Below are 55,804 nucleotides of genomic sequence, written 5' to 3' on the forward strand. Positions count from 1 at the left end.
GCCGGCGGATTCCGCCTGCAAATCCTGAATTCGCAGGATTTTTATGCCGTCAATGACCGAGGCGGCAATGCGTCCAGCCTCCCCCGCATCGCCCAGCCGCACACCGGTGAGCAACTGCCGCGAGGCGGCGGCAATATTGGCCAGCACGCCCTCGCCATGCGCCAGCATCGTCGCGGTCTGCGAAAAATCTATTTTTGCCGCCTCAGCCTGTCCTGCCGCGAGATCCTCCGGCGAAAGATTCGCAACCTCCACCAGCCGCTCCGGGCGCGGCTGCGGCGCCAGACTGTCATCGGCCACTGCCGATAGCCCGGCCGGCGCCTGCACAGCAACCGCCTGGGCGGTAACCGGCGGCGGCTCCAAATTATCGAACACCGAAAGATCAAGAGGAGCGGGAGGCAAAGTCTCGGTCATTCAAAAACTCCAACTTCGTGCCTGGAATCTAGCGAAACCCCCGGCACGGGGCAACTGGGGGAGCAAGGTCACGGGGCGTCAGGTTATAGGCGCTAAATAGAAAGATATACATCTCCACGTGATTGCTGAGAAATTCCTGCGGATCTAGAGCAAAATCCGATCATACGGTATCATATGATCGGATAAAATTACTCGCAAAAACAATAAACTAGAGCATTTTCTGCGAACCAATCCGAACATAAAATGCTGACCCTCGAATGGCAGCTACCCGGCCAACACCGGTCATAGCCAGAGTGCCAGCGGCGCTTCCCTAAACGGACAGGGCGGGCGGGAAGCGGACCGGTCGTTTTCAGGCTACCACCAAGAAAAGCGGTCGCCCACGTGCCGGATCGTATCCGCCACCAGCAGGCCAAGCTTAATATGTTTTAATTCAGAAACAATCAGCTCAACCGAAAACCCGTCCCCTTCAGAGCAAACGCTCCTCCTCAAAATCAGGAAAACTTGCCAAAAACAAATCTTGAAATTGGTCCGCTTTAACGCAGGCACTGCACATGTCACTGTGGGTGATAAGACTATTGCTATACCGCAGGGCCGACAGATCCCGTGAACCGAAGCGTCAACCGGTTGCCATCCGCTCCCGTGGCGTAATCGATTTCAGTGGCATACGAGCGAATCAAATGGACCCCCCAGCCACCTGGCTGCATCGTTTCCAGATCCTTCGCCGGCGAGAACGCCGGTACGGTGCGCGGGTCGAACGGCGGCCCATAATCCCTGACCACCGCGACAAGGGTGTCGCCCTGCCGGCCCAACTCGATGTCGATCCGGGGCCCCTCGGCGGTTGTCGAAGTGTAGTTGATCAAATTGTCGACCGCCTCCTCCAGGCACAGTCGTACCGCGTGGGCAAGCTTAGCGGGGATTGCCAACGCCCGCTCCTCCAGGTCAAACCATTCGCCGAAACGTCCTATCTCCCGCCACGCCTGGTACAGCGTCAAATGACCCATAGCGCCGCGTCAGCTTCGGATCGCCGTTATCGCCTCCGCTTCGTCGCGTACGATCGGCAGGAGATCGGTTACGCCGATCGTTTCAAGGACCTGCTCAACATCGGGCTGAGGGCTGAGCAGCAGCAACTTACCGCCGCGGCGCTGCACGGTCTTAGCGCCGATCACCAGGGTACGGATGCCGATCGAGGCGATGAACGTGACGGCCGACATATCGACGATGACATGGCGGTTGGTGCCCGCCGCCACGTTAAAGGGAATGTCGATCTTCGCCGAACCTGCGATGTCGAGGCGGCCATCGAGCACAACCCTGACGGCATCCCAGGAGATCGCGGAGACTTGCATATCCATCGCCTGAACATCCTTCTCTGCAAAGCGGTTTAGCCGAGAACACCAACTTCAGTTGACAGTGGCTTGTCGCATCGCCTCTTCGCGTGTCGCGGCAATCGTCAGCATCTCAAGAAATCCGCCGACCTCGAACAGCTCCAACGTCAATCCCTGCAGGCCGCACAGGACAAGTTTCCCTGCCACCCCCTGAACTTGCCTGTCCACACGGAGCAGACAGCGGAACCCGGCACTCGTCATATGGTCCAGGCGCGCCAGATCGATCACGATCCCTCGGCAGCCCGCCCCGACCAGTTGTTTCAAGCGCTCATCGAGTTCCGGGGCATTACCGCTGTTGACTTGACCGACGACATGCACGACCGCCATGTCCCCGGTCCGCGCTTCCAGTATCTCCATCGCTCAACCTCCATCTCAACGCATAGGGGCCAGTTTCTTGCAGAGCGTCAGGCAATTCCGATCCCCTTGGCGGATAAACCGAACCTCATCCATCAACGAGCGCACGAACAGCAAGCCGGCGCCCCCCAGTTGCCGGTCCGCCCTCGTCCCGGGGGCGAAAGTGGGATCGAAAACTGGCCCGTCATCGACAATTTCCAATTCCACCGCTTCCGGCCGCAGCCTGATACGCAAGCGGATCTCCCGGCTGCCCTCCACCGCGCCCGCCAGGGCATGGTTCACGACGTTGCTCAGCACCTCGTCGAGCACGACCAGCAGTCTTGAGGCCAAATCATTCGGGAGGCCCATGCCAGCGCTGAAATCGTGCAGCCAAGTCGCCGCACGCGCAAACTCTGCCCGGGCATTTACGACCGTCAGCGTTGACTCTTGCCTGATCACGGAAACGTCCATGCCGTTTCTGTTCTTTACTAGTTTATGTTTCCGTTATTTGCTAGCTTATGTTTCGGTTGGTTAATCGTTAATAGCCATCCCAATATCCGCGACATAGCGGCGAGACGGTCAAAAGACGGTGGGGGACGCGTGCGCAAACCCGACACAATCACCTACGGTACGGAGGACAGGCCACCGACGCCGGTGCTGTTGATGCTCTCAACCCAGCAGGTGATGGTGCTGTCGATCTTCCTCCTCGCCCCGGTGCTGCTGACCCGGGCTGCGCACCTACCGCTTGAACAGGCCACCAATTTCATTTCCGTTACCACATTCGCACTCGGCGTTGCCACATTGTTGCAAATCCGGCGTTGGGGCCCGGTCGGCTCCGGCCTGCTGATCACGCCCATTTCCGCCAGCAATTGGCTCCCAGGCTGCCTGATCGCGGTACGGGCAGGCGGCCTGCCGATGGTGTCGGGCTTTCTTTTGGTCGCGGCTCTGGTGGAAATCGTGCTGTCACGCTTATTCCGTGTCCTGCGTGGCTTGCTCCCGGCGGAGCTGTCGGGGCTGGTGGTGTTGGTGACCGGTCTCAGCGTCGCTCAGACAGGTATGAACAATGTGGTCGCCGGCGTCACCATGGGCCATGGCGTCTTTTGGCTACGCTCGCTTCTGGTCTCGGCTGGCACCCTGACGGTGATGGTCGGTTTCACCGTTTGGGCGCGCGGCCCAATCGGTAAGTTCGGCGCTTGCATTGGTCTGGTCGGCGGCTACATGGCAAGCATCGCGCTCGGCCTGGTCGACGCGGCCCCGCTTCACGCGCTGACACAGGCCCCGCTGGTGCGCCTGCCGACCGTCGCCGCGACGTTTCCGTCTTTCGAACGACCGCTATTGTTGCCCGCGCTGATCACCGGGATCGCGATCACGCTCAACTCGATGGGTGCGATGACGGCCGCGCAAAAGCTGAACGATGCCGATTGGCACCGGCAGGATCTGGGCGGTTTGTCGCGCGGCCTGCTCGCGGACGGTCTGGGGGTCGTCGTTTCCGCACTCATTGGCGGCGGCGGTGTCTCCGTGAGCGGCTCCAGCGTCAGCCTCACCGCAGCCGCTCGGGCCACCAGCCGGACCATCGGCTACGCGGCGGCAGCGGGGTTCTTGATTATGTCGCTTGTGCCGCGATTCTCGCTTCTGATGCTCACGATACCGCAACCTGTCGTGGGCGCCGTTCTGGTGTTTCTTTCGTGTTCGTTGATGGTCAGTGGCGTTACGATCATGAGTTCGCGGCTACTCGACATGCGCAAGACGTTTACATTGGGAATCGCGTTCGCTTTCGCCGTGGCGACGCCCGCCTTGGTCCAGGCCGGCGCCATATTGCCGGACTGGATGACGCCTGTGGTTGCCTCACCCCTCCTGGCCTCGGCCCTCGTGGCGATACTGCTCAACCCGGTCCTGCGCCTGGGCATACGCCAGCAAGTCGAGCTGCAAATACCCAAGGGCGGTTTGCCTGACGAAGATGTCGCCAAATTCATCACCCGAGCGGGTGCCGCCTGGGGGGCCCGGCGCGATGTGATCGAACGGGCAAAGGGGCCGATTGCGGAATGCCTCGACACGCTGGTTGACGCTGAACTCGCCAACGGCCCCGGCTGCCTGACGCTGGGATTCAATGAACTACAACTCGACGCTCGGATCTCCTGGCACGGCGCCCCCCTGATCCTGTCAGCCAAACCACCCACGAAAGAAGAGCTTGTGACGGACGATACAGCCGCTGCGCGCATGGCCGGATACCTGATCGGGCACCTGGCCAGCCGCGTGACAAGCCGGATTGTGAATGGGATGCCAGAGGTTCATCTGCGATTCGACCACTGAAAGTAGCCGCTTTTTGAAAAAAGCGGCGCAAAAACTTTTGCTATGCTGGGCCATGGGCGTTGCACCGACAACGCCCATGGCCCAGCATAAATAAAGTTTTTTTGCTACTTTTTGTTCACAAAAAGTAGCCTTCCTTTCGCTTGCCCTATCGCTCCGGCGGCGCGGCCACCGTCAACAAAATAGCTGCGATGTCATCGGATTGCGCGCCGCCGGCCTCGAATGCCCGCACCTTGCCCAGCAACCGCTCCAGCAATCCGATCTCGCTGCGATGAGCGATCGCATCGGCGATCCGCGCCTCGCCGAACAGGCGGAGCGATGGGTCCATGGCCTCCGTGATTCCATCCGTGACAATCAGCAGTTCGTCGCCCGACCCAAGATTCACTGTGGCCGAGCGGTACACCGCGCCCTCCACGAGCCCCAGGGGCGGGCCGCCCGCTTCGTTCAGCCGCTCAACCACCCCGTCGGCGCGGCGTAGAAACGGTGGCACGTGACCAGCTCGGGTATAGACCAGCCGGTTCAGGTATCCGTCGAACGTAGCCACCAGGAGCGTGACGAACATGCATCCGGAATTGCCCGCCGCCAGCGTCGCATTGACGATGCGCGTGGCCTCCTCCGGCGCCCTGAACAGCCGAGGCGCCTCCGGATGGACCATCAGGCCCCTGAATAAAGCGTGGGTGCGCGCCATCATCAGTGCCGCGCCGGCGCCTTTGTTGGCAACATCTCCAAGCAGCAACACGAGAAGCCCATCGCCGATACAGAAGTAGTCGACCAGATCGCCGCCAACTTCCTTCGCGGGCTCAAGCACAACATCGACCGACACACCGCACCGCCCGACCACGCCCTGGAACGCGGGGGGCGCCAAAGCAAGCTGCAGCGTCCGCGCCTCGGAAAGCTCGGCGTGCTTGCGCTCCAGCTCCAGCCTGATGAGCTCCCGCGATGCCACTAATTCGCGATGCGCTTCCGTCAACGCCGCATGGGCCGCTTCGAGCCGGCGGTTCAGCAGCGCCTCCTTCTCCTCAAGCAACGTCATGTCATAGGCTTTTTGCTGCATGCGTCTCGCCGCATCGCGATCCGCGGTCACGTCAACCAGCAGCACCCAGACAGTGCCGCCGTCGAGATGCAGATGAAGATCGGCCGCGCGTCCGCCCAGCAATTCGATCGACGGCACGAGCAGCGGCGTTTCGGCCAGCGGCACCAGCCCTTCAAGAAAGTATAATTGCTCCAACGCCGGTTCGTTCAGGCACAGGCCCGTTAGCCCGTAATGCGCCAGATGCCCGCCGGTGTCGGAAAGCTTCAGATCGGCGTCGATCCGCAGATACGCAACCGAGCGTTCATCATACATCAAAGCCTGCAGACGATCGGCCAGGACCCTCGGCAGATTTTTCATCACTCAGGATGCAAGGCTGACGGCGAGATGCCGGAACGCCTCCTCGACGCCTTCACCCGTGCGCGCACTGGTCGGGCGCGCCCACCAGCCGCTGTCGCGAAGACCGGCCAGGGCCGCGTCGCTGATCTCCCACTGGTCCGTCAGGTCGTACTTGTTCAGCAGCAGCACAAACGGCAATGGTCCATACTCTGTTGTGACCCGCTCGCGCAGTGAAAGCGCGACATCCACGGTGGACGGCCGGGTGCCGTCAGCGACCAGTACATATCCCGCCGCGCCGCGCAGGTAACTCATCCGCAGTGAGGAAATGTCATCCTCTCCCGCGACGTCCCAAAGAATGAGGTTCACTGTCCGGCCTGACACGTCCAAGGCCTTTTTGTCGATCTTGACCCCAACCGTGGTGAGATAGGTCTCGGAAAAAACGCTCTGGACATAGCGCTTCACAAGGCTGGTCTTGCCCACCGAGAAGGCGCCGATCATGCATATCTTTTTCTGCAGCGTCCCGCTCACGATTGCGCTTGCATTTCGATCGTGAAAGAAACCCGCCGGTCGCCCGAACGCGCGGTTTCGGGCGCTCCTTTGTTCTCCAGCGGCTCGAGGGCACCGGCGCCGCGCAGCCCAAGCATTTCCGGGTCGACGCCGTGTTTATTCAGCAACGCGATCACCGCTTCTGCCCGCGCCAGACTTAGCGACAGATTGAACGCCCCCGTACCCGACGCATCCGCGTGCCCCGTCACCATGACTTGTATCGTGAAGTGCCAAGTGGCCGCCAGCGAGGCGAGCCTGTTCAACTCGCTTGCCAGCTGATCCAGCGTTTCATCCTGCCCCGCCGCAGGCAGCGGCTGATTGTAATCGAAGCGGATGACGGTTGCCTGGATCGTATCACTCAGCTTGACGAGCTCTGGGTCTGTGACATTTCGTACCTGAGATAGATCCAGCCTGGGCGCTCCGCTCGGCAGCAGCCGGGCCACCATGCGGGCACGTTCCAGCCACAGGGACGGTGCCGAACCGATCGCCGCGATTGTGTCGCCCTCAACCATCAAAGCGACGCTGGCCGGCGGATCAAGCGATTTCTGCAATCGCTTCAGAACGATCGTCGGATCAAGGGACTCGTACGGCGCCCAATGCGACGTGACCAGCAAGGGATTGAGTCCTGCTTCACTCAGCATATTCAGGGGATTGGCCGCCAGCGGATCGCGCAGGCCGCTGATCACGAACCTGCCGTCACGCTGCCCAGCCTCGGTGATGACGATACCCGGCTGGTCGCGAAGCAAGCCGACGTAGTCCGCCCAATGGGCGTCCCGAGCGGCATCTGCGTTCGTCACCGCCGACAGATCGAAAACGGGCGCACCGGCCGGCATCGTCTCGGCGGCGAGGCGGGCTCGGTCCAGCCAGGCCGACGATGCCGACCCGTTGGCGACGATGCGGTTGCCATTGATCGTGAGTGTCACGCCCGCCGGCGGAGCGAGCGACGCGACCAGTCGCTTCAGGACGATCGGCGCATCAAGCCCCTCATACGGCACCCAGCGGAAAGCAACCTGTCCCGGGACCAAACCTGCCGCGCGCAACAAGGCTTCTGGATCGGCCGCGAGCGGATCGCGAAGCCCTTCAATCAGGTACTTTCCGTCGTGCTGCCCGGTTTCGATGATCACGATACCTGGCTGGGCCTGTAGCCGTGCGACATAGTCGTCCCAGCGCCGCTCGCCCAACCACCAGTGGATACCCCACGCGGCAACGAGCAGAAGGACCACCAGCACGGTCAGGGCCACCAGCCAGGGAAAGCCGGTTCGCGCTTGTAAGGGGGCCTGCTGGCGCTGTGCCACGCACGTCGTCAGATCGGCCTCGACGCCCTCCAGGCCCGTACTGTCGCCGTCGAAGGTCTCCAGCAGCAGGTTGTATTCGCTGTGAATCCGCGACAGCGTGATCGTCAGCACTTCATGCAGGTCTTCCGGCGGATTGCCACGGATCACCGCCACCAGCGTCGCGAATGGCCCTGCTTCCGACCACAGGCGAAGCTCGCCCAAACGCAATGCGTCCAATCCCTGTTGCTCGGCGCCGTGAAAGGAATCCCGGACGAAGTCCTGGATCGCCACAAGCATCGCCGACACAATCTGCGGATCCTGGCTTTCCGCGTTCTCGGCCGCCACATGGGACATCAGCAGCCCGGTGTGGCGATGGATCAGGAACACGTGTTCGACCTGATAGACGAGCGTGTGTTTCAGAACGACTGCTGCAAACGATTGGCCGGAGCGCCAAGCCTCCAGGCGCCACCGCAGCCCACGCCAGGTCAGGCTATGTTTCAGGCTCTCATTAAGCGACTGGAATGTCTTGTCGATCGTCTCGCCGATCGACTTGCTGATGGCCGGCACGATCAGCGGGTACAGGATATTCACCAGCGTCCGCGGATTGCTGCGGATCGAACTCTGCGTGGCCTTTTCCAGGGCCGGCGCCAACGCCAGGCCAAGCTGTCCGTCGCCCGAGGCATGCGCGACGGCAGACGGCAGAACGCGTCCGACCGCCGCGGCGAATTGCGCCGGATCCTCCAGCCGCGACAGTGCCTCGATCTCCGGCCCGAGGAGGACCATGCGCAACTGCGCGAGCCGCGGATCAGCCCGAAGCAGTCCTTCAGACGGCGTGTCGATATCGGGCTTCATGCTCCGGGCAGCTTCGAGCAACAGCTCCGCGAGTGCCTTTCGGTCGATCCCTGTGTCACCGGAGACCGGGTGAAGCAGCTGCTCGAGTATGTCGGGGGATGCGCTCACCGCGCCGTGGCGATCAGGCCGGGGGCCAACCACGTGTCGCGCCGGCACCGTTGCCCGCACCTTTCGGGCCGACATCCTGGTTCAGGCACTTGGCAACCTCGACGAACAGCCCAGCGAGCAGGTTTCGGTCGGTTTTGACGTTGCCCAATTCGGCAAACATTTTCTCGAGCGTGTGCTGGGTATCCTCATTTCGGCGCTTGATTTCATCGCGGAGCGCCTGGGCTTCCTGGGTCAAGCGGTCGGCCGTGTCGCGTTCCAACTGGTTCAATTGGTCCGATATCGACCGGAGACGCTTCTCCAGGCTTTGATGTTGCTCACGCAGCGTCCGATCTGTTTCCTTGTCGGCGTCCGAGCGAACGTCCTTCTCTTCCCGTAGTTGATTGGCGAGAGAGTCTATTTGCTTCTTGGCATTTGACTCGAAGGCGCTGAGATTTCGTGCCGTATCGGCCTCGATCTCCTTGAAGCGCTGATGGAACCGTTCCTCCAGTTTCGAGAAGCGTCGGTCATAGTCCTGCATTTGGTTGCCGAACAGCAGGTCGCGGATTTTGTCCACGCCGACGACCTCAGCGCCCGGAAGTTGGCCGCTGCCCGCTTGGATGGCCTCCATCGGGTTGATCGTCTCCATGCTGGATTTGTCTGTGCCGGTCTTCGGTGTTGCAGTGACCATGACATCGCTCCTCCATTTCTTTTTTTGGAATTCCGGTCTGATTCTAGTCCCTGATAAGTCCCATTACGAGATAATAAAGTGGCTTGGCGGTCTCGAAACCGTCCTCGAGAGAATCCAGGACAACAACCGATCGAACGGAATCGTTCGATCGGATAGAGTTGCACGCTAAAACAAAGACCTAGAGTAGTTTCCCTGAGCCAGAACGAACGGAAAATGCTCTAGTTATTTGCCAAGGTTACGACAACCGCCTGTAGAGATCAATGTGACACCGATATGATGCATGGCTCAGGCGAGATGCTGTGGCAACTTTGAAGTTCCCCCGTTTTCGTGGACGGTCTTTAATAGCTGATGGATGACTGACAGCCGAGGGCGGAGTACGGGCGTATTGGGTTGTAGAAACCTTCGTTGAATGGAAAATGGCCAAGAAGCTGACGGCCGATAAGGCATTCGGACACGAGGACCAGGTTGGCAGGATTCCCCGCAACCTCAGGCTTTGGTGAATTTGGCAACCTGAACGGAAGGCTGCTTCCAAGCACGCCATCGGAGGTGGAGAACGACCGGGATGGGCGCGTAACTGCCAAGCACGAGCGCTGAACGCTAATGGTCGCGATCTTACGAACGATTTGGACGATGCTACCGGGATGGCTACGCGGCGGGTGAGCGTAAACTGGTCAAGAGAGTACGAATCAGCCAAGCGCGTTCGTATTCAAAGGGCAGCTTTTTTCTGGACCGGACGTTGGCGTGAGACGCGCTGAATGACCGGGTCTGGTCGACTCCAGCCGCTGCTGAACCCAGGCCCGCCGAGAACGGCTGAACAGGGGGACAAACCAGACGGTCTGCTCTTGGCAACGCAGGATGGACAAGCGGATATTCCTACGCGCGACCCGACCCGACCCGGTCACTTGGAACCTATGCGGGGCGTCCCAAAAGCGATGGGGTGGACGCCCCCCTGACGGCATCAATGTGCCAAAGTGGAGGTGTTAGATCACCACTGAAGAGGAGGCGTCCATGGGCGAGATTAGCACAGTTGGGCTTGACTTGGCGAAGTCCGTTTTTCAGGTGCATGGGCGGATGAGAAGGGGGGGGTGGTTTTACGCAAGAAGTTGCGACGTGACCGTTTGCTCGCGTTTTTTTTCAGAACTTCCTCTCTGCCTGGTTGCGATGGAAGCATGCGCGAGCGGTCACCATTGGGCGCGGGAGATTGGTAAGTTGGGGCATGAGGTACGGTTGCCGATGCGGACGGACAGAAGTTCGTTGGCACCAGCCGCCCGATGATGCGCGTGGTCGCGGGTTTGGCTCATGATCAAAACTCGCTCCAGTCTTCTGACGTGCCGGCTGGGGCCGGGCGTGGCGCTTCACTCTGGCGTGACAGCATGACGACCTTGCGCGCGGAAGCGGTCACGACGGTGCGCGGCTTCGGCGGCGTCTTGGGCGCAGCCCGCTCTCCTAGCCAACGGATCTGGCCGCTACCGCCGTGGTAAAAGTCCACGCTCGGGTCCGTACGGGGCGTTATCCGCAGCAAGCGCGTGCGCACGACAATCAGCGGCAAGGCCGCTCCCTGTCCGCTGGACCGGGGCAATCGCCAGTTCCGGGCAACTCGTTCCAATCAGCTATGGGGGAGTAATTTTACCTATGCCTCCACCTGGCAGGGTTTTCGTACGTTGCTTTTGCATTGATGTTTTTGCCGGATACATCGTCGGCTGGCGCGTCAGCCGTACCGGGCACACCAGCTTCGTGCTCGATGCCCTGGAACAGGCCCTGTTTCAGCACCGGCCCCGTCGGGGAGGAAAACTCATCCACCACAGCGACCGTGACAGCCGATAGATCTCGGTCAAATACACCGAACGCCTCGCCGAAGCCGGGATCGAACCTTCAATCGGCAGCGTCGGTGATAGCTATGACAACGCCGCGCCAAAACCATTAACGGTCTCTACAGGGCCGAACTCATTCATCGCCGTGGGGCAGGGCGGTCATTCGAGGCCGTCGAAACTGATCGTGTGCGTACGCGATATCCCCTGGATCATCGATAGCATCGAGCGGCTGATCCGTAAAAATGCGTTTCAGCCGTCCACCATCTTCAATTTCCAAACCGGCGGCACCGTCTACACACGGGCCAATGGCGTGGCCGCGCCCGAGGGCATGGTCGGGTACGCCTATGACGCCATCAAGGAAGCTTTTTATGGTGAGGATGCGGACCGCCTGCTGCTGGTGCAGTATGAGACCCTGGTGAGCCACCCCGGCAAGGTTCTTGCCGCCGTCTACGATTTCATCGGCGTGCCGCACTTTGCACATGATTTTAAGAATGTAGCGTTTCATGCCGGTGCGTTCGACGAGCGCGCCGGCACGCCAGGACTGCACGCCGTCCGTCCGGAAGTCCGCGAAAACACCCGGCAGACCATTTTGCCGCCCGACCTGTTCCGCCGCTTCGAGAACCAGGCCTTTTGGCGGGAACCTCAATGCCCCCCCCGCCAGGTCAGAGTGGTCTGACTGAACGGAATCCTGCGCAAACAGCCCATAAGCACAACAGGGACATTTTCATGCCGTTCGCCTGCTCTTTGCGCCTGCCCAACACCGAGGCCGCCACGGCACCGGCGGCCAACCGGACATCACCGGCGGCCAAGCCCAAACACAAGCAACGCACCCAGCCGGCCCTGCTCGTTTCGGTTTCCAGCCTCGCCCTCATCTGCGTCCTGGGCGCTGTCATGGCCCCGGGAAGCGCCACGGCCGCCACAATCGGCACAGCCGGCGGCAACGGCACGGTTGGCTCCACGAGTACGCTTGGCGTGGGCGGCACGGGCGCCGTGACGAGCGGCATCTATGCCAATGGCGGCGGCAGCGGCGGCGGCAGTGGTATGGGTGGGTATGGATCTGCCGGGAAAGGCGCCGATGGCAGCGGCGGCTATGGCGGCTCTGCCGATGCCGGCGCCGGCGGCGGGTCTGCCGGCAATGGCGGCTATGGCGGCGGCGGGGAGGGGGCCGGCGGCGGCGGCGGCGGCCGCGGCTCTTTCGCCAGCTCGGCCTTTACCAATAATGCTAGCATCACGGGTGGTGCCGGCGGCGGCGGTGGCGGCAGCACCTATGGCGAGGGCGGCGGCGGCGGCGGCGGCGGCGGCACGGGTGTTTACGCCGCAAGCGGGTCTCTGGTCACGAACAGCGCATCCGGGGCGATAGCGGGTGGTGCCGGCGCGTATGGCGGCTATGGCGGCCACGGCGGCAACGGCGGCGGCGGCGGCGGCATCTCCGGGTCGGGCTTTACCGTGAAAAATTTGGGCAGCATCGCGGGCGGTGCCGGCGGCGCCGGCGGCTATGGCAGCGGCAGCAGCGGCGGCGGCGGCGGCGGCGGCGCCGGCATTACCGGATCGGGCTTTACCGTGAACAATTCGGGCAGCATCACGGGTGGCAGCGGCGGTGCTGGCGGGGCCGGCATTGTCGGCACCGGCAACGCTACGGTGATCACCAGCGGCGCGATCAGCGGCGGGCTTTCCGGCAATGGCACGGCGCGAGCCGATGCGATTGATTTCAGTGGCGGTGGCAATACGCTGGTGCTGGAAGGGGGCTACAGCTTCACGGGCAATGTGGTGAGTACCAGCGGCAGCACGAATGGCGGCGACACGCTGACCTTGAGCGGCGCGGCCGGTGGCAGTTTCGATCTCGCCCAGGTCCAGGGCTTCACCACTTTCGAGAAGACCGGGACAAGCGACTGGACCGTCAACAATGACACCAGCTTTACCAACACAAACGTTGAAGGCGGTACACTGGAAGTTGGCGATTCAGCCGACGCGGGTACAGTCCTGACCAGCAAGGTCGCGGTTGCCAGCGGTGCCACGCTGGATGGCTACGGCAGCATCGACGGCAATGTCACCAGCGACGGCGTTGTCGCCCCCGGCGACGGGATCGGCACACTGACCATCAACGGCAATTACGTGCAGAACAGCGACGGCACGCTGAGGATCGAAGTCTCCCCCAGCGGGGCGGATGAACTCGTGGTGAATGGCAGCGCCAGCCTGGCGGGCGCCCTCGCCGTGCAGGTGGGTAACGGCATCTACAGCGTCGGCGTCGACTATGACATCCTGAGCGCCACTGACGGTGTCAGCGGCAAATTCTCGACGATCATCACATACAACCCCGCCTTCGCGGCCTACATCACGCCTGAGGTCGCCTACAGCACGGATGGCGTCACCTTGGAACTGACGCCAACGACGGTTCTTGGAGAAGGTCGAGTGATCCGGTTGTCGCCCCATCATCCAACCATCTCCGATGCCTGAAGATAGAAACAACAGAATCAGGAAATAAGACGCGCCGCAATCGGGACTTTTTCAACAGTATCCTTGAATTCCCGTCCAAGTCGCAGGATCATAAAAGCAATAAAACTGAAACGACACTGAGTTTCCATAATATTGATTCTGCGACTATTGGAAGTCTCGCCCCGTTCTCGATCTTCGCCGCGTCTTCCCGATCCTCTCCTTGAGCCGAGGGCCTTCTCCTACGCCGCCCTCACCAGCCCATCGAAAGCTGCGGTCGCCTTCTACGTGCGGGCGTCGTCGTACGCTACTCATCACTGCAGCGCCTGTTGAAATGCTAATGCTAAATGATTTCGCCACAGGTCGCGTCATTGGCATCCGCATCAACTATGAAGACCCGGCGAAACAGGCCGCCGCAACTCGATTGATCGAAAGCGTCGTCGACGCCTCCAATCACATCGATCAGCACCGGATGGAGGCTGCAATCCTAAAACTGGCCGAAGTCATTTTGCCCGACGACCAGGGCGAGGTCCGCGGCACTCTAGCAATGGACAACCTTAAGCTCCGGGACCGGTTCGTCGACGAGACGGGGCCTTTGACCAGCCTCGAGGTGGCGAAGCTGTCTGGATCCAAGGGCACCAACCTTTATGCGACAGCAACACGGTGGAAAAGCGCAAACCGGGTCTTCTCCGTGTCTCACCGTGGACAGGAATACTATCCATCTTTCCAGTTCAAGGACGGTTCACCGCACCCAATGATCAAAAAGGTGCTGGCCGCCCTCCCCGCCTCAATGTCACCCTGGCAGAAGGCTTTCTGGTTCGTGTCGACCAATGGGTGGCTCGGTGACCGGGCGCCGGCCGATATGCTGGATGATGCGGCCGCAGTTGTGGCTGCTGCTGAACACGAAGGCAAAGAGGTCACTGGGTGACATCATCCTTGGTGCCGGCCTACGACATTTCCGGCCTTCCCATCCAAGCCATTCAGGATCGCAGCTCGGACCGAGCTGCATCGTAACCACAGCCCTGCTTTCGGGCCCGCGGCGTTCAACCCTGGGCAGGGCGACATCAGCCGCTTCGCCCTATAGTGGACGGCGCCGGCAACGTCGTCCCGAGCCTCTATGCGGCAACCTCCCGCGAAGCGGCGGCCTTCGAGACAGTCTTCCATGACATCGATCCTCGAGCCAGGTTCAAGACAGTGCGGCAACAGACAATCGAGCTGCGCATGCTCAGCATCATTGCGCCGACCAAAGACCTGGTTCTGTACCCTCTGTTCGCCCCAGATCTGAAGGCGCTCGGCCTGGCCCGGACTGACCTCATCGAGACGTCGAAGGCCACATACCTCCAGACTGCTTTGTGGGCGCAGGCACTCCATGGCGCCCACCCCGGAATCCCACGGCCTGGCCTGGACCTCGCGTCTGTGCGATCCGGAGGTCTGCGTGATCTTCTTTGGCGATCGGGTTTCGCAGGCCGACTTTGAGTCAGTCGCCAGACCGTCCCGATGAACCACCAACTCAAGAAGACGCTCGCCCTCTCAAACCGCGGGATGTCACGAGATGGCATGACGGCCCCCTGCCCCGCGGCGGCCATACAAATCCCCATTTGACGCATCGCCCTTCGATGCATAGGATCTCGACATGAGTAAGACGGTCCCAGCTCGAGAAGTTCCCCGCGTCCATGCTGACCTGACGGATCGCGCCTATTGGGCTGGCAGCATCAAGATGGCGCTCAGCAAGTTCTTCATTCTTCGGACGCTGCATGACGGCCCGGCTCATGGTTACGACATCGCCCGAGCGGTCGAGCGTATTACGAGCGGGTGCTGCTCTCCGAGCGAAGGTGCGTTGTATCCAGCCCTTAGAGAATTCGAGGAAGGCGGCTACGTGACGTCGCGACAGGACACCGTCTCGGGACGCCAACGCAGGGTCTACACGCTCACCGATAAGGGGCGGCATGCGTTTCAGGTTGGGGTCAGTGCCTGGATGGAAGTCACGGACGCTCTCCTTGCCACTCAGGGGATGGCAACCAAGAAGAGCAGCACGCCGTGCGATTGCTGACCCATGCCTTTTATTTTTGCCCGAATACATCGCCCATCAATGCCTAGTCCTTCGATATAGGAGAGAGACAATTGTGACTTCATGCTGTGCTCCCACAGGCCGCTCGGCGTCGAATCGCAAGGTCCTGCTCCGCGACATGCAAACGCTTCCGGTCGCCGTCATTGGCGGCGGTCCGGTCGGATTGGCCGCTGCGGTCCATCTCCTGGCCCGTGGCATTGAGCCGGTTGTCCTGGAATCCGGGCCATCCGTCGGCACGGCGACACGCGCCTGGGGGCATGTCATGATGTTCTCGCAATGGCGCTACAATGTCGACAAAGCCGCTCGCGCGCTTTTGGAACAGCATGGCTGGGCTCCCCCGGATGACGATGCATATCCGACGGGGCGGCAGCTCGCGGAGCAGTATCTCGAACCTTTGGCGGCGTTACCGGAAATCGCGCCACGCATCCGGCTGAACGCGCGGGTCACGGCGATCGCGAGAGCGGGCGTCGGCAAAGTACGGACGACCGCGCGTGAGGCAGCACCCCCCATGGCGCCGCTGAGCTCGAACAGCCCGAAGCCAGCTTGTTCATCGCCGGCATGAAAAGCTATGGCCGTGCCCCCACCTTCCTGCTGGCCACAGGGTACGAACAGGTTCGGTCCATCGCGGCTTATTTGGCAGGTGATATCGAGGCATCGCGGCGCGTCGAACTGGACCTGCCGCAAACAGGCGTGTGCAATTCCAGCCGAGTGCTGGCTGACGAGACATCATGTTGCGGCGAGCCGGCGCCATGCTGCGGCCAGGCTAAGGTCGACATCACCGTAGCCGAGGCCGCCAAATGAGCCAGGTCACAATGAGCAGCGACACGCAGGCAACTGACCCGGCGACGAACCGTCCGCGCCTGGTCGTGGTGTCCAGCGTTGGCATTGCCCAGATCCTGGCCTGGGGCTCTTCCTATTACCTGACCGCGGTGCTGGCGGGACCAATCGCCAAGGATACGGGCTGGGCACGGTCGTGGGTCGTCGGCGCGCTCTCGATCGGCCTGCTGGTTTCGGGGCTCGTTGCCCCCCGGGTCGGGCATCTCATCGATCGTTACGGCGGACGCCCCGTGCTGGCGGCCAGCGCCATCTTGCTTGCCTGCGGCCTGCTCACCTTGGGGCTCGCGCCGACGTTGCCGATATTCGTCGTAGGGTGGATCATTGTCGGGTTCGGCATGGGCACCGGTCTCTATAACCCGGCCTTCTCCACGCTGGCCCAGTTGTATGGGGATCAAGCCCGAGGCGCCATCACCCAAGTCACTTTGTTCGGCGGATTCGCGAGTACGATCTGCTGGCCTTTGAGCGCCCTTCTTGTCGAACATATTGGTTGGCGGGGCGCCTGCCTGGCCTATGCCGCAATCCATATCGCCATCGTGTTGCCGCTCTACCTCTTTGGCTTGCCGCGCGAACAGCGTCGGCCTCCGCAAATCGCCATGAAGGCGAATGCGGCCCGGCCGGGACAGGTAGGGCCCGACCAACGGCTCGCCTTCATCCTGGTGGCCAGCGGGTTCACTCTGGCATCGGTCATCATGACCGTCATCGCGGTCCAGTTGATCACACTGATGCAGGCGCAAGGGCTTGCCTTGGCCGCCGCCGTCGGCTTGGGCGCTTTGTTAGGGCCCTCCCAGGTTGGTGCACGGGTCATGGAGATGGCGTTCGGTCGAAAGGCTCATCCGATCTGGACCCTCGTCGCCTCCACTGTCCTGGTTGCCATCGGGCTCGGCATATTGATCGGTGTTCCCGGGATCTCGGCGGCCGGCATCGTTCTCTATGGCGCGGGCAGCGGCCTGCGGTCGATCGCCACCGGCACTGTTCCTCTGGCTTTGTTCGGCCGCGAGGGATACGCCATTTTGCTCGGGCGCATTGCCATGCCGACGCTGATCGCCCAGGCAGCGGCACCGACAATCGGAATCTGGCTCTTGGGGAGTTTCGGCGCGACCACGACGCTGACGGTCCTGTGCGTCGCCGCAGTTCTGAACATCTTCATGGTGGCCGCGCTTATCCCCTTCGCGCGGCATAAACCTGCGATTGCCGGGTGACAGTGGCAAAGGCGCCGCATGGCCGTCAGCAGCCGGCTGTAGGCGCCCATTCCTGAAATACTTAACCGTCCGGTTTCATCTTCCTACAATTTCTCCGGCAGATTCATGGCCTCGGCCCGTTCGCTGTAGCGATCGGTCAGATAGTCCGCGCGATCACGCAGCAACAATGTGAAGCGGATCAGTTCAGGATCGGATGGACCATCATGAAATCGAGCAGCTCGTCATCGCTCCATCTGGGATCGCCGAGCCCAAGTTCGGCATAGGGCGTGCCCTTCTCACGAAGAAGCGCGCGAACCGGGATGCTTATGGCGGCAATCAGTTCGGCCAGTCGCGCCCGGGTGGGAGGCGTTTTGAGATATTCGATCACCTCCAGCTCAGTGCCGGTCGCCCGGATCATCGCCAGCGTGTTCCGCGACGTGCCACAGTCGGGATTATGGTAGATTGTGACGGTCATAGAACTGCCTTTCTTGTTGCCGAAGCGGTCTGCACCGCCGACCCACGCTCGTACCAACCCTTGCTGCGATTGACGATCGAGACCACGGACAACATCACAGGCACTTCGATCAGAACACCGACGACGGTCGCCAACGCGGCGCCTGAATGAAAGCCGAAAAGGCTGATCGCCGCCGCAACAGCCAGTTCGAAGAAGTTACTGGCGCCGATGAGCGCGGAGGGACCTGCCACGCAGTGCTGCTCGCCTGACATGCGGTTGAGAAAATAAGCCAGGCTGGAGTTGAAGTAGACCTGGATGACGATGGGAATTGCAAGAAGAAAGATCACCGCCGGCTGGGCGATGATCTGCTGCCCCTGAAAGCCGAACAGCAGCACCAGCGTTGCCAGCAGAGCACCGAGCGAGACTGGCTGCAGGACATGGAGCAGACCATCGAGGGCCCCCCGCCCTCCCCGCGCCAGAAAACGCTGGCGCAGGACCTGCGCCAGTATGACGGGAATGACGATGTAAAGGCCGACGGAAAGGGTAAGTGTGGCCCAGGGCACGGTGATGGCCGAGAGACCCAGGAGGAGGCCGACGATCGGGGCGAACGCGACCACCATGATCGCATCGTTCAGCGCGACCTGTGAGAGTGTGAAATGCGGCTCACCTTTGGTGAGGTTCGACCAGACAAAGACCATGGCGGTGCAGGGTGCTGCCGCCAGAATGATGAGACCTGCGATGTATGATTCGATCTGCGCCGCCGGCAGATAGGGGCGGAACAAATAGCCAATGAACAACCAACCGAGCAAAGCCATCGAGAACGGCTTCACCGCCCAGTTGACGACGAGCGTGACGCCAATACCGCGCCAGTGGGCGCCGACCGTCCTCAATGCTGAAAAATCGATCCGCGCGAGCATGGGGATGATCATCAGCCAGATCAGCACGGCGACCGGGATATTGACGTGAGCCACTTCCGCCCCGCCGATGGCGTGGAACACGCTCGGAAAGAGCTGGCCCAAGGCGATGCCTGCCAGAATGCATAGGGCAACCCAGAGGGTCAGGTAACGTTCGAAGCGGGACATCTATCCGTCGGCTTTCGCATGGGAAATCGTCGCCCCGGCCATCCGGCCGATACGGCGTAGCTCCGCGTCGAGGGCCATCTTGCCGATGCTGGCCAGCGGCAGGCTGACGAAGACGCTGATACGGTCACGCAGATACCGAAACGCCTGAATACACGCCGTCAATTTGTCGGTGTCACTGCCCGTAGCCAGCGCCGGATCCGCGATGCCCCAATGGGCGGTCATCGGATGACCCGGCCAAACCGGGCATGTTTCGCCAGCGGCCTCGTCGCAGACGGTGAAGACGAAATCCATTATCGGCGCCTCAGCAACCGCGAACTCGTCCCAGCTCTTTGAGCGCAGCCCCTCTATCGGATAACCGTTGCCCTGCAGCACTTGGATGGCAAATGGATTGACCGTCGGCTGCGGAAAGCTGCCCGCCGAGAAGGCACGGAAGTGCCCTAAGCCCTCCTTGTTCAGGATCGACTCCGCCATGATCGAGCGGGAGCTATTGCCCGTGCAAAGAAACAGGACATTGCAAATACGCTCAGACATCAGCGATCTCCTTGGTTGGGCAGCAAGGGATGAGTTCGGCAACCAAAGGCGCGCATTGCTCCGGGTTTCCGCCGCAGCAATTCGAGACAAGGAACAGCATCAGCTCACGGAACTGCTCCAGATTCGCCCGGTAGACGATCGAACGACTATGCCGCTTGCCCTGCACCAGGCCGGACCGGCTTAGAACGCCTAAATGGGTCGATAGGGTGTTGTGAGGAACATCCAGAAGGCGAGCGATTTCCCCAGCCGCAATGCCGTCTGGCTCGTGGCTGACCAAGAGCCGAAATACATCGAGGCGTGTCGTTTGAGCCAGGGCGCCCAGCGCAGAAATGACGTTTTCATTGTCCACATGTCGATGATAGTCGACTTATGGACGGACAACAAGTCTATTCTGACGGCGCGGATCCCCCGTCGTCCCACCAGCGGTCGCGAGCCGGGCCTGATTCGATGACAACATTTCCGTCGAACGCATTCCCTGGATACGGATACCTTGACGAGCCGAGACGACCGATCCGGGGGACGTCAAATTAACTCAAGCGCGTCATAATCGAATTCGCGCCTATCGTCGGTGCGGTCTCGGTCAGGCTCTAAGGCAAATACGGTGTATCAGATCGTCGGGCTGATCTGAGCGCGAACGTCATTGGCGAGCGGATGCAAGATATCGGGTGAGGCCGCACCGGTGAGACTATAGCCCATGCCATTATGCGCCCAGGAAAACCCCGTTACAGGCCCCTTGACGTAGGGCAGCATTTTCGACGTGTTCATATCGATATTGTCGTACATTTCCCGCACAAGAAGGACGATGCGGATGCCATGATCATTATCGTACATGAGCATCCCCGCCGGGCCCTGCGGTGTCGCCACCAGACTTCCGCCCATGAATCGGAAGCCGGCTTTCGACAGATCAGGCACGACAACCTGGCTATGCAAGCGGGCTGAAATCCAGTTGACGAGATCGGCTCTGTTTGTGGCCTTGATCTGTACAGGGTGCGCATGATCCGGACTGTATACGGAATAAGTATACGCGGCCTCCTGAGCAAGTGCTGCAACGCCGGTGAGCTGAGGCGCCATCGAACCGTGGAACGCCCATCCTCCGACGCCGCCGGTGCCCAAAAGAATGATCGCCGCTGCAGCACTACGCCATAGGGGCATACGTGATGGCCGGTGCCGCGCCGCGATCATTCGTGCGAGGTTGAGCTCGGGCGGGATCGGCTCCTCCGCCATGGGGGCTAGCCTCGCGCGCAGATCATCGCGCTGGCGCCGATAAGCCTCGACCTTTACCGATATCTCTGGATGAAGCTTGAGGTATTGCTCGATTTCATTGCGTCGCGCCGTAGGAAGCGCATCATCCACATACGCGTGAAGGTCTTCTTCCGCGACCGGGCGGCCGTTCATCATTTTATTCTCCGTAAATTGACGGTACCGGAGGGAGGAACACTGGCAACGGGGGTTGCCCCTTCCATCCAGACCAATAACTTTTCACGCGCGCGGGCCAGTCGCGACATCACTGTTCCGATCGGAACACCGAGGACACTTGCAGTCTCGGCGTAGGACAAATCTTCAATCGAGACGAGCAGGATAACGCTGCGGTGCTCTTCCGACAGAGCCTCCAAGCCCTTTAGCAAATCGCGACGGTACAAGCCCTCCTGCTGTGATGGCCCCTGCGCGAATTGAGATTCATCTGCATCTTCGATCGGGGTATGCTCCCCCCTTCTAGATTTCTGGCGCATGGCGTTTACCGCAAGATTATGCAAAATGGTGAATGCCCAGGCGCGCGCATTACCATCGGCGCGGCGTTGGTGCCATCGGCTGATCATGTGTTCCAAGCAGTCTTGCACCAAATCATCCGCCCCTGCCTGATCGCGCACGAGCACGCGCGCGTAACGGCGCAGATGCGGTATCAATGGTTCAACGATGAGGATGATGTCATTTTTCATGGTTGACGCTCAGAGGTCCGTGCGCGTTCCAACTCTCCCCATGCCGTCAAGACAGTGGCCTGAGAGCGGGAACCAACCGGGGAGATTTTGGCATAAACGACACAAATTGTACGCGACACATGATCACCGCTTTTACTGGGATATGCCTAAAAGACGACTCTATGCCCATTTTATTCCCTCGAGAACAAAATATCTCTTTAGCAGGATCAACATGGATGATCGCACGTCAGGGCTAGCAGACCGTCAAAAATACACGCCGCCGGGCGCAGCGGTTTTCCTGTCGATTTCGTGATCAGAAAAAAATACGACCCGGGGAATTATCCGCTGCTGACGCGGTCTATCTCATATCCGGTCATCATAAAGATGTCGCGGACCGTAGGAGAAAAGATCATGCGTAAGCTTATGTTTATGTTGGTTGCAACCGCCGGCATGTTTGGCCCCATCGCGATGGCCCAAGCCGCGGTGAGTGACAATCACATGCCGACGGCCACGGACTCGGCGACGACGACGACGCCCAGCCAGAACTCTTATGAGAGCGCTCGCGTCAACCAGGAACTCATGGCCTTGAATGACGAGGTGCAGAGTCTTGAGCAGCAGAACATGATCGGCACCAGTGAGACCCCTCAATTGGCCGGCGTGATTCCGCACGGCGGCTAACGCGGCCGGTGCTGTTTCAATATTTTTTCGGGGCTAGGGAATAAAGCGGTCGCCGTGGCGTCAGATGAGAACACCGCCACGGCGCCCACTTCCGGCGACTGGCCAACTGAAGGATTTTCAACAAGATGAAGACAGCATTTGGCGTCACGCTTGCCCTCGCCACGGCATTCGCCACGGCATTGTCCAGTGCGGCCTTGGCCGCCCCCCAGCACGTCAGAGTTCGAGGCACAATTGCCTCGGTCAGCTCGACGACTCTCGTTGTCAAAACTGCGGATGGCAAAGACGTCTCCGTGGCGCTGAACGGGAACACGCATTACCTTCAGGTTGCCAAGGCAAGCCTCAATAATATCGAGCCTGGCAGCTATATCGGCACGGCGACGAAATCCGTGGGCCCGCTGATGGTGGCACTGGAAGTCGTGATTTTCCCGCCCTCCATGAAAGGGTCGGGGGAAGGCCATTATGGCTGGGATAAAATCCCGGATACGACGCTCTCCGGCACGGGTGCCACGACCAGCACGATGACCAATGGCAGCGTCACCGCAATGTCAGCGACGCCGTCGGCCGGCGTGAACAGCACAATGACCAACGGAAGCGTTTCGTCCGACATGTCGAAGAACGGTGCCCAGCAGCTTACCGTCACCTACAAGGGTGGAGAACAGCGGATCATCGTGCCCCCGACCGCCCCGATCGTGACATTCCGGCCGGGTACCATGGCCGAACTGACCCCGGATGCACGGGTGTTCATCAATGCCGTTGAGAACGGCTCGACAATTACAGCGGGCGCCGTGGCCGTCGGAATCGGCGGTGCGCAACCGCCAATGTAATTCGATCACCGATCGTCCATAAAACCTGTTTGTTATTTCAGGAGACATCCCATGGTGTCGACGCCCAAACGCGCCCGCCGGCCGGCGCATCCGCTGCCCATCCGTTTGATGCACTGGACGGGCGTCTACGCCATGGCGTGCATGATTCTTAGTGGATTGGTGATCTACAACGCCTCCCCTCTCCTGCCGTTCAGTTTTCCTCGGTGGGCGGGCCTCGGCGGTTGGCTCGGCGGTGCGCTCGCATGGCATCTCAGTGCGATGTGGCTGCTCTTCGCGGATGGCGCGGCGTATCTCATTTATGGTTTCATGTCCGGGCATTTCCGGCGCGATCTTCATCCCCCGACCGTCCCGGAGCTCGCCCTGGACATCCGGGACGCCCTGAAATTTCGTCTCGCGCACCGGATCGGTCATTACAATGCCGTGCAACGTCTGCTTTACGCGGGAATCGTTGTCGTCATGATCGTCGCCGTCTTGACTGGCTTGAGCATCTGGAAGCCCGTTCAATTCGGTTGGCTCACCGGCCTCTTCGGCGGTTATCCAATCGCGCGGGGCATTCATCTGACGATGATGCTGTTGATCGTCGCCTTCATTGTCTTACACGTGACATTGGTGGTGCTCTATCCGCGCACGCTCGTTTCCATGGTCGTGAACGTCGCAGCCGAGCAGGATGAAGCGCCATGAACCGCACAAAACCAGTGGTTACCGCCGCAGAAATTCAAAAGGATCTAATGCCTCTGCGTCGCCGCGGCCTGTTGCGCGGGGGCCTTTCTTTGGGGGCGTTGACGCTCCTCACCGGATGCGACCTTTCCACGCATTCCGGCGTTGACGCGGCGTTAGAAGCCATGCTGCGCTTCGATGATGAAGTGCAGGCAGCCATATTTGGCCAGGACCGTTTGGCGGAAACCTACCCGGCCAGCGCTCTTACAATCCCGTTCCGCTTCAACGCCTATTATCCCGAATGGGAGGTCCCGAACGTCGATCCGAATTGGCACTTGGCGGTGTCAGGTCTGGTTGCCGATAAGACCCCCTGGAGCCTCGCAGCATTGCGCGCCCTTCCGCAAACGAGCCAAATCACGCGGCATATTTGCATCGAGGGCTGGAGTCAGATCGGCCAGTGGAGCGGCATTCCCTTGCAGGTTTTTCTCAAGCGGGTCGGCGCCGATCTTCGCGCGCGTTACGTGAACTTTACCTGTTTCGACGGCTATTCGACCAGCATCGACATGGCGAGCGCGTTGCATCCGCAAACCATCCTGGCGCTGGTCTTCGACAACCAACCTTTGGCCCCGCAATGGGGCGCACCGTTGCGTCTGCGCATCCCCACCAAACTCGGCTTCAAGAGTGCCAAAAACCTGCAATCCATCGAAGTCACCAATCGGTTTCCTGGGGGCTACTGGGAAAACCAAGGATATGATTGGTTTGCGGGCGTGTGAGCCGCAGCGCGGACCGTGATTGCTTGCGACGAAATCTGCCCGTAGGAACCGCCAATGCCTTCTCCGATCTGGCTCATCACCCTCCTTCCCTTGCTCGCGGCTGGGGCCTTCCTGTTCTTCCGTGCCCGGCTGCTGACCCGCTATCCGGCGTTACGCGCAATCCTGACCCATCGCCGCTGGTCCAGGCTCTATGCCTGGCAGCACGGGGCCTTTATCCTCTCCTTCCCGCTGCTGATGCTCACCGGGACGGCGCTTTATTTCGAGGCGTGGCACAGGGCGTTGATTGCCTGGCTATCGCAGATCCAGACCTTTCACTCCTGGTTTGGCCTGGCATTTGCAGCGGTGATTGTGGTGGCGGCTCTGGGCGCGCCGGTCGCGCCGAAACGGCCGCGCTGGTTTGACTGGCTATTGACCGGCTTTCTCACCATGGTCGTGACCTTGAGCGGCGTCGCACTTTGGAAACCCCAGCTCGTACCGGGCAGCTGGGATGCTGTAGCCTTCAGCGTGCATGGCTGGGCCTCCTATGCCTGGCTCGCCTGGATTCTGATCCATGCCGCGCTCCGACTCATCTCATTCCAGGCAAAGCACCCGCTGAACGCGCGCTTCGACTACAGGCGGCGCGAGGTGCTGTTGACCACCGCGGGAATGGCGGTGGTGGGCTCACAGCTGCTGAACTTCGCCGGCCGGCAGATTCAGGACGCAGCCATCGCCGAAGCCGCGCCCACCGGCGCCAGAGGCGCACCGAAAGTGCCGGTTTTCCCCGCTTATTATACCTTCACCGACGCATATCCGGACATCAAGCCTGCCGATTATAGACTGACGGTTGAAGGTCTGGTTGACCACCCTCTAACATTGACGCTCGATGAGATGCAGAAGATCGGGCCGGAGACAGCCAGGCGGAACTTCGTCTGCGTAACCGGCTGGAGCGTATCGAACATCAGCTGGACAGGAGTCAGCCTCGCCACGCTCATGAAACTGGCTGGGGCTCACCCTGAGGCAACTCACATCATTTTCCATTCAGCCGACGGCACCTATGTCGATCAGCTGAGCGTGAAGGACGCGATGTTGCCGGGCATGATGCTCGCTTACCAGATCGACGGGCAGCCTCTGCTGCGCGAGGGCGGTTATCCGGTCCGGCTGATCGTGCCGCCGATGTATGGCTATAAATCCGTTAAATGGGTGAACAGGGTCGTGCTGGCGTCCGATGGCGTTGTCGGCACCTGGGAGCGTTACGGCTATGCGGATGCGGCGTGGCTGCCGGGGCAACAGACCGTTTGAATGAGCTTGGAAATGGTTCGATTCCGGCTGTTGCGTAACGCACCAATGCAACTTGGTGCCGCATGCGCTTCGCCTGACTATGACGGCCGGTGGGAGATGGAAGACAGCTGGCCCGCTTTTTCAATATCGAAGCGCTTAACGTAGCCGCCCTCAATGTGGAATACATGCCGCACCGTCTCATCGAGCAAGAGGGCACCCTTGAGATCATGGACGACCTGATGAACCTCGACGGCAGTGGAGCCGTCCTTTCCTTGGCTGATCTGCATAGGATCGACATGGGGGCTTATGGATGACCATTGCTTGGTCCAGTATTCCCTGACGGCTTCCCTGCCATGAACATGACCCCCGTCCATGCCATTGGCCCAAGCTACATCGTCAGCAAGTGCCGCCAGCACAGCGTCAATATCTCGTGCATTGAAGCCCTCGTAAAGTTTCTTAACCAGTTGCGCATCAGCCGTCATTTTACATCTCCATTTTGGAAGGCGGGGTTGCGTCATACCGGCTCCGCATACACACCGAGACCGATATGCTGGGGGTGGCCGAGAGGCTGAAGGCGGCGGTTTGCTAAACCGTTATACGTTGTCGAGGCGTATCGTGGGCTCGAATCCCATCTCCCCCGCCATTGCCCTAACCGTGCATAATTCTTGAATTACAAAAACGGCTGTGAAAGGATGGCGGTCTGCACATATCGAATGGGATTTCGGTAGATGATCTTCGGCGGCTGCCTCTGCGGCACTGTGCGTTACCAGACCGCAGCTTCACCACTTGCCGCGGGGCTTTGCTGGTGCCGCGTCTGCCAATACATAGCAGCAGGGAATGCCACCGCGAACATCTGTTTTCCGGTCGGCGGCTTGGAGATCACCGGCACCATGACAGATTACATCAGTACCGCCGACAGCGGCAACGTCATGCACCGGCGGTTCTGCCCGGTCTGCGGCACGCACCTGTTCACCGCGTCCGAAGCACGGCCGGCGCTGCTATTCGCGCGAGCCGGCACGCTGGACGACCCAGAAATCATGAAGCCTGCGGCGACGATCTGGACCGCCAGCGCCCCGGCTTGGGCGTGTATCGACAAGAGCATTCCAAAATTTGACCACCAGCCGCCTCCGATTCCTTAAAGAATCGCCAGAATCAACCTGTCAAACTTCGCAATGGACGCCACACAAAGGCTAGCCAGAATCGCCCCTTCTCGGGCCGTGTGTACTTAATCCTCCCATCAAATCAGATATATTTTGACCTCTTCTCAGCTTGGCCATACGCGCTCGACACACTGGTATAATAAATAATCAGAAAAAATGTTTAATATAACAAATTCAAACAAATTTATTTATTGATTGTCTGCGTCTATGTTCGCTCCAGGATAAAGGAGCCGCACCCAATGTTCAAAATCGTCCGACCCTTCACACATCACGACCATCCGAGAGAAATTGTCCGCCAGTTCACCCCGAACTGGTTCACCGCGACGATGGGCACCGGTGCCACCGCCCTGGTCATCAACCAGTTTCCCCTTCACATCCCTGCTCTGCACGAAATCGCCGCATCGCTTTGGCAAGCCAACATCGTGCTGTTCGCGGCTTTGACCCTGCTTTTTGTCGCGCGCTGGATCTTTTTTCCTGATGGCGCGGCAAGAACCCTCAGCCATGCCGTCACACCCATGGCTCTCGGCGCCATCCCGATGGGCCTCGCCACCATCGTCAACGGCTACATCGCCTTCGGCATCCCCCGTTACGGGAGCGAAGCCGTGGTGATCGCACAGACCCTATGGTGGATCGACACTGCGCTGGCCGTCGGCGTCGGTCTTCTGGTCCCGTTCCTGATGTTCACGCGCCAGCAGCATCGCATGGAGACCATGACCGGCGTCTGGCTTCTGCCGGTGGTGGCCTGCGAGGTGGCGGCAGCCAGCGGCGGCCTGTTGGCGCCGCATCTGGCGAACAGCGTCGCCGCCGCGCATCTGCTGTTCACCTCGTACCTGCTGTGGTCATTCTCCGTCCCGCTCGCCCTGAGTATCCTGGTCGTCCTGTTCCTGCGGCTGGCCCTGCATAAACTGCCGAAACGCGACGCCGCGGTCTCCACCTGGCTGGCTTTGGGCCCGCTGGGCACCGGCGCGCTTGGCCTGCTGGTCCTGGGGCATGACGCCCCCGCCATTCTCGGCGCCGTCGGCATGGGCGATATCGGCACCGTCGCCCGCGGCATTGGCCTGATCGGCGGGCTCGTCCTCTGGGGCTACGGCGCCTGGTGGCTCACGATGGCGGTTGCAACCACCCTCACCTATTTGCGCCATGGCCTGCCCTTCAACCTCGGCTGGTGGGGCTTCACCTTCCCCCTGGGCGTCTTCACCCTGGCAACGCTGACCCTCGGCGCACAAACCGGCATGACGGTGTTCACGATCATCGGCGCCGGCCTGTCGGTCGTACTCGCCGCCCTCTGGGTAACCGTCGCCACCCAGACCCTGATCGGCGCTTATCACGGCCATCTGTTCGCCGATCCAGGCCTCGCCGGTGGCACCGCGCCGCAGGCGGCACCGGCTCACCCGGCAGGGCTGAACACCGCCAGCCCCAACTGAAACAGGACATGCTTCAAGGCGGGTCGGCTATGCGGCCCGCCTCAGCAAGCCAGAACCTATCGTCAGACATACGAGGGCGAACCTCATGGAACTATCCCGTCGCGATTGGTTCGGCCAGTATCGCGTCATGCATGTCACCTCTCCCACGGAGCCGATCCACTCGCGCGGCGGTTGTTTCGTCCAGTTGTAGCCATGCCGGGCGCGTTGGAATCCGTAGTTGAATAGGTCCAGCATGTAGCCAGGGTCGAACGGGGCAGGAAGTTCCTCGGTGAAATCCGAGCCGATATAGGCAAGATTGTACGCGACGTCGTCATCTTGTGTGGTGTTGTAGATGCGCTCGATGTCGTTATAGCCGCTGGCGGCAATCATGGTGGATATGGCGCGGCCGGCAATGCCGAGTGTGCGGCGCCTCACGGAAGACCAGTCGGGGTCGAGCCGGGCGTTACGGATGATATAGGCGTCGATCTCCGGGACAAGTTTGCCTTGCTCGATGCGCTCGCGTCGATCCTTCGTGATCGAACGCGGATAGAGGAAAGCCTGCGAGAAAGCGCCGCCGTCCACATGCATCTCCTGGTACGGCACCGTCCACGGTGACGTTGATCATGGTTGGCGGGAACGCGCCAGGAATCGCGGCGGAGGCGAGCAGCAAACGGCGAATAATGTCCAGCGCGCGCGGATCTTTGCTGGTGGCGATGGCGCCGATGTTCCAGGTCACCGCCAACTGGGCATCGAGGTCTGTCGTGCCGATCAGCAATAGTCGCCCCCTTAGATAGGCTCGGGCGATCGCTGTCTGCATGTCGGTGGTGACGTAGCGTGAAATAACCTTGTATAGTGGCGCATTGTCGGCCATCGCATCGCTGAAGAGGACGCCGGAGATGAGGTTGCGTTGAGTCAGCACATTGGCTGGCTTGAGTCCCGTATAGACCTGACGCAGTTGCGGGTCGTAGGAAGATCCGAGGAACGCGAAAGGGGCGGTTAGAGCGCCGGTGCTGACGCCGGTCACCAGTTCGAAGACAGGGCGCGTGCCAGTTTCAGTCCAGCCGCACAACAGCCCCGCGCCGAAGGCCCCGTCTTCACCTCCCCCAGACACTGCCAAGAGCTCGATCTGTGGCGGCATCTGATCTGGCGCAAGGCCGAGGGTCTTTTCGCGGCGCCGCAGAGCAGCCAGAAACTCCGCGTATAATGCATCTGTCCCGTAGGTTGGGTAGAAGCGTGCATTGGGCAGCCCCAGCACGCTGGCACGGGTTGTCTGACCGAGCGGCACGGCGGGCCCCCGCGTCGGCGTGGCGCAACCGGGGAGGAGCGGCGCGACGCTCGCACCTGCAGCCACGCGAAGGATGCGCCGCCGGGAAAGGGTATGAAAACGTTTCTCCATCGACGCGTCCTCATCATTTTTTTGAATTTTTGACCGCGTGTTCTATCGGTAGACGACCAAGTGCCGTCGAAAGTTCTGGACCGGCTCGTCATCGGTGCCCGTCTAGGCGTGTTTGGCTCACGTGCTGGGTAAAAAGTGTAGGCGGCTTTTCGGTTGTGGAGCAAGCGTTTGGCCGCATCGCCAGATGCTGCACCGGGATGGCCTGCACACTTGTTTAATGGTGCTTCACCTGTCGGAAAGTCGAGGGCACATGGGAACGTTGCTGATAACAGGGGGAACACGCGGCATCGGGCGGGCGACCGCGCTGCTTGCGGCTGCGAAAGGATGGGCGGTTGCGGTCACCTACCTGGGAGACCAGAAAGCGGCGTTGGACACCGTTGCGGCCATTGAAGCGGAAGGCGGTCGCGCCGTCGCTGTGCAAGGAGATGTTTCTATCGAAGGCGACGTGCTTCGTCTCTTCGAGACGGCACAAGCCAGGCTCGGTCTGCTTGGCGGCGTGGTCGTCAATGCCGGGATCGTGGCGCCATCGATGCCTCTCGCCGATATGAGCGCCGAGCGCCTGCGGCGCATGTTCGACGTCAACGTACTAGGCGCCTATCTCTCGGCGCGCGAGGCGGCCAGACGCCTGTCCCACAGCCGTGGCGGACCGGGCGGCGCGATCGTGCTTGTCTCCTCGGCCGCCTCCCGGCTGGGATCGCCCTTCGAATATGTCGACTATGCAGGATCAAAGGCGGCGCTCGACACACTCGCCATCGGTCTCGCGAAGGAACTGGGCAAGGACGGCGTCCGGGTCAACGCTGTCAGGCCGGGCCTGATCGACACGGACATCCATGCAAGCGGAGGCCAGCCTGATCGCGCCCAGCGACTTGGCAGCGGAACGCCTATGGGGCGTCCAGGACGCCCCGAAGAGGTCGCTGCCGCCATCGTCTGGCTGTTGAGTGATGAGGCGTCCTACACGACCGGTGCCATCCTGGACGTCGCCGGTGGACGCTAGCGGCGTGCCCCTTCTCAGCCTTGGGTCGCCGGGGGGCGAGAGCTCCCACCGGCTTGCTCCGGAAACGCTGGAAAATTTGTTGCGAAAACGATACCTTGGGTTGTAAAGTGTGGATCAAAGCGACGTCAGCGTCCTTTGCCACCCCCGAAAACTTGGCCTCAAAGATGGGGAGTTCCTGCAGTTCAGCGGCGGATTTTCGCTCCAAAAGGCGCCTAACACAGACGGACCGCATCACAGTGCCCAACACAACTTTGTCGATATCCGTTGGCGGTTTCAGGATCACCACCCCGCCTTTCTGGCTCGTGGTTACGCTGCCGCTGGGCTATTTTGCGGCCGGTTGGCTTTCGATTTCATATTTTGGTGTCGACACCCCGATCTGGGTGTCGAACGCCTTCGCGGTGACGGCCTTGCTGCGCAACAAACGCTCCACCTGGCCGGTTCTGCTGCTCCTCGCCGCCATCGCCGATTTCGCCGTGATCGAATTATTCCAAGGCGGCCCGCGCATAGCACCGGGCGTCGCCGCCTGCGATGTCTCCGAAATCCTGCTCGTGGCGCTCTTGTCCAGCATTGGCGGCGTGCCGCGGACCGACAACATCTGGTCGCTCGCCAAGCTTGCACTGGCCTGTTTGCTGGTGCCGACCATGAACGCGGCAATCGGGGCCGAATTGCTCATCATCGCCTATGGCGCCCCTTTTTTCGTGAGCTGGAAAACCTGGTATTTGGCCGAGATCTGCGGCCTGCTGACCGTCGTCCCGTTGCTGCTGAGCTGGACCGAGCGCGGCCTGCGCGGGAATCGTTCGCCGCGCGCGCTGACGGAGACCATTCTCCTCGCCGGGCTTGTCGCCGTGATCGGCTATATCGACTTCACCGATCCCTTGCCGGGGCTGTTCTTCGCCTTCCCGTTCCTGCTCCTCGCGGCGTTCAGCGGCCGGCTGCTCGGCGCCACCACGGCCACAGCCGCCCTGACGACGGTCGCGATCTGGATCACCTTCACGGGGCATGGGCCGATCGCGGCCTATGCCGGCGCCGACACCGTCACGAAGGTCGAGGTTTTACAACTTTACATCGCGATGGTCCTGCTCGCGACTTTGCCCGTTGCCGCCATTCTGGAGCAGCGCGAGACACTCGCGGCGCAGTTGCGGGAGACCACCAAAACCGCCGAGGCCGCGGCACGGGCCAAATCGGAATTCATGGCGGTCATGAGCCACGAGATCCGTACCCCCATGACGGCGGTTCTCGGCATGGCGGACTTGCTCGCGAATGATGACCTCTCTGCAAAAAAAGCGAAAGAATATGTCGAAGCCATTCAAAGCTCAGGCCGGCATCTGCTCGCGCTGATCAATGACATTCTCGACTTTTCCCGTGCCGATCAGAAAAAGCTTGATCTGGAAACCATCGATTTCGACCTGCGCGAAGTTCTGGAGCAGGTGCGCTCGCTCCTGACGCCCCAGGCGGCCGAACGCGGATTGGAACTGCGCTTTGAACACGACGGCCAGTTACCCCACATGCTCCGGGGGGATCCGACGCGGATCAAGCAGGTGCTGGTCAATCTGGTCGGTAACGGGATCAAATTCACGCCACGGGGCCATGTCACGGTCGCGATTCACCGTCGTGTGGCAAGCCATGGACGGGATCTGTTTCGCTTCGAGGTGCGCGATACCGGCATCGGCATCCCAGAGACCAAGCAAGGAGTCCTGTTTAACGCCTTTAGTCAGATGGACTCCTCAACGACCCGTCGATACGGCGGCAGCGGGCTCGGCCTGGCGATTTCCAAGAAGCTGGTCGAAGCGATGGGCGGAGAGATCGGTGTCGAGAGTCGGCCGAGCATGGGCAGCCTGTTCTGGTTCGACCTCCCTCTGGCGCAGGGCGACATCACTGCCCCTCAGGCGGCCGAACAGCACGTGCTAATTCCCAGCCGGCCGCGACATGTGCTGCTGGTGGAAGATGTGGAACTCAACCAGGTGCTCGTCGCCGATATGCTGCGCTCGTATGGCCACAAGGTTACAATCGCCGAGAATGGTGAGGAAGCGATCACGCTCGCCGCGCGCGGACCGTTCGATCTGGTGCTGATGGACGTGCAGATGCCGGTCATGGATGGGGTCGAGGCAGCCCGCCAGATCAGAAGGCTGCCGCCGCCGGCCAGCGCGGTGCCGATCCTGGCCTTGAGCGCCAATGTCATGCCGGAGGATCGCGCACGCTATCTGGCGGCGGGCATGAACGGCGCGCTCACCAAGCCGATCGACTGGCCGCAATTGTTCGAAGCCCTGGCAAAGTACGGCGCCGAAACCCAGGAAGATAAGAAAGCGGCCGCTTTTTAAAAAAAGCGGCGCAAAAATTTTTATTTATGCTGGGCCATGGGCGGTGTCGGCGACAACGCCCATGGCCCAGCATAAATAAAGTTTTTTGCTGCTTTTGTTCACAAAAAGTAGCCTTCCCTTCTCATCCCTTCCTCACAACACAGCCATCGCCGCTCCCGCTTCACGGGAAGGGGATTTTGTTGCAAATGTTCCTGGTGTTCATCATCAGCGAAAGATCTCATCGTGGCGCCTGACCTCAGCTTTGCACATATTCCAAATGCCGCTGCCGTGCCGGCGGCGCAGCGGGCCTCTTTGCTGGAGAATCCCGGCTTCGGGACCTTGTTCACCGACCATATGGTTGTCATCGAGTACACTGAGGGCGTCGGCTGGCATGACGCCAGGATCCAGCCGCGTGAGACGATCGCCCTGCATCCGGCGGCCGCCGTGCTGCATTATGCCCAGGAAATTTTCGAGGGGTTGAAGGCCTATCGCACGCAATCCGGCGAGATCGCGATGTTCCGCCCCACGGCGAATGCCCAGCGCTTCCAGGCGTCAGCCGACCGCCTGGCGATGCCGCACCTGCCGCAGGAACTGTTCATGCAGTCCCTGGAACAGCTGATCAGCGTCGACCGCGAATGGGTGCCGAACGATCCTAACAAGAGCCTGTATCTGCGCCCGTTCATGTTCGCCAACGAGGCGTTTCTGGGCGTGCGGCCGGCCAAGACCTATCTGTATGTCGTCATCGCCTCTCCGGTCGGCGGCTATTTCAAGGGCGGCGCCGAGGCGGTTTCCGTCTGGGTGAGCGAGCGTTACAGCCGCGCCGCCGCGGGTGGCACCGGGGCCGCGAAATGCGGCGGCAACTACGCCGCGAGCCTGCAGGCGCAGAGCGAGGCCTCCGCGAATGACTGCGCCCAGGTGGCGTTCCTCGACGCCGCCGAGCATCGCTGGCTCGAGGAAATGGGCGGCATGAACATGTTCTTCGTGTTCGATGACGGCTCGATGCTGACGCCGCCGCTGGGCGGCACCATCCTCCCCGGCATCACCCGCGACTCCATCATCACCCTCGCCCGCGACGCCGGCATCACGGTGCGCGAGGAGCGCTACGCCTTCCAGCAATGGCGCGAGGATACGGCGAGCGGCCGGCTGCGCGAAGCCTTCGCCTGCGGCACCGCCGCCGTGGTCACACCGATCGGCAAGGTGAAGTTCACCGGTGGCGAGATGCAGATCGGCGATGGCGCGCATGCCGGACCCACGACGAAAATGCTCAAGGAGTCCCTGGTGAACATCCAGCGCGGCCAAGCCAAGGATCCGCACGGCTGGGTACACCGCGTGGCCTGAGAAGAAAGCGGCGCAAAAATTTTTGCTATGCTGGGCCCTGGGCGTTGTCAGCGACAAGGCCCATGGCCCAGATTTATAAAGTTTTTTTGCTACTTTTTGTTCACAAAAAGTAGCCTTTCTTCCTTCCTGCCCGGATGGCGTTGAAAAACGCCATGATCGCGAATTCCAGCCACTTCCCATACACCGGTTGGTTGTGGTCTAAGCGCATTTTAATGACATCCTTCCGCCATCTGCTCGGCATCGAGGGCCTCAACCCCGTCGCCGTAACCTCGCTGCTCGACCTCGCGGAGAGCTATGTGCTGCTCAACCGTTCCGGCAAGACCCAACGGGACCTGCTGCGGGGGCGCACCCTCATCAACCTGTTCTTCGAGGATTCGACGCGCACCCGGACCAGCTTCGAGCTGGCCGGCAAGCGGCTCGGGGCTGACGTGATCAACATGTCGGTCTCGACCTCCTCGGTGACCAAGGGCGAGACGCTGCTGGACACCGCGGCGACACTGAACGCGATGAATTGCGACCTGCTGGTGGTGCGCCACAACCGCTCCGGCGCCCCGGCGCTGCTGGCGCAGAAGGTCGACGCGGCGGTCATCAATGCCGGTGACGGCACGCACGAGCACCCGACCCAGGCGCTGCTGGATGCCCTCACCATCCGCCGCAACAAGGGCCGCATCTCCGGCCTCACCATCGCCATCTGCGGCGACATCGCGCATTCCCGGGTTGCCCGCTCGAACATTCTGCTCCTCACCATGATGGGCAATTTCGTCCGTCTCGTCGGTCCGCCGACGCTGATCCCGCCGGGCATCGATGCCGCCGGCGTGACGGTGCATACCGACATGGAGGAAGGCCTCAAAGGGGCCGACATCGTCATGGCGCTGCGCCTGCAGAAGGAGCGCATGGATGGCGGCTTGGTCCCCAGCGCCCGCGAATTCTTCGCCTATTACGGGCTCGACCGCCGCAAGCTGGGCTTTGCCAAGCCGGACGCGCTGGTGATGCATCCCGGCCCGATGAATCGCGGCGTGGAGATCGACAGCGACGTCGCCGACGACGCGGCGCGCTCGGTGATCAAGGAACAGGTGGAAATGGGCGTTGCCGTCCGCATGGCCGTACTCGATACTCTGGCGCGGGGGTACAATTGATCCTTTTCCGTAAAATCAGGTTCTTGGACGAAACCGCTCAGTCTCTGCTTGAGGGCGAACTGCTGGTGCGGGATGGCAGCATCGCCGATTTCGGGACCTCGCTCGGCGTGCCGGACGGCGCGGAAATCATCGAGGCCGAGGGCGCGGTGCTGTGCCCGGGGCTGGTCGATCTGCGCGCCTCGCTCGGCGAGCCGGGCTTTGAATATCGTGAGACCATCGCCAGCGCCGCCCTCGCCGCTTCGGCGGGCGGCATCACCACCATCGCCGTGCTGCCTGACAGCAAGCCGGCGCTCGACGACCCGGCGCTGGTGCGCCAGATCGTGCTGCGCGGCGTGGAAACCGGCTCGGTCACGCTGCTGCCCTATGGCGCCGCGACGCGCGGCTGCCGCGGCGCGGAGCTGGCGGAATACGGCCTCCTCCGGGATGCCGGCGCGATCGCCTTCACCGACGGGACCAAAAATATCGCCTCCTCGCGGCTGATGCGCCGCGCGCTGGCCTATGCCAGCGGGTTTGGCCTGCGCATCGTGCAGCATGCCGAGGACGTGGAACTGGCCAACGGCGGCGCCGCGACCGAGGGCGCGCGCGCCAGCTGGATGGGCCTGCCCGGCATCCCCGCCGCCGCGGAAGCCATCGCCGTGGCGCGCGACATCCGCCTCGCCGCCCTGACCGGCGGTGCGGTGCATTTCGCCCACATCACCACCGCGGAATCCCTCGACCTGATCCGGAAAGCCAAGGATCAGGGGAGCAAAATCACCTGCGATACCGCGCCGCCCTATTTCGACCTGAACGAAACCGCGATCGGCGATTACCGCACCTATTTGAAACTTTCACCGCCGCTGCGGGGCGAGGAAGACCGGCTGGCCGTGCTCGCCGCCCTGGCCGACGGCACGATCGACGCCATCGCCTCCGACCACCAGCCGCGCGACGCCGACGACAAGCGCCTGCCCTTCGCCGATGCCGCACCGGGCGGCGCCGGTCTCGCCACACTGCTCGGCGTGACGCTGGCGCAGGTTCAGTCGGGGCATTTGTCCCTGGCCCAGGCGTTGGCGCTGCTGACCTCCAAGCCCGCCGCCTGGCTGGGCCTGGACGCCGGCAAAATCGCCAAGGGCAAGCCTGCGGATTTGTGCCTGTTCCACCCCGACCGGTCCTGGCGCGTCACCGCCGGGCAGTTGCCCGGCAAGGCGCAGAACACGCCGTTCGACGGCAGGGCGCTGGAAGGCGTGGTGCTCGGCACCTGGAAAGCCGGAAGCCGGGTCTTCGGATGATCTTCTGGTCCCTCCTCCTTTTCGGGTATCTTTGCGGGTCCATCCCTTTTGGCCTGGTGCTGACGCGCGCGGCCGGGTTGGGGGACATTCGCGACATCGGCTCGGGCAATATCGGCGCGACCAATGTGCTGCGCACCGGCAACAAAAAAATCGCCGCCGCCACCTTGCTCCTGGACGGGGCGAAGGGGGCTATCCCGGTGCTGGTGGCGGCATCGTTCGGCCAGACGGTGATGCTGTGCACCGGTCTCGCCGCACTGCTCGGCCATCTTTTCCCGATCTGGCTGCGGTTCAAGGGCGGCAAAGGGGTCGCGACCGGCCTTGGCGTCCTGCTCGGCGCATTTCTGCCGGTGGGGCTGATCTCCTGCGCCGCATGGCTGTCGATGGCTCGGTTAAGCCGTTATTCCTCGCTCTCCGCATTCACCGCCTTCGCCGTCGCGCCGCTGGCCGCCTTGGTGTTCGGGCGCTGGCATTTGGCGGTACTGGCCGCGATCATCGCCGTTCTGGTCGTCTGGAAACACCGCGAGAACATTTCCCGGCTGCGCGCCGGCAGCGAACCGCGCATCGGCAAAAAGGCTTGAAAAAGCGGCGCAAAAATTTTTGCTATGCTGGGCCATGGGCTGTGTCACCGACAACGCCCATGGCCCAGCATAGCAAAGTTTTTTTGCTTCTTTTTGTTCACAAAAAGAAGCCTTCTCCTTGATTGCTTAAGCGAAAGGCTGAAACCGAGCCCATGAGCGATTTTGACCGTCTGCGTCTGATCCGAACGGAGAGCGTGGGACCAGTCACTTATCGGCGGCTGATGGCGCGCTTTGCGACGCCGCGGGAGGCGCTGGCAGCGCTGCCCGACCTCGCCCGCGCCGGCGGCCGGGCCACGGCCCCGGCGATTCCCTCGGAAGCAGCGGTGGAAGCCGAACTCCGCGCCCTGCAGCGCATGGGGGGTAGACTCTTGTTCCTCGATGGTCCGGACTATCCCCCTTTCCTGGCGCAACTGCCCGACGCCCCCCCGGCGATTGCGGTGCTGGGCGGCGCAAAAATACTTTCCGACCGGGCGGTGGGTGTGGTCGGGGCGCGCAATGCCTCGGCCAACGGTATGCGCCTCGCGGAGATTCTCGGCGCGGAGCTGGCGGCGACGCTGGTGGTGGTCTCCGGCCTTGCGCGCGGCGTCGACGCCGCCGCCCATACCGGTGCGTTGCGGGCGGGCAAGACCGTCGCCGTCATCGCCGGCGGGCTCGACGTCGCCTACCCGCCGGAACATGCCGCCCTGCAGGCGCGCATCGCTGAACAGGGCGCGGTGGTGGCGGAAGCCCCGCTCGGCACCGCGCCGGTCGCCAAACATTTTCCCAAGCGCAACCGCATCATCGCCGGGCTGGTGCTGGGGCTGGTGGTGATCGAGGCGGCGGCGCGCTCCGGCTCGCTGCTCACCGCGCGCCTCGCCAATGAGGCCGGGCGGGAGCTGTTCGGCGTGCCCGGCTCGCCGCTCGACCCGCGCTCCGCGGGGGCCAACGACCTCATCCGCCAGGGCGCGCATCTGACCGAATCGGCCGCCGACGTGCTGGCCAACCTGCCCGATTTTCCGGGCCGCGAGGGCCTGTCGCGCGACCCGATGTTTCAGCGGATTTCTGCGCCCGGTTTCGCTGAATCGTCCCCCCGCGTTTCGGGGAAGGCGACAAAGCCGACGAGGTGGAACTGGCCCGCGCCCGCCGCCTGATCCCGGATCTGATCGGTGCCGATCCGGTCGCAGTTGACGAGATCGCACGGCGCTGCCAACTGTCCTTGACCGCCATAACGGCGGTCCTGCTTGAACTAGAACTCGCGGGAAGGGTGGAAACCCTTGCCGGTAACCGGGTGGCACGCCACGTAGACCCATGATCGGAAACGGTTTTTGACTGATATCGTCATTGTCGAGTCCCCGTCCAAAGCCAAGACAATCAACAAGTATCTGGGCGACTCATATAAAGTATTGGCTTCGTTCGGCCATGTGCGCGACTTGCCGGCGAAAGACGGCTCGGTCCTCCCCGACGAGGATTTCACCATGCTCTGGGAAGCCGATGAGCGCGGCCAGAAGCATATGGGTGAGATCGCCCGGGCGCTGAAAGGTGCCGGCACGCTCTATCTGGCGACCGACCCGGATCGCGAGGGCGAGGCGATTTCCTGGCATGTGCGCGCCATGCTGGAGGACAAGAACGCCCTCAAGGGCGTCAACGTGCTGCGCGTCACCTTCAACGAAATCACCAAATCGGCGGTGAAGGCGGCGATGGCCGCCCCCCGCGCGCTCGACCAGCCGCTGATCGAGGCCTATCTCGCCCGCCGCGCGCTGGATTACCTGGTCGGCTTCACCCTCTCTCCGGTGCTGTGGCGCAAGCTGCCCGGCAGCCGCTCCGCCGGGCGCGTGCAGTCCGTGGCGCTGCGGCTGATCTGCGAGCGCGAAGCCGAGATCGAGGTTTTTCGCCCACGCGAGTACTGGACCATCGAAGCCGGCATGGTAACGCCCTCGGGCGCGCCCTTCCCGGCCCGGCTGACGCATTACCAGGGCAAGAAGCTCGATCAGTTCGACCTCAACGACGAGGCCAAGGCGCTGGCCGCCCGGGCCGCGGTCGAGGCCGGGAATTTCACGGTTGCCCAGGTCGAGAAAAAACGCACCCGCCGCAACCCGCCGCCGCCTTTCATCACCTCCACGCTCCAGCAGGAGGCGAGCCGCAAACTCGGGTTCTCCTCGCAGCAGACCATGCGCCTGGCGCAGCAGCTCTATGAAGGCGTGGAAATCGGCGGCGAGACGGTCGGCCTGATCACCTATATGCGAACCGATGGCGTGCAGCTTGCCAAGGAGGCCGTCACCGCCTTGCGCGCGCAGATCAAGTCCGACTTCGGACCGGATTATGTGCCCGTAGCCCCCCGCGAATATGTCTCCAAGGCCAAGAATGCCCAGGAAGCGCATGAGGCGATCCGCCCCACCGACGCCTCGCTCAAACCCGAGCGCGTGGCGCGTATGCTCAACGCCGAGCAGGCGCGGCTCTATGAGCTGATCTACAAGCGGGCCATGGCCTGCCAGATGCAGGCGGCGGAGCTGGACCAGACCAGCGTCGACATGACCGACGGCAAGGGCCAGACCCTGCGCGCCACCGGCTCGGTGCTGGCGTTCGACGGGTTTCTGCGCCTCTACCGCGAGGACCTGGATGAACCGGCGGAGGATGATGACGCGCGGCTGCTGCCGCCGATCGGCAAGAATGACCCGCTGAAAACCGCCAAGGTCGAGGCCAACCAGCATTTCACCCAGCCGCCGCCGCGCTATTCCGAGGCCTCGCTGGTGAAGAAGATGGAGGAGCTCGGCATCGGCCGGCCCTCCACCTATGCCTCGATCCTGACCGTGCTGCGCGACCGCAACTATGTGCGCCTGGAGGCGCGGCGCTTCATCCCCGAGGATCGCGGCCGCCTCGTCACAGCCTTCCTCACCAGCTTCTTTGCGCGCTACGTCGATACTGGCTTCACCGCCAATCTCGAGGAACAGCTCGACGAGATCGCCGAGGGCAATGCGCGCTGGCGCGACGTGCTGCGCGCCTTCTGGAGCGATTTCTCGGAGGCCGTGGCGCAGACCAAGGAGCTGAAAATCTCCGACGTAATCGACGCGCTCGACGCCGATCTCGGCCCGCATTTCTTCCCCGCCCGTGAGGACGGGTCCGACCCGCGCGCCTGCCCGGCCTGCGGCACCGGCCGCATCGGGCTGAAGCTCGGGCGCTTCGGCAGCTTCATCGGCTGCTCGAATTATCCCACTTGCCAGTACACGCGGAAACTGGCGGTGGACGGCGGCGACACCCCGGATGACTCGCTGAAGGACGGCATGCGCCTGCTCGGCCAACATCCGGAGACCGGCGAGGACATCGCCCTCAAGCGCGGCCCGTACGGGCTGTATGTGCAGCAGGGCGAGCCCGACCTGGCCGACAAGAAGGCCAAGCCCAAGCGCGCCTCGCTGACGCGCGGCATGACCCCGGAAACGCTGAGCCTGGACGACGCGCTCGGGCTGTTATCCCTCCCGCGCCTGGTCGGCCTGCATCCGGAGACGGGGCAGAAAATCGAGGCGGCGGTGGGGCGGTTCGGGCCGTACGTGAAAATGGGCGCGATCTTCGCCTCGCTCGACCGCGACGACGACGTGCTGCATATCGGCCTGAACCGGGCCATGGACCTGATCGGCAAGAAGCAGGATTCGATCCGCAGCCTCGGCGAGCACCCCAAGGACAAGGAGCCGGTGGTGGCACGCAAGGGCCGCTTCGGTCCCTATGCGCAATGGGGCAATGTGGTCGCCAATCTGCCGAAGGGCACCGAACTCACTGAGGTGACACTCGACGAGGCGGTGGCGCTGCTGGCGGAAAAAGGCAAGGTGATGGCGCCACGCGGCCGCAAGGGGGCCAAAAAGCCCGCCGCCAAGGCCAAGACCAAGGCCGCCCCGGCGGTCAAGGCGGCCGCGCTGAAACCCAAAGCCCGCCCGGCGGCGAAAAAAGCCGCCACCCCGGCTAAGCCCAAGGCCAAGCCGGCCGCCAAAGCGAAGGCCAAAGCTGCTCAGTGAAGCAGCCGCTTTTTGAAAAAAGCGGCGCAAAAACTTTTATGATGCTGGGCCTGAGGCGGTGTCCGCGACAACGCCCATGGCCCAGCATTAACAAAGTTTTTTTGCTACTTTTTGTTCACAAAAAGTAGCCTTCCCTTGCGTATCTAGATGGGTCTGCTGCTTCTCTAGATGGGTCTGCGCGCGGCTTCCTTCTCGGTGCCGGCGCTCTCGGTGGCGGGTTCAACGATCTTCTTCGTGAATTTGCCGCTACTCTGCAGGCTGTCATGCGCCGCTTCGGCGCTCTTGTCGGCCACGGTCTGGACGGCTTTTTTGGTGTCCCGGAGCGATTCCTCGGCCGCCTCGGTCAGCAGCTGCGTCGCCTCGGTGAAGCCGCCGCGCAATTCCTCGGTGACTTCCCGCATCATGGTGATCATGCGGTCGAATTCCTGAAACGCCCCATCGGCGCGCGCCCCATTCTCACTCCGTGAGTTGAAGCGGGACATGCGGTTCGCCAGCACGTCCTGGCCGAATTGCATCTCCAGCCGCGCCGCCGACATCATGCTGTGCAGCATTCGTTCCTGTGCGCGCAGCACCCTGAGGCCGGTCAGCTGCCAGTTCCGCACGAAAGTCTCGGGCGTTACCGCCAAAATCGCGCGGGTTCGTTCATGCGCGGCTTCGTGTCTTGAAGTTTCCATGCTTGTTTCTCCTCCACGGGTGACATGACTATACGCATCGCGGGGGCCGACGGATAATGAAGATTGTTGTCCTAAAGAACCATTTAACGAAACAGCCATGCGCTGGTGAGGTCCTGAACGAACAATTATACGACAATCCCCCGCCCCTTTTATCATCACGCACGACGTCAGGCTGGACGTTGCACCGCGCGGCCGCTCGCTTGAGCCATGCTGTCGCTCGTGCCAACGAGATTAGAGCGCCAACAAGGTCAGCGCATGATTGGGGTGGCACGATCATGCTCTAGGCTGCCGGCAACCGCAACCAAAATCGGGACAGGAGCGACACCATGAGCATACCGATCACCCTTGGTGCCGCCGGTGTTCTGGAACTGATTTATGGCGTCCTGACCTGCCGGGTTTTCGTCGTGCGCTTTCGCAGCCGCATCATGCTGGGGGATGGCAGCGGATCGGGCGGGGAAAAACTTCTGATCGCGGTGCGCACGCATGCGAATTTTGCCGAATACGTGCCGCTGATCCTGCTCCTGCTCGGCGCCGCGGAGTTGCAGCATGCCAGCCAGCCGCTGCGGTGCTGATCCTCGCCCGCGTCCTCCACCCGATCGGCATGGCCTTGCCGGCGCCGAACCTGTTCCGAGCCGGCGGCGCGACGCTGACCCTCGCGGTACTGGTCGCCGCCAGCCTCACGGCCGTCGCCCTCGCGTTCTAGATGATCCCGCCTTGCAGGAGCCGGTGGCTCACAAATCATTCCTCCAGCAAAATTTTTTGAACAAACCGTGAACATTTTATCTGGGCGTTACGGCCCCTGCGCCGCACGAGTCGCGCCGCCGCCGCCGCTTTGCCGGCCCGGAAGCATGGGGGCGGATCACGCATCGGGTGCTGAGCAGGGTTTCGCCTCTTGCAGTGCCGGTGCTGACGGGAATCGGCCGCGCACGGGTTTTTAGCGGCGCGGCGCGGTGTTTTTGTTAGTCGAAATAGATGCTGTGGTAGCAGAAGCCAGGTTGAAAACCCCTGCTGGACAAAAATTTATTCGTAGCCCTGAAGGGCAGAATATGCTTGTTCACCGGCCATGACCGCTGCACCGATTCACTTTCGTGATGAACGATTGATGCTCGACCCCGCAGGTGCCGCCTTCTGGCCAGCCAAACGGGTGCTCATCGTTGCCGACCTGTATTTCGAGAGACCCAGAGCGCTCGCCGCGCGCGGCGCCCTGCCGCCCTCCGACACGCGCGCGACACTGGAGCGACTGAACCGCCTGGTGCGGCTGTACCGGCCGAAAAAGGTCATCGTCCTGGGCGACAGCTTTCGCGGCCGTGACGCCACCCGGCTGAGCCAGGACGACCTCTCGCGCCTCGAGGCGATGGCCCGTGAGGCGCAGTTCATCTGGATCACCGGCAACCAGGAGGCCACCCCGACCGGCATGCCGGGGATGTCGGTGGCGCAGTATCGCGAAGGCCCGTTCACCTTCCGCCATCAGGCCGCCTCCGTCCTCGGCCCGCGCGAGATCGAGATTTCCGGCCATTTCCATCCCAAGGCCAGCATCGAGGCCCGCGCCAAGCGCGTCAGCCGCCCCTGCTTCGTCACCGATGCGGCGCGGCTGATGATGCCCGCTTTCGGCGCCTATACCGGCGGGCTGGACGTGCATGACGCGGCGATCTCCCGGCTGTTCCCGCGCGGCCTGCGCGTGTTCCTGCTCGGCCAGGATCAGCTCTTCTCCTTCGCCCTGGAACAACTCGGCCGCATGGCCGAGGTGGCATGACCTCAAGCGCCGTCTGGTGCCGTGCCCAGCGGATAAAACCATGATTCCCGCCGGCGTTCCCTTGCGCGTGGTCGGCGATGTGCACGGCGATGCACGGGCTTTCGCGCTGGCCGCCGAGACCGACCGCTACATCGTGCAATTGGGCGACCTGGTGGATGACGGGCCGGACACGCCCGGCGCCCTGGCCATCATGTTCCGGCTGATCGACGAGCAGCGCGGCATGTTCCTGCTCGGCAACCACGATTTCAAGCTGGCGCGCGGCCTGCTCGGGCATCATGTGAGTGGTGCTGCCGTGGAGCGCAGCCTGGGCGAACTGCCGCTTGCCATGCACCGGCGGACCCTGCAGGAAATCATGAATGCCCCAGCCTGGGTGGCGACGCCGCGGGCCTTGTTCGTGCATGGCGGGTTTCACCCGGCGATGCGCCGCCAGGCCTCCCCGTCCTTCCCGATGCGTCGTCCGGACCCGCTGGTGGCGCGCGCGCTGTTCGGCCAGACCACCGGCCGCGCCACCGAAGCCGGCCGGCCGGAACGCCTGCTGGACTGGATCGATGACATTCCCGCCGGGATCACGGTGTATTGCGGCCATGACCGCCGCAGCCAGGACGGACGCCCCTATATCCGCGACAACGAAGCCGGCGGACGCACCGTGTTCCTGGACACCGGCGCCGGCAAGGGCGGGCATTTGTCGTGGTTGGATATTGATCCGGTCTGATGAAAGGAAGAAAGCAGCCGCTTTTTAAAAAAAGCGGCGCAAAAATTTTTGTTACGCTGGGCCATGGGCGGTGTCGCCGACAACGCCCATGGCCCAGCATAGCAAAGTTTTTTTGCTACTTTTTGTTCACAAAAAGTAGTCTTTCCTTCCTACCGAATAAACGGATTGCTCTGCCGCTCCGCACCGATCGTGGAGGCCGCGCCATGGCCGCAGATGAAGGTGAAATCATCCGGCAGGACCATCAGCTTTTCCTTGATCGACGCGATCAGCGCCGCGGAATCACCGTAGGGGAAGTCGGTGCGGCCGACCGAGTTGCGGAACAGCACGTCGCCGAAAATGCCGAAATTCAGGGCGCGGCTTACGAACACCATGTGCCCCGGCGTATGACCCGGGCAGTGCAGCACCGCGAATTCCGTGCCGCCGATGGTGATGACCTCCCCCTCCGCGAGCCAGGCATCTGGTGTGCAGTTTTCGGCCGCAAAACCGAAAGAATCCGCCTGCACCTTGATGCCGCGGAGTAGGAAATCGTCCTGCTCACCCGGCCCGGTGATTTTCACGCCGAGCTTTTCAGAAAGTTCCTGGGCGCCGCCGGCATGGTCGAGATGGCCGTGGGTGAGGAAAATATCCGTCACCCGCACGCCTTCCTGTGCGATGGCGGCGACGATCGTCGCGACGTCGCCGCCGGGATCGATCACCGCCGCGTCCTTGGTCTCGCTGTCCCAGATCAGCGCGCAATTCTGCTGGAACGGGGTGACCGGGATCAGCTTGACCTGCAGGGTCATTTCGCCAGGGCCTCTATCGCCGCCATTATGCCGCCTTTGCTGTGCGGCATGCCGACCTCGCCCATGGCGATCTCCACCGTCGCCAGCGTGCCGAGGATCATCGCCTCGTTGAGGTCGCCCATATGGCCGATGCGGAACACCCTTCCGTTGAGCTCGCCGAGCCCGCCGCCGGTGGAAACGTTGTAGCGGTCGAGCAGCACCTTGCGCAGCGCGTCCGCATCATGCCCCTCCGGCACCTCGAAGGTTGTGACGGAATCCGAATAACGGTTCGGGTCGCGGCAATAGAGTGTCGGCCCCTGGTTGCCGCCCCAGACGCGCCCCGCCGCGCGCACCGCCTCAGCCAGGCGATGATGGCGCGCCCAGACATTTTCGATGCCTTCCAGCTCCAGCAGGCGCACCGATTCCGCCAGGCCGAAGAACGGCACGATCGGCGCGGAGCCGGTGAAGCTGCGGAAGCGCCGCGCCAGCATCGCCGTCCAGTCGAAATAGAAGCGCGGCAGGGTCGCCTTTTTATGCGCCTCCAGCGCCTTCGGGCCGACCGCGCTGAACGCCATGCCGGTCGGCAGCATCAGCCCTTTCTGGCTGCCGCCCACCACCACGTCGACGCCCCATTCATCCATCTTGAAGGCGAAGCAGCCGAGCGAGGAGATGGTGTCGCACAGATACAGCGCCGGATGTTTTACCTCATCGAGCACCGCGCGGATTTCCCGCAGCGGCAGCACGACGCTGGTCGACGTCTCGTTGTGCACGACGCAGACGGCCTTGATCTCATGCGCCTTGTCGGCTTCCAGACGTGCCTGGAGGGCGGAAAGTTTTACGCCCTCATGCCAGTCGACGTCGAGCTTCTCGACGTCGATGCCATGGGCGCGCGAAAGGGCGGCCCAGGTGCCGGAGAAGTAGCCGCCACCGATCATCAGAACCTTGTCTCCGGCGGAGAACAGGTTGACCATCGACGCTTCCCAGCCGGCATGGCCGGAACCGGCATAGAAAAAGACTTCATGTTCCGTGAACAGAATGCGCTTCAGCCCGGCACGGGCCTGGTCGTAGATTTCCAGGAAGTCGGCTTCCATGAAATCCAGGCTGTTGCGGTCCATCGCCCGCAGCACCGAATCCGGAATGTTGGTCGGTCCCGGATTGGCGAAGAAATGCCGGCCCGGCTTGCGGCCCGGCGCCGCACGCTCGGTCATTTTGTTCACTGGTTCCATCACTCCCATTCGATCGTTCCTGGTGGCTTGCTGGTGATGTCGTAGGTGACGCGGTTGATGCCGCGTACTTCGTTGACGATGCGGTTCGACACGCGCGAGAGAAACGCCATCTCGAACGGATAGACGTCCGCGGTCATGCCGTCGGTGCTGGTCACGGCACGCAGCGCGCACACCTTGTCATAGGTGCGACCGTCACCCATCACGCCGACCGATTTCACCGGCAGCAGCACGGCGAAGGCCTGCCAGATGGCATCGTACAGCCCGGCGGCGCGGATCTCTTCCAGATAGATCGCGTCGGCCTTCTGCAGCACCGCCACCGCTTCGCGCGTCACCGCGCCGAGCACGCGGATGGCGAGGCCCGGGCCGGGGAACGGATGGCGGCCGACGATGGTCTCCGGCAGGCCGAGCTCGCGCCCCAGCGCGCGTACCTCATCCTTGAAGAGTTCGCGCAGCGGCTCGACGAGTTTGAGCTTCATATAGGCCGGCAGGCCGCCGACATTATGGTGCGACTTGATGGTGACGCTCGGGCCGCCCAGCGCGCTGACGGATTCGATCACGTCCGGATACAGCGTGCCCTGGGCAAGGAAATCCGCGCCGCCGAGTTTTTTCGCTTCCTGATCGAACACGTCGATGAAGAGCTTGCCGATGATCTTGCGCTTCTGCTCCGGGTCGGTGACGCCGTCGAGTTCGCCGAGGAACAGGTCAGACGCGTCGCGGTGCACGAGCGTGATGTTGAACTGGTCGCGGAACACCCGCACCACCTCGTCCGCCTCACCCGTACGCAGCAGGCCGTGATCGACGAAAATGCAGGTGAGCTGGTCGCCGATCGCCTCATGGATCAGCGCCGCCGCGACCGAGGAATCGACGCCGCCGGACAGGCCGCAGATCACCTTGCCGCTGCCGACCTGGGCGCGAATCTTTTGCACCTCCGCCTGGCGGAACCCGGCCATGGTCCAGTCGCCCTTGAGGCCGCAGACTTTGTGGGTGAAATTTTTCAAAAGCTGCGCGCCGTGCGGCGTGTGCACCACTTCCGGGTGGAACATCAGCCCGTAAAACTTCCGGGCATCGTCGGCAATGATGGCGTAAGGCGCGCCCTCGGAGACCGCCACGGTGCGAAAGCCCGGCGGCGGTGCGGAAATATGGTCGCCATGGCTCATCCACACCTGCTCGCGCGCGCCCGGCGTCCAGGTGCCCTCGAACAACGCGCAATTCTCGACGACGTCGATATGCGCGCGGCCGAACTCGCGGATCTCCGCGCCCTGCGCTGCACCGCCCAGTTGCACGCACATCGTCATCTGCCCGTAGCAGATGCCGAGCACCGGCACGCCCATCTGGAACACATCATCCGGGGCGCGCGGCGAGCCTTCATCGGCGACGCTGGCCGGACCGCCGGAGAGGATGATGCCCTTAGGCCCAAACGCTGCAATGCGCGCCGGATCGGCGTTGAAAGGCAGGATTTCACAGTAGACGCCGCTCTCGCGGACACGGCGCGCGATCAGCTGCGTGACCTGGCTGCCGAAATCGAGAATCAGGATTTTATCTTCGCTCATGACGCGTGCTAGCGCATCAGGCGTCGACATCCAACAGGGTTTCGATCGGATCCCAGGAATAGGCGACCTGCGGTATTTCGTCGCCGCCGACATTGGTCACGCTGGTAGCGATGCATTTGCCGCCGAGGCGCTGGTAAAAGAAGCCTGCGGGGTTTTCCCGCAATACCCAGGCATAGGCCGAGCGGCAGCCGAGCCCGGCCAGGAAGTTTCCCGAAGCCCGCAGCAAGGTGCGGCCGATCCCCTGGTTCTGCCAGTCATCCATCACATACAGCGTCTCCACCTCGCCCTCGCCCAGCCGGTCGCTGCGGCTGCGCCGGGCCGAGGTGAAGCCCACCAGCGCGGGCTCGGCATTGTCACTGGCATTGATCGCCACATGCATGCCCAGCCCCATGCGGATCGACCGGTCATATTGAGCGGCGAGCCGGGTGACGGAGAGACGTTCGAGAAATTCGTCCGGCAGCAGCCCCGCATAGGCGCTGCGCCAGGTCGCAACATGAACCGCCGCGATGCCGGGAGCGTCCCGAGCCCGTGCGCGGCGGATCGAAATCACGCAAGCCGCTCCAACACCGCGGCGAAAAACCCATCGGTGTTATGCCGGCGCGGAGAGAGGCGCAGATGCGGTCCGCGCAGCTCCTCGGGCGCCTCGATGGGCAACTGCCTGTAGGTTGGATACTTGGCCAAAAACGCCTCCACCTGAGCCTCGTTCTCATCATTGAGCAAAGAGCAGGTCGCGTAAATAAGTTTGCCGCCGGGTTTCGTTAATTTTTGCGCATGGTCGAGAATTGCCGCCTGCTTGGCGATCAATTCGTTGAGATCGTCCTCACGCAGGCGCAGCCGTGCATCCGGGTTGCGCCTCCAGGTGCCGGTGCCGGTGCAGGGCGCGTCGACCAGCACGCGGTCGAATTTTTGTTCCTGGCGCTTCACCCATTTGTCGCCGGCCGCCAGCAGATGCGATTCCACGTTGTGCACCCCGGCACGGCGCAGCCGCTTGATGGCGCCGTCCAGCCGGGGGGCCGAGACGTCACAGGCGACGATATGACCCTTGTTGCCCATGGTCATGGCGATCGCCAGCGTCTTGCCGCCGGCCCCCGCGCAGAAATCCACGACGCGCATGCCGGGCTGCGCATCGACCAGCAGCGCGATCAACTGGCTGCCCTCGTCCTGGATTTCCACCAGACCGTCCTGGAACGATTTGCCCTGAGTGACGGATTGCCGCCCGGCAAGGCGCAGCCCCCAGGGGCTGAACGGGGTCGGTTGAGCCGGCAGCCCTTCCCGGGCCAGCGCCAGCATCGCCGCTTCGCGCGTGGTTTTCAGGGCGTTGATGCGCAGGTCCAGCGTCGCCGGGCCGCCCAAAGCGGTCATTTCCGCTTCCAGCGTTGGCCCGAACTGGGCGCGCAGCTTCGGCAGGATCCAGTCCGGGATCTCGTGCTTGACCGCCTCCGGCATGTTCGGATGCTCCAGCGTCCGGCCGGCGAATTTGTCCAGAACCGCCATCTCCTCCGGCGTCACCGCCGGCGGGCCATAGCGGCCGGAGGTGAAGGCCATGGCGATCTTGTGCGGCGTCATGCCGGTGAACAGCGCCTGCACCGCCAGCAGCAGCCGCGGCGTCTCCGGCGCCTCGAAATGGTTCAGCCACCAGCCCAGATGGCGCCGCGCCCGCAACACGCCCCACACCAGGGTGCTCACCTGCCGCCGGTCGCCGCCGCCGATGAAGCGGCGGGTGCGGAAAAAATGATTCGCCACGGCATCGGCGGGGCGAGGATCAACCTCGATCTCCGCCAACAGATCGATCGCAGCGGCCAGTTGTCCGGCAGGGGTCATTTTATGAATTCCAAAAGTAAGGCTACTTTTTGTGAACAAAAAGTAGCAAATAAACTTTATGAATCTGGGCCATGGGCGTTGTCGGTGACAACGCCCATGGCCCAGAGGAGTAAAAATTTTTGCGCCGCTTTTTTTAAAAAGCGGCTGCTTTCTTCATCATTCCTGGCGGTAATTCGGCGCTTCGCGGGTGATCGCGACGTCGTGCACATGGCTCTCACGCAGGCCCGCCCCGGTGATGCGGCGGAATTTCGCGTCGGTCTGCAGCGCGGAAATGTTGGCGCAGCCGGTATAGCCCATGCCGGCGCGCAAGCCGCCCACCAGCTGGTGCACCACCGCCGCCATCGGCCCCTTATAGCCCACGCGGCCCTCGACCCCTTCCGGCACCAGCTTCAGCGTATCCTTGATCTCCTGCTGGAAATAGCGGTCCGCCGAGCCACGCGCCATCGCGCCCAGGCTGCCCATGCCGCGATAGGATTTGTAGCTGCGGCCTTGATACAGGAAGACTTCGCCGGGCGCTTCGTCGGTGCCGGCCAGCATCGAGCCGACCATCACCGCATCGGCTCCGGCGGCCAGCGCCTTCACCAGGTCGCCCGAGGCGCGAATGCCGCCATCGGCGATCGCCGGCACGCCGCGGGCACGGCAGGCGGCGGCGGTTTCCAGCACGGCGGAGAATTGCGGCACGCCGACGCCGGCCACCACGCGGGTGGTGCAGATGCTGCCCGGGCCGATGCCGACTTTCACCGCATCCGCCCCGGCATCGATCAGCGCCAACGCCCCTTCAGGCGTGGCCACGTTGCCGGCGATGATCTGCACCGCGTTGGACTCACGCTTGATGCGTTCGACCGCGCGCAGCACGCCGTCGGAATGGCCGTGCGCGGTATCGACCACGACCACATCCGCACCGGCTTCGACCAGGGCGGCGGCGCGCTCGATGCCGTCGGCACCGACCCCGGTCGCGGCGGCCACGCGCAGGCGGCCCAGCTCGTCCTTGTTGGCGAGCGGATGCGCCTGGGCCTTGTCCATGTCCTTCACGGTCATCAGCCCGACGCAGCGGTAATCCTCATCGACCACCAGCAGCTTTTCCAGCCGGCGCTTGTGCAGCAGCGCCCGCGCCTCCTCGGCCGAGACGCCGGTGGTGACGGTGGCGAGATTGTCCCGCGTCATCAGGTGGGAAATCGTCATGTTCGGGTCGGTCGCGAAGCGCACGTCACGATGGGTGAGAATGCCCACCAACCGTCCGTCCCGCTCCACCACCGGAAAGCCGCTGATATTGTGTTGCGCCATCAGCGCGCGCGCATCGGCCAGGGTCTGGTCGGGGAAGATCGTCAGCGGGTTCACCACCATGCCGCTCTCGAATTTCTTCACCCGGCGCACCTGTGCGGCCTGCTCGACGATGGTGAAGTTTTTGTGGATCACGCCGATGCCGCCCTGCTGCGCCATGGCGATGGCCATCGCCGCCTCGGTCACCGTGTCCATCGCCGCCGAGACCAGCGGAATGTTCAGCGAAATGGTGCGCGTCAGACGTGTGCCGGTGCGCACCGTGGTGGGCAGAACCTGTGAATAGGAGGGGACCAGCAGCACATCGTCAAAGGCCAGAGCCTCGGAAATCCGGTCGCTGAAATCGGTTTTTGCAGAAGTATCGATCGCCATGGCCCCGCGCTTTCAATAAAAAGACCTTGGCGGCCCTCATTAAGCGCGGCGGCGGCGGGGCGCAATAGCGCGAGGAAGCAACTCAAGGCAGCAAAAAGGGAAGGCTACTTTTTGTGAACAAAAAGTAGCAAAAAAACTTTGTTATGCTCGGCCATGGGCGTAGTCGGCGACACAGCCCATGACCCAGCATAATAAAAGTTTTTGCGCCGCTTTGGCTCGAAAAGCGGCTTCTTACTCCGCGCCGCGGAACCCCGTGGCGACGACGTACATTTCCTTCGAATCCTTGCGGCTGGCGGGCGGCTTGGCGTGACGCACGTTGCGGAAGCGCAGTTTCAGCGTGTTCAGCATGTCGCGTTCCGCCCCGCCCTGGAACAGTTTCGCCACGAACGCGCCCCCCGGCGCCAGAATGTCGCAGGCGAAGGCCAGCGCCGCCTCGGCCAGGGCCATGATGCGGATATGATCCGTGGCGACATGGCCGGTGGTATTCGGCGCCATGTCGGAGAGCACGAGGTCGGCTTTGCCGCCGAGCATTTCGGTCAGCCGGGCGTCCATCCCCTCTTCCATGAAATCGCCCTGAATAAACTCTGCCCCCTCGACGGGGATGATCGCCAGCAGGTCGATGCCGATCACCTTCGCGGCCCCGCGCTGCAACGCCACCTGGCTCCAGCCGCCGGGGGCGGCGCCGAGATCGACCACCAGCGCGTTTTTGCCGATGAGCTTATATTTATCGTCGAGCTCCAGCATCTTGAACGCCGCGCGCGAGCGGTAGCCGGCCGACTTGGCCGCCGCCACATAGGGGTCGTTCAGCTGCCGGTTCAGCCAGCGCTGCGACGACGTGCTGAGCTTGCTCGCACGCTTCAGCCGCACCGCCTCGCGGCGCGGCGGCAGAAAAGTACTATCCGTCATGCCAGGCGGAACCCCCGCCGCACCGGGCGCGAAGCCCGCATCAATCGCATCAACATACCCTCACGCAATCCCCGATCCGCCACAATGAGCTGGGGCACCTGCCACAATTCATGGATCGCCGCAAAGATCGCGCAGCCCGGCAGTACGAAATTCACCCGGTCGGCGCCGATGCAGGGGTGCCGCCGCAACCCCTCGCGCCCCAGCGCCCGCGCCTCGGCCAACGCCGCATCCACCGCCGGCCGCGTCAGGCTCAGCCCGTCCACCAGGCCGCGCCGGTAGCGGTCGAGCCGCAGCGACACCCCGGCCAGCGTGGTGACCGTGCCGCTGGTGCCGACCATCATCACCCCGCCCTGGCGGATCTCCTGGCCGATGCGGTGCACCGCCTCGAACGATCGCAGCATGTCGGTAATGTCCGACACCACGCTCCCGAAGCCTTCCTCGGTATAGCAGGCCTCGGCGCAGCGCTCGGACAGCGTGACCACGCCCACGGGCAACGACAGATAGCCGACCAGCTCCGGCGCCGCGCCGTCGCAATTCACCCGCACCCAGGCAATCTCGGTCGAGCCGCCGCCAATGTCGAACAGGACCGCGCGCCGTCCGCCCTGGCAGATCAGCGAGGCGCAGCTTTCCACCGCCAGCTCCGCCTCTTCCCGCGGGTTGATGATTTCCAGCGGCAGGCCGGTTTTCCGCCGCGCGAGATCGATGAATTCCGAGCCATTTTCCGCTTGGCGGCAGGCCTCCGTGGCGATGGCCCGCAAGGCCAGGGGGCCAGCGCCCGAATCGCTCCAGCGTTTCGCCCGCTCGGCGCAGATGCTGAGGCTGGCGATGGCCCGCTCCATCGCCACCGGGGAGAGCCGCCCGGTCTCGTAGAGACCCTCCCCCAACCTGACGACTCGGGAAAAACTATCCAGTACCTGAAAACCATGACTGGCCGGCGTCCCCACCAGCATACGGCAGTTGTTCGTCCCCAAATCGATGCCGCCGAAGACCGGACGCCGGTAAGAGCGTCGGGACTCGGCGGAAGACGCAGGCGGCGTTGGCAGCGGGTTGGACATAAAACCACTATAGTCGCGTCCGGGCGGGAATGAGCAAGCCAGAAACGGTCCGGAACGCCTGGCTAGGGATAAATTTATGACGATCCGGTAGCATTGGGCAGTTGCCCTCCGCCGCGAGCGATGCTAGGTGAGCGCCGCACCGCTGCTGGGGGATAGTTTAGCGGTAGAACACCTGGCTCTGACCCGGGTAGCCTTGGTTCGAATCCAGGTCCCCCAGCCATCTCACAAAATTTTGTTGAGATTTCAAAGACTTCAGTACAATCAAGGGCTTACCTCTTCTCTCGTGGTACGAAAGAGTGGTACGGATGGCCCTAAAAATGATCGAACCAACTCGACACTCGAAGAGCGGCGTTCACCGCATCCGGCTGACAATCCCGACAGAGCTAAGGGCGACCGCAAAGCACCTATATGGTGTCGGGGCTGAGTTCACAGCCAATCTGGGCACGAAGGATCGGCGCGAAGCCATAGCGCGCGCACCGGCAGGCTTGGCCGACCTCCGAGCAAAACTTGAGCTTACCCGAGCCCTGCATGCTGAAGGGCCAAAGGCGCTGTCCCACCGAGAGGCCCGTGCGATTGCTGGTGAGTGGTACCGGGCGGCCGTCGGGCTGAATGAGGACGACCCCGGGCCTTATGAGGGGGTGGGAAATTGAGCGGTTCGTAACACGCTCACCTCCGTCCGTTTTGGTTATTAAACGTTTTGTGCGTAGTGTCCGAAAAACTGTCAACCAATTGTATCGGACACATTCGGCGTATGTCTTGGACGTCCGATAGGGGCATGCCCCAGCCGAACACGACCCGAGGGCGTTAGGATGGTCTTCGATGCAAAGTGATGGTTCACGACGGTCGCGAGGCGAGCACAAACACCACCGGCGCACCGATTGCGTCACATCATCGCAAACCGACACGACAACACGATCGCGTAACGTGACGATGAGGCCAAACAAGCCGCCGCGCAGACAGAAAAACGCTGCAAGATAGCGATGGGTACCGGATAGCAATCCGTAAGCATTTCAAAACCCGGATAAAGCGTTGTTGTTGTAATTGCCCCACGTAGAGCGAGACGAAATTCCCAGGCTTCAATCCAGCGCCCCCCCTGGCGAGGGAGAATTTGCGTTTCGGTCACGGAAATCGGCGCAACCTGTTGCGCATTCAAAATAGAGATGGTTTAAATGCTGAGTTTTCTAAGGTATCATTTCGAATCCAGCTTTAAACCACGGGAATAACAAACAGCCAAAAGGTTATGTTTACAATGGACGCCGGAATAACAAACAAGTTAGGCAGGCTTCTTAACTCCCCGACCGCCACAAAGGGGAGCCAAAAGAGTAACTTTCGTGTCTTCACAGCTAAACTCGCGACCATGATATTTTTGGCAATAACATTGCAGAGCTGTGTCCCGTACATGGTTATGAGCTCGATGGATCACGACCATTATTCCGACTATGTTACAAGAACAGAACAGATCAACTATGAACGCCAAAAAGCGAACCTTCAACCCGTACCAATCATGACTTTTGAACAGTGGAAAGGAGGTGGCCTGGCCCCCTAGAAGTACTGATCAACGCCAAGATGGACGGATGATCACGAGACGAAAACCGCGACGATGAAACGTCGCGGCGCACCAGACAGAAAACAGCCAGACTAATTTGCAACCACCGGGTATGCATCCGGAAGTATTCCAAAATTCTTCTAATCTGTTGTTTTTATTATTAACATTCCTGCTTGCGACATTGATGGGCTGCCCCCGGAATTTCCGCCTACCGGGCGCTCCCCTCCTCGCGTGCCCTCGCAGACACGCCCAGCACCTTGCTGACGCCGCTGAGTTGGCCGGCTCCGGCGCTTGGCGCTCGTCGAGCTCACGGTGTCTGGCAGATGGATAGCAGAACATGCTATTGACAGGGGCTTAATATCTAAGTGTTATTTAATCTATCAACACTAAGAGGCCAAGATGCGTTTCACTAAGTATGTCGGTTTTTTTGCGATTTCCGGTTTTGCCGTACTCACTGCTTGCCAGCAGCCCGGCGCGGACCTGGCGGCTAACGTGTACCAAGCGGACCAGGTGAATCAGTCTCAGGACGCCAAAATCATCAATATTCTCTCGCTTTCCCCGGCTAGGGTCGAGGTCAGCAATGCCCAAAATCAGCACGCGGCGCAGGTCGTCGGCGGGCTTTTGGGCGCTGTCGGCGGCGGTTTTCTGGGCGGTAATGTCGGGAACGGCAGCGCCGGCAATGTCGTAGGCGGCGCGGCTTTGGGAGGTGTCGGCGGCGCTGCGGCTGGCTCGCTCGTCCCTGGGCAGGTTTTGGTTAGTGGCGTGACGATTGGCTATACTGAAGCGGGTGCGCTGCATACGTCCACGCAGGTTGGTGAAATGTGCCAGTTCCAGATGGGTCAGGCTATGGTCGTTACC

Annotated in this window: 57 protein-coding genes, 1 tRNA gene and 4 pseudogenes (1 of these 62 cut by a window edge); 33 read left to right on the forward strand and 29 right to left on the reverse strand. The window is 62.2% G+C overall.

Annotated elements, in window-relative coordinates; genetic code table 11:
- The 5 genes from VGG47_RS04750 to VGG47_RS04770 form a co-directional block, all read right to left on the reverse strand.
- A partial coding sequence (locus VGG47_RS04750; protein WP_331535959.1) for a hypothetical protein occupies nt 1-411 on the reverse strand: 411 nt, incomplete at its 3' end.
- 578 nt (nt 412-989) lie between these two features.
- Nucleotides 990-1,412: an ATP-binding protein gene (locus VGG47_RS04755; protein WP_331535961.1), complete on the reverse strand. Its 423-nt coding sequence runs from the start codon at nt 1,410-1,412 to the stop codon at nt 990-992.
- A 9-nt stretch (nt 1,413-1,421) separates the two neighbouring features.
- The gene (locus VGG47_RS04760) at nt 1,422-1,760 is read right to left on the reverse strand and encodes an STAS domain-containing protein (protein ID WP_331535963.1); all 339 of its coding nucleotides are present in this window, start codon (nt 1,758-1,760) and stop codon (nt 1,422-1,424) included.
- Between the two features lie 48 nt (nt 1,761-1,808).
- Entirely contained in the window at nt 1,809-2,150 is a 342-nt protein-coding gene (locus tag VGG47_RS04765; RefSeq protein WP_331535965.1) for an STAS domain-containing protein, read from the reverse strand.
- 15 nt (nt 2,151-2,165) lie between these two features.
- Nucleotides 2,166-2,585 (reverse strand): ATP-binding protein, encoded by a 420-nt coding sequence (locus tag VGG47_RS04770; protein WP_331535967.1) that lies wholly within the window; start codon nt 2,583-2,585, stop codon nt 2,166-2,168.
- 141 nt (nt 2,586-2,726) lie between these two features.
- Between VGG47_RS04770 and VGG47_RS04775 the strand changes: the two genes are divergently transcribed.
- Complete coding sequence (locus VGG47_RS04775) at nt 2,727-4,436, forward strand: uracil-xanthine permease family protein (protein ID WP_331535969.1); 1,710 nt, start codon at nt 2,727-2,729, stop codon at nt 4,434-4,436.
- Nucleotides 4,437-4,581: 145 nt separating this feature from the next.
- Here the strand turns inward: VGG47_RS04775 and VGG47_RS04780 are convergent, their stop codons facing one another.
- From VGG47_RS04780 to VGG47_RS04795, 4 genes are all read right to left on the reverse strand, one after another.
- Nucleotides 4,582-5,778, reverse strand: a complete 1,197-nt coding sequence (locus VGG47_RS04780; protein WP_331535971.1) for a PP2C family protein-serine/threonine phosphatase — start codon at nt 5,776-5,778, stop codon at nt 4,582-4,584.
- 48 nt (nt 5,779-5,826) lie between these two features.
- On the reverse strand, nt 5,827-6,330 hold the full coding sequence (locus VGG47_RS04785; protein ID WP_331535973.1) for a Rab family GTPase: 504 nt from the start codon (nt 6,328-6,330) through the stop codon (nt 5,827-5,829).
- Nucleotides 6,327-8,474: an OmpA family protein gene (locus tag VGG47_RS04790; protein WP_331535975.1), complete on the reverse strand. Its 2,148-nt coding sequence runs from the start codon at nt 8,472-8,474 to the stop codon at nt 6,327-6,329. Before VGG47_RS04790 ends, VGG47_RS04785 begins: the two co-directional genes overlap by 4 nt.
- Before the next feature lie 121 nt (nt 8,475-8,595).
- Nucleotides 8,596-9,249 (reverse strand): hypothetical protein, encoded by a 654-nt coding sequence (locus VGG47_RS04795; protein WP_331535977.1) that lies wholly within the window; start codon nt 9,247-9,249, stop codon nt 8,596-8,598.
- Nucleotides 9,250-10,257: 1,008 nt separating this feature from the next.
- Between VGG47_RS04795 and VGG47_RS04800 the strand changes: the two are divergent.
- Nucleotides 10,258-10,479 (forward strand): annotated as a pseudogene (locus VGG47_RS04800) (IS110 family transposase); the annotation flags it as partial.
- Nucleotides 10,480-10,552: 73 nt separating this feature from the next.
- Here VGG47_RS04800 and VGG47_RS04805 read toward each other — a convergent pair.
- Nucleotides 10,553-10,738 carry a hypothetical protein gene (locus tag VGG47_RS04805; protein ID WP_331535979.1) on the reverse strand — a complete coding sequence of 62 codons (186 nt, stop codon included), beginning with the start codon at nt 10,736-10,738 and terminating at the stop codon, nt 10,553-10,555.
- Between the two features lie 10 nt (nt 10,739-10,748).
- Between VGG47_RS04805 and VGG47_RS04810 the strand changes: the two are divergent.
- The 9 genes and pseudogenes from VGG47_RS04810 to VGG47_RS04845 form a co-directional block, all read left to right on the forward strand.
- Nucleotides 10,749-11,237, forward strand: a pseudogene (locus tag VGG47_RS04810) (DDE-type integrase/transposase/recombinase); the annotation flags it as partial.
- A gap of 7 nt (nt 11,238-11,244) precedes the next feature.
- Nucleotides 11,245-11,736, forward strand: a complete 492-nt coding sequence (locus VGG47_RS04815) for a hypothetical protein (RefSeq protein ID WP_331535981.1) — start codon at nt 11,245-11,247, stop codon at nt 11,734-11,736.
- Nucleotides 11,737-11,786: 50 nt separating this feature from the next.
- On the forward strand, nt 11,787-13,514 hold the full coding sequence (locus tag VGG47_RS04820) for a hypothetical protein (RefSeq protein ID WP_331535983.1): 1,728 nt from the start codon (nt 11,787-11,789) through the stop codon (nt 13,512-13,514).
- A 316-nt stretch (nt 13,515-13,830) separates the two neighbouring features.
- Complete coding sequence (locus VGG47_RS04825) at nt 13,831-14,418, forward strand: hypothetical protein (protein WP_331535985.1); 588 nt, start codon at nt 13,831-13,833, stop codon at nt 14,416-14,418.
- Nucleotides 14,419-14,573: 155 nt separating this feature from the next.
- Nucleotides 14,574-14,966, forward strand: coding sequence for an RES family NAD+ phosphorylase (locus VGG47_RS15595; protein WP_408841511.1), 393 nt, complete (start codon nt 14,574-14,576; stop codon nt 14,964-14,966).
- Between the two features lie 157 nt (nt 14,967-15,123).
- Nucleotides 15,124-15,540, forward strand: a complete 417-nt coding sequence (locus VGG47_RS04830; RefSeq protein WP_331535987.1) for a PadR family transcriptional regulator — start codon at nt 15,124-15,126, stop codon at nt 15,538-15,540.
- 136 nt (nt 15,541-15,676) lie between these two features.
- A complete protein-coding gene (locus VGG47_RS04835) occupies nt 15,677-16,120 on the forward strand; it encodes an FAD-dependent oxidoreductase (protein ID WP_331535988.1) in 444 nt (147 codons plus the stop codon).
- Nucleotides 16,117-16,359: a hypothetical protein gene (locus tag VGG47_RS04840; RefSeq protein ID WP_331535990.1), complete on the forward strand. Its 243-nt coding sequence runs from the start codon at nt 16,117-16,119 to the stop codon at nt 16,357-16,359. Before VGG47_RS04835 ends, VGG47_RS04840 begins: the two co-directional genes overlap by 4 nt.
- Complete coding sequence (locus VGG47_RS04845; RefSeq protein ID WP_331535992.1) at nt 16,356-17,594, forward strand: MFS transporter; 1,239 nt, start codon at nt 16,356-16,358, stop codon at nt 17,592-17,594. Before VGG47_RS04840 ends, VGG47_RS04845 begins: the two co-directional genes overlap by 4 nt.
- A gap of 83 nt (nt 17,595-17,677) precedes the next feature.
- Here the strand turns inward: VGG47_RS04845 and VGG47_RS15600 are convergent.
- The 7 genes and pseudogenes from VGG47_RS15600 to VGG47_RS04875 all read right to left on the reverse strand — a co-directional run.
- Nucleotides 17,678-17,779, reverse strand: a pseudogene (locus VGG47_RS15600) (arsenical resistance protein ArsH); the annotation flags it as partial.
- Nucleotides 17,779-18,048: pseudogene (locus tag VGG47_RS04850) on the reverse strand (arsenate reductase family protein); the annotation flags it as partial. The pseudogenes VGG47_RS04850 and VGG47_RS15600, both read right to left, overlap by 1 nt.
- A complete protein-coding gene (gene arsB / locus VGG47_RS04855) occupies nt 18,045-19,109 on the reverse strand; it encodes an ACR3 family arsenite efflux transporter (protein WP_331535994.1) in 1,065 nt (354 codons plus the stop codon). The gene arsB and the pseudogene VGG47_RS04850, both read right to left, overlap by 4 nt.
- The gene (locus VGG47_RS04860) at nt 19,110-19,640 is read right to left on the reverse strand and encodes an arsenate reductase ArsC (protein WP_331535996.1); all 531 of its coding nucleotides are present in this window, start codon (nt 19,638-19,640) and stop codon (nt 19,110-19,112) included.
- Nucleotides 19,633-19,989 (reverse strand): ArsR/SmtB family transcription factor, encoded by a 357-nt coding sequence (locus VGG47_RS04865; protein ID WP_331535998.1) that lies wholly within the window; start codon nt 19,987-19,989, stop codon nt 19,633-19,635. Before VGG47_RS04865 ends, VGG47_RS04860 begins: the two co-directional genes overlap by 8 nt.
- A gap of 257 nt (nt 19,990-20,246) precedes the next feature.
- A complete protein-coding gene (locus tag VGG47_RS04870; RefSeq protein WP_331536000.1) occupies nt 20,247-21,038 on the reverse strand; it encodes an anti-sigma factor family protein in 792 nt (263 codons plus the stop codon).
- Nucleotides 21,035-21,577 (reverse strand): RNA polymerase sigma factor, encoded by a 543-nt coding sequence (locus tag VGG47_RS04875; RefSeq protein ID WP_331536002.1) that lies wholly within the window; start codon nt 21,575-21,577, stop codon nt 21,035-21,037. The genes VGG47_RS04870 and VGG47_RS04875 overlap by 4 nt, the downstream gene beginning before the upstream one ends.
- Before the next feature lie 390 nt (nt 21,578-21,967).
- Between VGG47_RS04875 and VGG47_RS04880 the strand changes: the two genes are divergently transcribed.
- From VGG47_RS04880 to VGG47_RS04900, 5 genes are all read left to right on the forward strand, one after another.
- On the forward strand, nt 21,968-22,234 hold the full coding sequence (locus VGG47_RS04880) for a hypothetical protein (protein ID WP_331536004.1): 267 nt from the start codon (nt 21,968-21,970) through the stop codon (nt 22,232-22,234).
- A 125-nt stretch (nt 22,235-22,359) separates the two neighbouring features.
- Nucleotides 22,360-23,058, forward strand: a complete 699-nt coding sequence (locus VGG47_RS04885) for a hypothetical protein (RefSeq protein ID WP_331536006.1) — start codon at nt 22,360-22,362, stop codon at nt 23,056-23,058.
- Between the two features lie 51 nt (nt 23,059-23,109).
- Entirely contained in the window at nt 23,110-23,739 is a 630-nt protein-coding gene (locus VGG47_RS04890; RefSeq protein ID WP_331536008.1) for a cytochrome b/b6 domain-containing protein, read from the forward strand.
- Entirely contained in the window at nt 23,736-24,488 is a 753-nt protein-coding gene (locus VGG47_RS04895; RefSeq protein WP_331536010.1) for a molybdopterin-dependent oxidoreductase, read from the forward strand. The genes VGG47_RS04890 and VGG47_RS04895 overlap by 4 nt, the downstream gene beginning before the upstream one ends.
- A gap of 54 nt (nt 24,489-24,542) precedes the next feature.
- A complete protein-coding gene (locus tag VGG47_RS04900) occupies nt 24,543-25,766 on the forward strand; it encodes a molybdopterin-dependent oxidoreductase (RefSeq protein ID WP_331536012.1) in 1,224 nt (407 codons plus the stop codon).
- A 77-nt stretch (nt 25,767-25,843) separates the two neighbouring features.
- Here the strand turns inward: VGG47_RS04900 and VGG47_RS04905 are convergent, their stop codons facing one another.
- Entirely contained in the window at nt 25,844-26,227 is a 384-nt protein-coding gene (locus tag VGG47_RS04905) for a nuclear transport factor 2 family protein (RefSeq protein WP_331536014.1), read from the reverse strand.
- 246 nt (nt 26,228-26,473) lie between these two features.
- Between VGG47_RS04905 and VGG47_RS04910 the strand changes: the two genes are divergently transcribed.
- The gene (locus VGG47_RS04910) at nt 26,474-26,884 is read left to right on the forward strand and encodes a GFA family protein (protein ID WP_331536016.1); all 411 of its coding nucleotides are present in this window, start codon (nt 26,474-26,476) and stop codon (nt 26,882-26,884) included.
- A 260-nt stretch (nt 26,885-27,144) separates the two neighbouring features.
- The gene (locus VGG47_RS04915) at nt 27,145-28,329 is read left to right on the forward strand and encodes a TDT family transporter (protein ID WP_331536018.1); all 1,185 of its coding nucleotides are present in this window, start codon (nt 27,145-27,147) and stop codon (nt 28,327-28,329) included.
- Nucleotides 28,330-28,356: 27 nt separating this feature from the next.
- Here the strand turns inward: VGG47_RS04915 and VGG47_RS04920 are convergent, their stop codons facing one another.
- Together VGG47_RS04920 and VGG47_RS04925 are read right to left on the reverse strand one after the other, a co-directional pair.
- Nucleotides 28,357-28,890: a hypothetical protein gene (locus VGG47_RS04920; protein ID WP_331536020.1), complete on the reverse strand. Its 534-nt coding sequence runs from the start codon at nt 28,888-28,890 to the stop codon at nt 28,357-28,359.
- Nucleotides 28,772-29,704: a patatin-like phospholipase family protein gene (locus VGG47_RS04925; protein ID WP_331536022.1), complete on the reverse strand. Its 933-nt coding sequence runs from the start codon at nt 29,702-29,704 to the stop codon at nt 28,772-28,774. The genes VGG47_RS04920 and VGG47_RS04925 overlap by 119 nt, the downstream gene beginning before the upstream one ends.
- A gap of 250 nt (nt 29,705-29,954) precedes the next feature.
- Here VGG47_RS04925 and VGG47_RS04930 point away from each other — a divergent pair, with 250 nt between their 5' ends.
- The 9 genes from VGG47_RS04930 to topA all read left to right on the forward strand — a co-directional run bounded on the left by VGG47_RS04930 (nt 29,955) and on the right by topA (nt 41,292).
- A complete protein-coding gene (locus VGG47_RS04930) occupies nt 29,955-30,698 on the forward strand; it encodes an SDR family oxidoreductase (RefSeq protein WP_331536024.1) in 744 nt (247 codons plus the stop codon).
- 251 nt (nt 30,699-30,949) lie between these two features.
- The gene (locus VGG47_RS04935) at nt 30,950-33,016 is read left to right on the forward strand and encodes an ATP-binding protein (RefSeq protein WP_331536026.1); all 2,067 of its coding nucleotides are present in this window, start codon (nt 30,950-30,952) and stop codon (nt 33,014-33,016) included.
- 222 nt (nt 33,017-33,238) lie between these two features.
- Nucleotides 33,239-34,333 carry a branched-chain amino acid aminotransferase gene (locus VGG47_RS04940; protein WP_331536028.1) on the forward strand — a complete coding sequence of 365 codons (1,095 nt, stop codon included), beginning with the start codon at nt 33,239-33,241 and terminating at the stop codon, nt 34,331-34,333.
- 212 nt (nt 34,334-34,545) lie between these two features.
- Entirely contained in the window at nt 34,546-35,469 is a 924-nt protein-coding gene (locus tag VGG47_RS04945; RefSeq protein WP_331536030.1) for an aspartate carbamoyltransferase catalytic subunit, read from the forward strand.
- A 23-nt stretch (nt 35,470-35,492) separates the two neighbouring features.
- A complete protein-coding gene (locus VGG47_RS04950) occupies nt 35,493-36,734 on the forward strand; it encodes a dihydroorotase (RefSeq protein ID WP_331536032.1) in 1,242 nt (413 codons plus the stop codon).
- Nucleotides 36,731-37,312 (forward strand): glycerol-3-phosphate 1-O-acyltransferase PlsY, encoded by a 582-nt coding sequence (gene plsY / locus VGG47_RS04955; RefSeq protein ID WP_331536034.1) that lies wholly within the window; start codon nt 36,731-36,733, stop codon nt 37,310-37,312. The genes VGG47_RS04950 and plsY overlap by 4 nt, the downstream gene beginning before the upstream one ends.
- 152 nt (nt 37,313-37,464) lie before the next feature.
- Nucleotides 37,465-38,442 (forward strand): DNA-processing protein DprA, encoded by a 978-nt coding sequence (gene dprA / locus VGG47_RS04960; protein WP_331536036.1) that lies wholly within the window; start codon nt 37,465-37,467, stop codon nt 38,440-38,442.
- Nucleotides 38,415-38,603, forward strand: a complete 189-nt coding sequence (locus VGG47_RS04965) for a hypothetical protein (RefSeq protein ID WP_331536038.1) — start codon at nt 38,415-38,417, stop codon at nt 38,601-38,603. Before dprA ends, VGG47_RS04965 begins: the two co-directional genes overlap by 28 nt.
- A gap of 13 nt (nt 38,604-38,616) precedes the next feature.
- The gene (gene topA, locus VGG47_RS04970; RefSeq protein WP_331536040.1) at nt 38,617-41,292 is read left to right on the forward strand and encodes a type I DNA topoisomerase; all 2,676 of its coding nucleotides are present in this window, start codon (nt 38,617-38,619) and stop codon (nt 41,290-41,292) included.
- A 164-nt stretch (nt 41,293-41,456) separates the two neighbouring features.
- Here topA and VGG47_RS04975 read toward each other — a convergent pair whose 3' ends face one another.
- Complete coding sequence (locus tag VGG47_RS04975) at nt 41,457-41,966, reverse strand: hypothetical protein (RefSeq protein ID WP_331536042.1); 510 nt, start codon at nt 41,964-41,966, stop codon at nt 41,457-41,459.
- A 326-nt stretch (nt 41,967-42,292) separates the two neighbouring features.
- On the opposite strand from VGG47_RS04975, the gene VGG47_RS04980 reads away from it, so the two are divergent.
- The 4 genes from VGG47_RS04980 to VGG47_RS04995 all read left to right on the forward strand — a co-directional run bounded on the left by VGG47_RS04980 (nt 42,293) and on the right by VGG47_RS04995 (nt 44,431).
- Nucleotides 42,293-42,538 carry an MAPEG family protein gene (locus tag VGG47_RS04980; RefSeq protein ID WP_331536044.1) on the forward strand — a complete coding sequence of 82 codons (246 nt, stop codon included), beginning with the start codon at nt 42,293-42,295 and terminating at the stop codon, nt 42,536-42,538.
- Nucleotides 42,532-42,669, forward strand: coding sequence for a hypothetical protein (locus tag VGG47_RS04985; protein ID WP_331536046.1), 138 nt, complete (start codon nt 42,532-42,534; stop codon nt 42,667-42,669). The genes VGG47_RS04980 and VGG47_RS04985 overlap by 7 nt, the downstream gene beginning before the upstream one ends.
- A 360-nt stretch (nt 42,670-43,029) precedes the next feature.
- A complete protein-coding gene (gene pdeM / locus VGG47_RS04990) occupies nt 43,030-43,719 on the forward strand; it encodes a ligase-associated DNA damage response endonuclease PdeM (RefSeq protein ID WP_331536048.1) in 690 nt (229 codons plus the stop codon).
- 40 nt (nt 43,720-43,759) lie between these two features.
- Complete coding sequence (locus VGG47_RS04995; RefSeq protein ID WP_331536050.1) at nt 43,760-44,431, forward strand: metallophosphoesterase; 672 nt, start codon at nt 43,760-43,762, stop codon at nt 44,429-44,431.
- 149 nt (nt 44,432-44,580) lie between these two features.
- Here VGG47_RS04995 and VGG47_RS05000 read toward each other — a convergent pair whose 3' ends face one another.
- From VGG47_RS05000 to VGG47_RS05035, 8 genes are all read right to left on the reverse strand, one after another.
- On the reverse strand, nt 44,581-45,213 hold the full coding sequence (locus VGG47_RS05000; RefSeq protein WP_331536052.1) for an MBL fold metallo-hydrolase: 633 nt from the start codon (nt 45,211-45,213) through the stop codon (nt 44,581-44,583).
- Entirely contained in the window at nt 45,210-46,400 is a 1,191-nt protein-coding gene (locus VGG47_RS05005) for a pyridoxal-phosphate-dependent aminotransferase family protein (protein ID WP_331536053.1), read from the reverse strand. Before VGG47_RS05005 ends, VGG47_RS05000 begins: the two co-directional genes overlap by 4 nt.
- Before the next feature lie 17 nt (nt 46,401-46,417).
- Nucleotides 46,418-47,968, reverse strand: a complete 1,551-nt coding sequence (guaA, locus tag VGG47_RS05010; RefSeq protein WP_331536055.1) for a glutamine-hydrolyzing GMP synthase — start codon at nt 47,966-47,968, stop codon at nt 46,418-46,420.
- A gap of 16 nt (nt 47,969-47,984) precedes the next feature.
- The gene (locus tag VGG47_RS05015; protein WP_331536057.1) at nt 47,985-48,518 is read right to left on the reverse strand and encodes a GNAT family N-acetyltransferase; all 534 of its coding nucleotides are present in this window, start codon (nt 48,516-48,518) and stop codon (nt 47,985-47,987) included.
- Entirely contained in the window at nt 48,515-49,789 is a 1,275-nt protein-coding gene (locus VGG47_RS05020; protein WP_331536059.1) for an RsmB/NOP family class I SAM-dependent RNA methyltransferase, read from the reverse strand. The genes VGG47_RS05015 and VGG47_RS05020 overlap by 4 nt, the downstream gene beginning before the upstream one ends.
- A 156-nt stretch (nt 49,790-49,945) precedes the next feature.
- On the reverse strand, nt 49,946-51,439 hold the full coding sequence (guaB, locus tag VGG47_RS05025) for an IMP dehydrogenase (RefSeq protein WP_331536061.1): 1,494 nt from the start codon (nt 51,437-51,439) through the stop codon (nt 49,946-49,948).
- Nucleotides 51,440-51,670: 231 nt separating this feature from the next.
- Nucleotides 51,671-52,345, reverse strand: a complete 675-nt coding sequence (locus tag VGG47_RS05030; protein WP_331536063.1) for an RlmE family RNA methyltransferase — start codon at nt 52,343-52,345, stop codon at nt 51,671-51,673.
- Complete coding sequence (locus VGG47_RS05035) at nt 52,342-53,400, reverse strand: Ppx/GppA phosphatase family protein (RefSeq protein WP_331536065.1); 1,059 nt, start codon at nt 53,398-53,400, stop codon at nt 52,342-52,344. Before VGG47_RS05035 ends, VGG47_RS05030 begins: the two co-directional genes overlap by 4 nt.
- 146 nt (nt 53,401-53,546) lie before the next feature.
- On the opposite strand from VGG47_RS05035, the gene VGG47_RS05040 reads away from it, so the two are divergent.
- Nucleotides 53,547-53,620, forward strand: a tRNA-Gln gene (locus tag VGG47_RS05040).
- A 1,725-nt stretch (nt 53,621-55,345) separates the two neighbouring features.
- A protein-coding gene (locus VGG47_RS05045; RefSeq protein ID WP_331536067.1) for a hypothetical protein crosses the window boundary here: on the forward strand, nt 55,346-55,804 show its 5' portion. Its footprint extends 69 nt past the window's final position; only the first 459 of its 528 coding nucleotides appear in the window; the start codon lies at nt 55,346-55,348; the stop codon falls past the right edge of the window.

Source organism: Acidocella sp., from assembly GCF_036489515.1.
In the GTDB taxonomy this organism is placed as follows: Bacteria; Pseudomonadota; Alphaproteobacteria; order Acetobacterales; family Acetobacteraceae; genus Acidocella.

Excerpts from the sequence above, each read along its gene's own strand:
- plsY (WP_331536034.1), top strand. The coding sequence starts at position 36,731 with ATGATCTTCTGGTCCCTCCTCCTTTTCGGGTATCTTTGCGGGTCCATC.
- VGG47_RS04925 (WP_331536022.1), bottom strand. The coding sequence starts at position 29,704 with ATGGAGAAACGTTTTCATACCCTTTCCCGGCGGCGCATCCTTCGCGTG.
- VGG47_RS04830 (WP_331535987.1), top strand. The coding sequence starts at position 15,124 with ATGAGTAAGACGGTCCCAGCTCGAGAAGTTCCCCGCGTCCATGCTGAC.
- VGG47_RS05035 (WP_331536065.1), bottom strand. The coding sequence starts at position 53,400 with ATGTCCAACCCGCTGCCAACGCCGCCTGCGTCTTCCGCCGAGTCCCGA.
- VGG47_RS04760 (WP_331535963.1), bottom strand. The coding sequence starts at position 1,760 with ATGGATATGCAAGTCTCCGCGATCTCCTGGGATGCCGTCAGGGTTGTG.
- VGG47_RS04885 (WP_331536006.1), top strand. The coding sequence starts at position 22,360 with ATGAAGACAGCATTTGGCGTCACGCTTGCCCTCGCCACGGCATTCGCC.
- VGG47_RS04890 (WP_331536008.1), top strand. The coding sequence starts at position 23,110 with ATGGTGTCGACGCCCAAACGCGCCCGCCGGCCGGCGCATCCGCTGCCC.
- VGG47_RS04995 (WP_331536050.1), top strand. The coding sequence starts at position 43,760 with ATGATTCCCGCCGGCGTTCCCTTGCGCGTGGTCGGCGATGTGCACGGC.
- VGG47_RS05020 (WP_331536059.1), bottom strand. The coding sequence starts at position 49,789 with ATGACCCCTGCCGGACAACTGGCCGCTGCGATCGATCTGTTGGCGGAG.
- VGG47_RS04825 (WP_331535985.1), top strand. The coding sequence starts at position 13,831 with ATGCTAAATGATTTCGCCACAGGTCGCGTCATTGGCATCCGCATCAAC.
- VGG47_RS04845 (WP_331535992.1), top strand. The coding sequence starts at position 16,356 with ATGAGCCAGGTCACAATGAGCAGCGACACGCAGGCAACTGACCCGGCG.
- VGG47_RS04780 (WP_331535971.1), bottom strand. The coding sequence starts at position 5,778 with ATGTATGATGAACGCTCGGTTGCGTATCTGCGGATCGACGCCGATCTG.
- guaB (WP_331536061.1), bottom strand. The coding sequence starts at position 51,439 with ATGGCGATCGATACTTCTGCAAAAACCGATTTCAGCGACCGGATTTCC.
- VGG47_RS04900 (WP_331536012.1), top strand. The coding sequence starts at position 24,543 with ATGCCTTCTCCGATCTGGCTCATCACCCTCCTTCCCTTGCTCGCGGCT.
- VGG47_RS04945 (WP_331536030.1), top strand. The coding sequence starts at position 34,546 with ATGACATCCTTCCGCCATCTGCTCGGCATCGAGGGCCTCAACCCCGTC.
- VGG47_RS04930 (WP_331536024.1), top strand. The coding sequence starts at position 29,955 with ATGGGAACGTTGCTGATAACAGGGGGAACACGCGGCATCGGGCGGGCG.
- VGG47_RS05030 (WP_331536063.1), bottom strand. The coding sequence starts at position 52,345 with ATGACGGATAGTACTTTTCTGCCGCCGCGCCGCGAGGCGGTGCGGCTG.
- VGG47_RS04795 (WP_331535977.1), bottom strand. The coding sequence starts at position 9,249 with ATGGTCACTGCAACACCGAAGACCGGCACAGACAAATCCAGCATGGAG.
- VGG47_RS04905 (WP_331536014.1), bottom strand. The coding sequence starts at position 26,227 with ATGACGGCTGATGCGCAACTGGTTAAGAAACTTTACGAGGGCTTCAAT.
- VGG47_RS05000 (WP_331536052.1), bottom strand. The coding sequence starts at position 45,213 with ATGACCCTGCAGGTCAAGCTGATCCCGGTCACCCCGTTCCAGCAGAAT.
- dprA (WP_331536036.1), top strand. The coding sequence starts at position 37,465 with ATGAGCGATTTTGACCGTCTGCGTCTGATCCGAACGGAGAGCGTGGGA.
- VGG47_RS04835 (WP_331535988.1), top strand. The coding sequence starts at position 15,677 with ATGCAAACGCTTCCGGTCGCCGTCATTGGCGGCGGTCCGGTCGGATTG.
- arsB (WP_331535994.1), bottom strand. The coding sequence starts at position 19,109 with ATGTCCCGCTTCGAACGTTACCTGACCCTCTGGGTTGCCCTATGCATT.
- VGG47_RS04915 (WP_331536018.1), top strand. The coding sequence starts at position 27,145 with ATGTTCAAAATCGTCCGACCCTTCACACATCACGACCATCCGAGAGAA.
- VGG47_RS04765 (WP_331535965.1), bottom strand. The coding sequence starts at position 2,150 with ATGGAGATACTGGAAGCGCGGACCGGGGACATGGCGGTCGTGCATGTC.
- VGG47_RS04870 (WP_331536000.1), bottom strand. The coding sequence starts at position 21,038 with ATGATGAACGGCCGCCCGGTCGCGGAAGAAGACCTTCACGCGTATGTG.
- VGG47_RS04975 (WP_331536042.1), bottom strand. The coding sequence starts at position 41,966 with ATGGAAACTTCAAGACACGAAGCCGCGCATGAACGAACCCGCGCGATT.
- VGG47_RS04875 (WP_331536002.1), bottom strand. The coding sequence starts at position 21,577 with ATGAAAAATGACATCATCCTCATCGTTGAACCATTGATACCGCATCTG.
- VGG47_RS04860 (WP_331535996.1), bottom strand. The coding sequence starts at position 19,640 with ATGTCTGAGCGTATTTGCAATGTCCTGTTTCTTTGCACGGGCAATAGC.
- VGG47_RS04880 (WP_331536004.1), top strand. The coding sequence starts at position 21,968 with ATGCGTAAGCTTATGTTTATGTTGGTTGCAACCGCCGGCATGTTTGGC.
- VGG47_RS04910 (WP_331536016.1), top strand. The coding sequence starts at position 26,474 with ATGATCTTCGGCGGCTGCCTCTGCGGCACTGTGCGTTACCAGACCGCA.
- VGG47_RS04755 (WP_331535961.1), bottom strand. The coding sequence starts at position 1,412 with ATGGGTCATTTGACGCTGTACCAGGCGTGGCGGGAGATAGGACGTTTC.
- VGG47_RS04895 (WP_331536010.1), top strand. The coding sequence starts at position 23,736 with ATGAACCGCACAAAACCAGTGGTTACCGCCGCAGAAATTCAAAAGGAT.
- VGG47_RS04980 (WP_331536044.1), top strand. The coding sequence starts at position 42,293 with ATGAGCATACCGATCACCCTTGGTGCCGCCGGTGTTCTGGAACTGATT.
- VGG47_RS04840 (WP_331535990.1), top strand. The coding sequence starts at position 16,117 with ATGAAAAGCTATGGCCGTGCCCCCACCTTCCTGCTGGCCACAGGGTAC.
- guaA (WP_331536055.1), bottom strand. The coding sequence starts at position 47,968 with ATGAGCGAAGATAAAATCCTGATTCTCGATTTCGGCAGCCAGGTCACG.
- VGG47_RS04790 (WP_331535975.1), bottom strand. The coding sequence starts at position 8,474 with ATGAAGCCCGATATCGACACGCCGTCTGAAGGACTGCTTCGGGCTGAT.
- pdeM (WP_331536048.1), top strand. The coding sequence starts at position 43,030 with ATGACCGCTGCACCGATTCACTTTCGTGATGAACGATTGATGCTCGAC.
- VGG47_RS04820 (WP_331535983.1), top strand. The coding sequence starts at position 11,787 with ATGCCGTTCGCCTGCTCTTTGCGCCTGCCCAACACCGAGGCCGCCACG.
- VGG47_RS05005 (WP_331536053.1), bottom strand. The coding sequence starts at position 46,400 with ATGACCGAGCGTGCGGCGCCGGGCCGCAAGCCGGGCCGGCATTTCTTC.